Source organism: Mycobacterium asiaticum DSM 44297 (genome assembly GCF_000613245.1).
GTDB classification, from domain to species: domain Bacteria; phylum Actinomycetota; class Actinomycetes; order Mycobacteriales; family Mycobacteriaceae; genus Mycobacterium; species Mycobacterium asiaticum.
This window is the reverse complement of record NZ_HG964937.1, coordinates 513,230-566,442: the sequence shown is the minus strand read 5'-3', so window position 1 is coordinate 566,442 and position 53,213 is coordinate 513,230. Positions and strand designations below refer to the sequence as shown.

The 53,213-nt window shown below is 66.3% G+C and carries 45 protein-coding genes, 2 tRNA genes and 1 pseudogene (1 of these 48 cut by a window edge); 9 read left to right on the top strand and 39 right to left on the bottom strand.

What is annotated here, in order from left to right:
• A partial coding sequence (locus BN972_RS13145; protein WP_036360769.1) for an HNH endonuclease signature motif containing protein occupies positions 1-783 on the top strand: 783 nt, incomplete at its 5' end.
• Between the two features lie 17 nt (positions 784-800).
• Here the strand turns inward: BN972_RS13145 and BN972_RS13140 are convergent.
• Positions 801-2,849 carry an NAD(+) synthase gene (locus tag BN972_RS13140; protein ID WP_036358485.1) on the bottom strand — a complete coding sequence of 683 codons (2,049 nt, stop codon included), beginning with the start codon at positions 2,847-2,849 and terminating at the stop codon, positions 801-803.
• 83 nt (positions 2,850-2,932) lie between these two features.
• On the opposite strand from BN972_RS13140, the gene BN972_RS13135 reads away from it, so the two are divergent.
• On the top strand, positions 2,933-3,766 hold the full coding sequence (locus tag BN972_RS13135; RefSeq protein WP_036358482.1) for an NAD-dependent protein deacetylase: 834 nt from the start codon (positions 2,933-2,935) through the stop codon (positions 3,764-3,766).
• Here the strand turns inward: BN972_RS13135 and BN972_RS29540 are convergent.
• Both BN972_RS29540 and BN972_RS13125 read right to left on the bottom strand, forming a co-directional pair.
• The gene (locus tag BN972_RS29540) at positions 3,750-3,914 is read right to left on the bottom strand and encodes a hypothetical protein (protein WP_155769168.1); all 165 of its coding nucleotides are present in this window, start codon (positions 3,912-3,914) and stop codon (positions 3,750-3,752) included. The genes BN972_RS13135 and BN972_RS29540 overlap by 17 nt on opposite strands.
• A gap of 215 nt (positions 3,915-4,129) precedes the next feature.
• Complete coding sequence (locus BN972_RS13125; RefSeq protein ID WP_036358476.1) at positions 4,130-5,389, bottom strand: cytochrome P450; 1,260 nt, start codon at positions 5,387-5,389, stop codon at positions 4,130-4,132.
• 125 nt (positions 5,390-5,514) lie between these two features.
• Here BN972_RS13125 and BN972_RS13120 point away from each other — a divergent pair, with 125 nt between their 5' ends.
• Positions 5,515-6,162 (top strand): TetR/AcrR family transcriptional regulator, encoded by a 648-nt coding sequence (locus BN972_RS13120; protein ID WP_036358475.1) that lies wholly within the window; start codon positions 5,515-5,517, stop codon positions 6,160-6,162.
• Here BN972_RS13120 and proB read toward each other — a convergent pair.
• From proB to BN972_RS13015, 21 genes are all read right to left on the bottom strand, one after another.
• The gene (gene proB / locus BN972_RS13115) at positions 6,159-7,274 is read right to left on the bottom strand and encodes a glutamate 5-kinase (RefSeq protein WP_036360767.1); all 1,116 of its coding nucleotides are present in this window, start codon (positions 7,272-7,274) and stop codon (positions 6,159-6,161) included. The genes BN972_RS13120 and proB overlap by 4 nt on opposite strands.
• On the bottom strand, positions 7,274-8,725 hold the full coding sequence (gene obgE / locus BN972_RS13110) for a GTPase ObgE (RefSeq protein ID WP_036358473.1): 1,452 nt from the start codon (positions 8,723-8,725) through the stop codon (positions 7,274-7,276). Before obgE ends, proB begins: the two co-directional genes overlap by 1 nt.
• Before the next feature lie 56 nt (positions 8,726-8,781).
• On the bottom strand, positions 8,782-9,048 hold the full coding sequence (gene rpmA, locus BN972_RS13105) for a 50S ribosomal protein L27 (protein ID WP_036358471.1): 267 nt from the start codon (positions 9,046-9,048) through the stop codon (positions 8,782-8,784).
• Between the two features lie 14 nt (positions 9,049-9,062).
• Positions 9,063-9,374, bottom strand: a complete 312-nt coding sequence (gene rplU, locus BN972_RS13100; protein ID WP_036360766.1) for a 50S ribosomal protein L21 — start codon at positions 9,372-9,374, stop codon at positions 9,063-9,065.
• A 181-nt stretch (positions 9,375-9,555) separates the two neighbouring features.
• A complete protein-coding gene (locus tag BN972_RS13095) occupies positions 9,556-12,471 on the bottom strand; it encodes an Rne/Rng family ribonuclease (protein ID WP_036358468.1) in 2,916 nt (971 codons plus the stop codon).
• Positions 12,472-12,801: 330 nt separating this feature from the next.
• Positions 12,802-13,212 carry a nucleoside-diphosphate kinase gene (gene ndk, locus BN972_RS13090; RefSeq protein WP_036360764.1) on the bottom strand — a complete coding sequence of 137 codons (411 nt, stop codon included), beginning with the start codon at positions 13,210-13,212 and terminating at the stop codon, positions 12,802-12,804.
• 86 nt (positions 13,213-13,298) lie between these two features.
• Positions 13,299-13,661 (bottom strand): DUF4233 domain-containing protein, encoded by a 363-nt coding sequence (locus BN972_RS13085; RefSeq protein WP_036358464.1) that lies wholly within the window; start codon positions 13,659-13,661, stop codon positions 13,299-13,301.
• The gene (gene folC / locus BN972_RS13080; RefSeq protein ID WP_036358460.1) at positions 13,658-15,112 is read right to left on the bottom strand and encodes a bifunctional tetrahydrofolate synthase/dihydrofolate synthase; all 1,455 of its coding nucleotides are present in this window, start codon (positions 15,110-15,112) and stop codon (positions 13,658-13,660) included. Before folC ends, BN972_RS13085 begins: the two co-directional genes overlap by 4 nt.
• Positions 15,109-17,760: a valine--tRNA ligase gene (locus BN972_RS13075; protein ID WP_036358458.1), complete on the bottom strand. Its 2,652-nt coding sequence runs from the start codon at positions 17,758-17,760 to the stop codon at positions 15,109-15,111. Before BN972_RS13075 ends, folC begins: the two co-directional genes overlap by 4 nt.
• A gap of 78 nt (positions 17,761-17,838) precedes the next feature.
• Positions 17,839-18,480: a LysM peptidoglycan-binding domain-containing protein gene (locus BN972_RS13070; protein WP_036358456.1), complete on the bottom strand. Its 642-nt coding sequence runs from the start codon at positions 18,478-18,480 to the stop codon at positions 17,839-17,841.
• A gap of 117 nt (positions 18,481-18,597) precedes the next feature.
• The gene (locus BN972_RS13065) at positions 18,598-19,182 is read right to left on the bottom strand and encodes a DUF937 domain-containing protein (protein ID WP_036358452.1); all 585 of its coding nucleotides are present in this window, start codon (positions 19,180-19,182) and stop codon (positions 18,598-18,600) included.
• A 106-nt stretch (positions 19,183-19,288) separates the two neighbouring features.
• Positions 19,289-20,545, bottom strand: coding sequence for a saccharopine dehydrogenase family protein (locus BN972_RS13060; RefSeq protein ID WP_036358449.1), 1,257 nt, complete (start codon positions 20,543-20,545; stop codon positions 19,289-19,291).
• An 81-nt stretch (positions 20,546-20,626) separates the two neighbouring features.
• Positions 20,627-21,196, bottom strand: a complete 570-nt coding sequence (locus tag BN972_RS13055; protein WP_036358447.1) for a transglycosylase family protein — start codon at positions 21,194-21,196, stop codon at positions 20,627-20,629.
• Positions 21,197-21,836: 640 nt separating this feature from the next.
• Positions 21,837-22,442, bottom strand: coding sequence for a molybdenum cofactor guanylyltransferase (mobA, locus tag BN972_RS13050; RefSeq protein ID WP_036358444.1), 606 nt, complete (start codon positions 22,440-22,442; stop codon positions 21,837-21,839).
• A 1-nt stretch (position 22,443) separates the two neighbouring features.
• Positions 22,444-23,532, bottom strand: coding sequence for a 2-oxoacid:ferredoxin oxidoreductase subunit beta (locus BN972_RS13045; RefSeq protein WP_036358441.1), 1,089 nt, complete (start codon positions 23,530-23,532; stop codon positions 22,444-22,446).
• Entirely contained in the window at positions 23,529-25,475 is a 1,947-nt protein-coding gene (locus tag BN972_RS13040; protein WP_099051126.1) for a 2-oxoacid:acceptor oxidoreductase subunit alpha, read from the bottom strand. Before BN972_RS13040 ends, BN972_RS13045 begins: the two co-directional genes overlap by 4 nt.
• A gap of 274 nt (positions 25,476-25,749) precedes the next feature.
• On the bottom strand, positions 25,750-27,030 hold the full coding sequence (clpX, locus tag BN972_RS13035; RefSeq protein WP_036358438.1) for an ATP-dependent Clp protease ATP-binding subunit ClpX: 1,281 nt from the start codon (positions 27,028-27,030) through the stop codon (positions 25,750-25,752).
• Positions 27,031-27,411: 381 nt separating this feature from the next.
• The gene (gene clpP2 / locus BN972_RS13030) at positions 27,412-28,056 is read right to left on the bottom strand and encodes an ATP-dependent CLP protease proteolytic subunit ClpP2 (RefSeq protein ID WP_036358434.1); all 645 of its coding nucleotides are present in this window, start codon (positions 28,054-28,056) and stop codon (positions 27,412-27,414) included.
• Positions 28,053-28,643, bottom strand: a complete 591-nt coding sequence (gene clpP1, locus BN972_RS13025; RefSeq protein ID WP_036358432.1) for an ATP-dependent CLP protease proteolytic subunit ClpP1 — start codon at positions 28,641-28,643, stop codon at positions 28,053-28,055. Before clpP1 ends, clpP2 begins: the two co-directional genes overlap by 4 nt.
• 108 nt (positions 28,644-28,751) lie before the next feature.
• The gene (gene tig / locus BN972_RS13020; RefSeq protein WP_036358429.1) at positions 28,752-30,209 is read right to left on the bottom strand and encodes a trigger factor; all 1,458 of its coding nucleotides are present in this window, start codon (positions 30,207-30,209) and stop codon (positions 28,752-28,754) included.
• A gap of 51 nt (positions 30,210-30,260) precedes the next feature.
• Positions 30,261-30,337, bottom strand: a tRNA-Pro gene (locus BN972_RS13015).
• A gap of 133 nt (positions 30,338-30,470) precedes the next feature.
• Between BN972_RS13015 and BN972_RS13010 the strand changes: the two genes are divergently transcribed.
• Both BN972_RS13010 and BN972_RS13005 read left to right on the top strand, forming a co-directional pair.
• Positions 30,471-30,541 (top strand) — tRNA-Gly (locus BN972_RS13010).
• A gap of 33 nt (positions 30,542-30,574) precedes the next feature.
• Positions 30,575-31,774, top strand: coding sequence for a serine hydrolase domain-containing protein (locus tag BN972_RS13005; RefSeq protein WP_036358426.1), 1,200 nt, complete (start codon positions 30,575-30,577; stop codon positions 31,772-31,774).
• A 25-nt stretch (positions 31,775-31,799) separates the two neighbouring features.
• Here the strand turns inward: BN972_RS13005 and BN972_RS13000 are convergent.
• From BN972_RS13000 to BN972_RS12985, 4 genes and pseudogenes are all read right to left on the bottom strand, one after another.
• Positions 31,800-31,991, bottom strand: a pseudogene (locus BN972_RS13000) (hypothetical protein); the annotation flags it as partial.
• A 173-nt stretch (positions 31,992-32,164) separates the two neighbouring features.
• A complete protein-coding gene (locus BN972_RS12995; RefSeq protein ID WP_036358421.1) occupies positions 32,165-32,968 on the bottom strand; it encodes an Fpg/Nei family DNA glycosylase in 804 nt (267 codons plus the stop codon).
• Between the two features lie 15 nt (positions 32,969-32,983).
• On the bottom strand, positions 32,984-33,463 hold the full coding sequence (locus BN972_RS12990) for a ribose-5-phosphate isomerase (protein ID WP_036360760.1): 480 nt from the start codon (positions 33,461-33,463) through the stop codon (positions 32,984-32,986).
• Positions 33,464-33,522: 59 nt separating this feature from the next.
• Positions 33,523-34,134 (bottom strand): Rv2466c family mycothiol-dependent reductase, encoded by a 612-nt coding sequence (locus tag BN972_RS12985; protein WP_036358418.1) that lies wholly within the window; start codon positions 34,132-34,134, stop codon positions 33,523-33,525.
• A 123-nt stretch (positions 34,135-34,257) separates the two neighbouring features.
• On the opposite strand from BN972_RS12985, the gene pepN reads away from it, so the two are divergent.
• Positions 34,258-36,858, top strand: coding sequence for an aminopeptidase N (gene pepN / locus BN972_RS12980; protein ID WP_036360757.1), 2,601 nt, complete (start codon positions 34,258-34,260; stop codon positions 36,856-36,858).
• On the opposite strand, the gene BN972_RS12975 is transcribed toward pepN, so the two are convergent.
• The 4 genes from BN972_RS12975 to BN972_RS12960 all read right to left on the bottom strand — a co-directional run bounded on the left by BN972_RS12975 (position 36,849) and on the right by BN972_RS12960 (position 39,006).
• The gene (locus tag BN972_RS12975) at positions 36,849-37,586 is read right to left on the bottom strand and encodes a hypothetical protein (protein WP_080696832.1); all 738 of its coding nucleotides are present in this window, start codon (positions 37,584-37,586) and stop codon (positions 36,849-36,851) included. The two genes, pepN and BN972_RS12975, sit on opposite strands and share 10 nt — an antisense overlap.
• 21 nt (positions 37,587-37,607) lie before the next feature.
• Entirely contained in the window at positions 37,608-38,075 is a 468-nt protein-coding gene (locus BN972_RS12970) for a DUF5130 domain-containing protein (RefSeq protein ID WP_036358415.1), read from the bottom strand.
• Positions 38,062-38,289, bottom strand: coding sequence for an aa3-type cytochrome oxidase subunit CtaJ (gene ctaJ, locus BN972_RS12965; protein WP_036358412.1), 228 nt, complete (start codon positions 38,287-38,289; stop codon positions 38,062-38,064). The genes BN972_RS12970 and ctaJ overlap by 14 nt, the downstream gene beginning before the upstream one ends.
• A gap of 69 nt (positions 38,290-38,358) precedes the next feature.
• Entirely contained in the window at positions 38,359-39,006 is a 648-nt protein-coding gene (locus tag BN972_RS12960; RefSeq protein WP_036358408.1) for an HNH endonuclease, read from the bottom strand.
• A 139-nt stretch (positions 39,007-39,145) separates the two neighbouring features.
• Between BN972_RS12960 and BN972_RS12955 the strand changes: the two genes are divergently transcribed.
• From BN972_RS12955 to BN972_RS12945, 3 genes are all read left to right on the top strand, one after another.
• The gene (locus tag BN972_RS12955) at positions 39,146-39,541 is read left to right on the top strand and encodes a globin (RefSeq protein WP_036358405.1); all 396 of its coding nucleotides are present in this window, start codon (positions 39,146-39,148) and stop codon (positions 39,539-39,541) included.
• Positions 39,541-41,118: a glycoside hydrolase family 13 protein gene (locus tag BN972_RS12950; protein ID WP_080696831.1), complete on the top strand. Its 1,578-nt coding sequence runs from the start codon at positions 39,541-39,543 to the stop codon at positions 41,116-41,118. The genes BN972_RS12955 and BN972_RS12950 overlap by 1 nt, the downstream gene beginning before the upstream one ends.
• Before the next feature lie 64 nt (positions 41,119-41,182).
• Positions 41,183-42,199: an FAD/NAD(P)-binding protein gene (locus tag BN972_RS12945; protein ID WP_051545632.1), complete on the top strand. Its 1,017-nt coding sequence runs from the start codon at positions 41,183-41,185 to the stop codon at positions 42,197-42,199.
• Positions 42,200-42,252: 53 nt separating this feature from the next.
• On the opposite strand, the gene BN972_RS12940 is transcribed toward BN972_RS12945, so the two are convergent.
• From BN972_RS12940 to BN972_RS12910, 7 genes are all read right to left on the bottom strand, one after another.
• A complete protein-coding gene (locus BN972_RS12940; RefSeq protein ID WP_036358395.1) occupies positions 42,253-42,918 on the bottom strand; it encodes a hypothetical protein in 666 nt (221 codons plus the stop codon).
• Positions 42,906-43,319 carry an acyl-CoA thioesterase gene (locus tag BN972_RS12935; protein ID WP_036358392.1) on the bottom strand — a complete coding sequence of 138 codons (414 nt, stop codon included), beginning with the start codon at positions 43,317-43,319 and terminating at the stop codon, positions 42,906-42,908. Before BN972_RS12935 ends, BN972_RS12940 begins: the two co-directional genes overlap by 13 nt.
• On the bottom strand, positions 43,316-48,154 hold the full coding sequence (locus tag BN972_RS12930) for an NAD-glutamate dehydrogenase (protein WP_036358390.1): 4,839 nt from the start codon (positions 48,152-48,154) through the stop codon (positions 43,316-43,318). Before BN972_RS12930 ends, BN972_RS12935 begins: the two co-directional genes overlap by 4 nt.
• A 54-nt stretch (positions 48,155-48,208) precedes the next feature.
• Positions 48,209-49,885, bottom strand: a complete 1,677-nt coding sequence (ettA, locus tag BN972_RS12925) for an energy-dependent translational throttle protein EttA (RefSeq protein WP_036358387.1) — start codon at positions 49,883-49,885, stop codon at positions 48,209-48,211.
• A 67-nt stretch (positions 49,886-49,952) separates the two neighbouring features.
• Positions 49,953-50,432 carry a single-stranded DNA-binding protein gene (locus tag BN972_RS12920; protein WP_036358384.1) on the bottom strand — a complete coding sequence of 160 codons (480 nt, stop codon included), beginning with the start codon at positions 50,430-50,432 and terminating at the stop codon, positions 49,953-49,955.
• Between the two features lie 145 nt (positions 50,433-50,577).
• Positions 50,578-52,953: a glycerol-3-phosphate 1-O-acyltransferase gene (locus BN972_RS12915; protein WP_036358381.1), complete on the bottom strand. Its 2,376-nt coding sequence runs from the start codon at positions 52,951-52,953 to the stop codon at positions 50,578-50,580.
• 8 nt (positions 52,954-52,961) lie between these two features.
• On the bottom strand, positions 52,962-53,213 hold the 3' portion of the coding sequence (locus BN972_RS12910; protein WP_036358378.1) for an HAD-IB family hydrolase/lysophospholipid acyltransferase family protein. It continues 1,593 nt past the right edge of the window; only the last 252 of its 1,845 coding nucleotides appear in the window; its start codon lies off the right edge, out of view; it ends in the stop codon at positions 52,962-52,964.

Below are 53,213 nucleotides of genomic sequence, written 5' to 3'. Positions count from 1 at the left end.
GATGAGGACCGCGCCCGCAAACGCGGCTTCGTGCTGGGCAACCAGGACTACGACGGGATGAGCCGGATCAGCGGTGTGATCACCCCCGAACTACGGGCGCTGTTCGAAGCCCTGCTCGCCGCCCTGGCCGCCCCCGGCACCCCCGACCCCACCCACCCCGAGGCCGACAGCACCGCGCGCTCCGATACCCGCAGCAGCGGCCAGCGCAATCACGACGCCCTGATCACCGCGATCCGGGCCTTGTTCGCCTCCGAGCAGCTCGGCTCACACCGCGGCCTGCCGGTCACGATGATTGTGACCACCACGCTCAAGGACCTCGAGGCCGGCACCGGCACGGCCCGCACCAGCGGGGGCTCCCTGCTGCCGATGGCCGATCTGATCCGCATGGCCGCCCAGGGCGCCCATCACTATCTGGCGATCTTCGACCACGCCAAACCCCTAGCGCTGTACCACGCCAAGCGATTCGCCAACCCGGCGCAGCGGCTCATGCTGCACGCCCTCGAGGGGGGTTGCACCCGCCCCGGCTGCGACCAACCCGCCTACCACACCGAGGTCCACCACGTCACCGGCTGGGCCAGCACCGGGCGCACCGACATCACCGACCTCACCCTGGCTTGCGGACCTGACAACAGACTGGCCGAAAAGGGCTGGACCACCCGCAAAAACGCCCGCGGCCAAACCGAATGGCTCCCACCCGCCCACCTCGACCACGGCCAACCACGAGTCAACACCTTCCACCACCCGGAAAAACTCTTTGCGGATGACGATGACGAACCGGCTTGACGTCGGGGAACTTGGCGTCAGTCCTCGGGGATCTCGCGCTCGATCTCGTCGAGCCAGATCTTCGCGGACATATCCGACGGCGCACGCCAATCCCCGCGCGGCGACAACGAGCCCCCAAAGGACACCTTGGGGCCGTTGGGCAACGCCGAGCGCTTGAACTGGCTGAACGAATAGAACCTCTTGACGAACACCTGCAGCCAGTGGCGTATATCGCTCAGCGAATAACTCGGTCGGTTGTCCTCCGGGAAGCCGGGTGGCCAACCGCCGCGCTCGGGGTCGCTCCACGCGTGCCATGCCAGGAACGCGATCTTCGATGGCGGGAACCCGTAGCGCAGCACCTGGAATAGCGAGAAGTCCTGCAGCGCATAGGGTCCGACCTTCGCCTCGCTGCTCTGCAGTTCCTCCTCCTCGCCGGCCGGAACCAGTTCGGGGGTGATCTCGGTGTCGACGACCGACTGCAGTACGTCGGTCACTTCCTTCTCGAATTGCTCCGACGAGATGACCCAGCGGATCAGGTGCTGAATCAGCGTCTTGGGCACACCGCCATTGACGTTGTAGTGCGACATCTGGTCGCCCACACCGTAGGTGGACCAGCCCAGTGCGAGCTCCGAAAGATCCCCGGTCCCAAGCACGATGCCGCCGCGCTGGTTCGCCAGCCGGAACAGGTAGTCGGTGCGCAACCCGGCCTGTACGTTCTCGAAGGTGACGTCGTAGACCTTCTCGCCGCGCGCGAACGGGTGCCCGATCTCCTCGAACATCCGCTTGGCGGTCTCGCGGATATCGATTTCCTCGAAGGTGATGCCCAGCGCCTCACCAAGTTTGATCGCGTTGTTCTTGGTGTGCTCTCCGGTGGCGAAGCCCGGCAGGGTAAAGCCCAGGATGTCGCTGCGCGGGCGGCCTTCCCGATCCATTGCCTTCGCCGCGACGATCAGCGCGTGCGTGGAATCCAGCCCGCCTGACACGCCGATGATCACCTTCGGGTAATCCAGCGCCCGCAGCCGTTGCTCGAGCCCAGCGACCTGAATGTTGTAGGCCTCGTAGCAATCCTGTTCCAGCCGTTCGCGATTCGCCGGGACGAACGGGAAGCGCTCGATGTTGCGCAGCAGGCCGATGTCGCCGTCCGGCGGATCGACGCGAAACTCGATGCGCCGGAAGGAGTCAGCGACCGCCCGATGGTGGCGACGATTGTCGTCGAAGGTGCCCATCCGCAATCGCTCGGAGCGCAGCAGCCCGGTGTCGACGTCGGCGACCGACCGTTGCTCCTCCGTGGGGAACCGCTCGGAGCACGCCAGTTGATTGCCGTTCTCCCAAATCATGGTCTGGCCGTCCCAAGCCAGGTCGGTCGTCGACTCGCCCGGCCCGGCGGCGGCATACACGTATGCGGCCAAACACCGTGCCGACGCGGAACGCGCCAGCAGGCACCGGTCCTCGGCCCGGCCGATGGTGATCGGGCTACCCGACAAATTGGCCAGCACGGTCGCTCCGGCCAGCGCCGCCGAGGCACTGGGCGGTACCGGCACGAACATGTCCTCGCAGATTTCGACGTGCAGCACGAAGTCCGGCAGGTCGGAGGCGGCGAACAACAGATCCGAACCGAACGGAACCTCCACGTCGAGGCGACCGATGCGGATCACGCCGCCCTCACCGTTGCCGGGCGCGATCTGGCGGCGTTCGTAGAACTCCCGGTAGTTGGGCAGATACGACTTGGGGACGACGCCCAACACCTCGCCGCGGTGGATGACCACCGCGGTGTTGTAGATGCGATGCAGATGCCGCAGCGGGGCGCCCACAACCAGCACCGGCAGCAGGTCGGCGGACGCGGCAACAATCTCGCCCAGCGCCTCCTCGACCGAATCCAGGAGGGAATCCTGCAGCAGGATGTCCTCGATCGAGTAACCGGACAATGTCAGTTCGGGAAATACCGCCAGCGCAACGCCGTCGTCATGACACTGGCGCGCCAAGCCGAGGACGGCTGCGGCATTGGCCGGCGGGTCGGCCATCGCGGTGTGGTGCGTGCACGCAGCCACGCGGACGAACCCGTGCCGGTATGCGGAGTAGAAGCTCATTACCCTCCATTCTCGCGTTACTGTCGCATCCCCGAAGTTGGCGTCAGATGACGGGGTGTCAATGAATGCTTAGTCTCGGTTGAGTGGAATCTCCCGAGCTCGTCGCGCTGCTGTCCGGTCGTCGGGTTGCGGTGCTGACTGGCGCGGGACTGTCCACGGATTCCGGCATACCCGATTACCGCGGGCCTGACTCGCCGCCCAGCAATCCCATGACCATCCGGCAGTTCACCTCCGACCCGGTGTTCCGGCAGCGGTACTGGGCGCGCAACCATGTTGGCTGGCGGCACATGGACGACACTGCGCCCAATGCCGGACACCGGGCGCTGGCCGCGTTGGAACGGTCGGGCGTGGTGACCGGTGTCATCACCCAGAACGTGGACCTGTTGCACACCAAAGCGGGCAGCCGCAACGTCGTCAATCTGCACGGCACCTACGCGCAGGTGGTGTGTTTGAGTTGCGGCTTCACGATGAGCCGGGCCACGCTGGCCGAGCAACTGGAAGCGCTCAATCCCGGCTTCATCGAGCGTTCCGAAGCCGTCGGCGGGCTGGCGGTGGCCCCGGACGCCGACGCCGTCGTCGCCGACACCACGTCGTTCCGCTACCTGGATTGCCCGCGCTGCGCCGGCATGCTCAAGCCCGACATCGTCTATTTCGGCGAGAATGTCCCCAAAGAGCGCGTAGCACAGGCATATTCATTGGTGGACGCGGCCGAAGCACTGCTGGTGGCCGGGTCGTCGTTGACGGTGTTTTCCGGCTATCGATTTGTGCGCCACGCGGCCGCGGCCGGCATTCCCGTCGCGATCATCAACCGCGGCCGCACCCGCGGTGACGACCTGGCCGCGGTCAAGGTGGACGGTGGCTGTTCGGAGTTGTTGGCACTGTTGGCCGACGAACTCGTGATCAGCGCGTCTTTCTGACCTCGGCGACGAACTGTTGTCCCCGGTTGTCGACCACCTGCCAGGAGTAGGGGCCGATGACCCGGGAGCTACCGAGCAGTTGTACCGCGAGCCGAGCGTCCTGCTCGCTGGAAATCCCGTCGACCCGACGGCCGTGCGATGTTGTCAATGCCCACATGATGAACTCCCATGTTTCGCCTCGTTGCGACCGGCATGGCGGCCGTCTCTTGATGCGAAAAAGCATGTCGAAGGCGGCTGTACAAAAACTCTAAGAATTCTTGGAACACATCAGCGATACCAGTGACGACACAATTTGGTCACTGGGAACGAGCAAGAGCACAGCACCACGAACCTGCGCGACCGTACTCCCCTAGCGCGAGTTCATCAAAAAGTGCAGGGCATGGCCCGGATCGCATGCACGAAATTGCCCGCGAGGTACGCCGGTTCGCCCGCCTGAATGTCCGGCAGCTGACGGAGCAACTCGCCGAAGATGGCTCGCAGCTGGGCCCGAGCCACATGGGCGCCCAGGCAGAAATGCAGCCCGCCGCCACCGAAGCCGACGTGCGGGTTGGGGCTGCGGCTCAGGTCGAACCGCTCCGGATGGTCGAAGGCCTCGGTGTCCCAATTGCCCGAGGCGTAGAACATGACGACCTTCTCCCCCGCGCGGATGTGCTGTCCGCCGAGCTCGAAATCCGTTGCGGCGGTGCGGCGAAATGTCATAACAGGGGTCGCCCAGCGAATGAACTCCTCCACCGACGTGCCGATGCGTTCCTCGAAGGCTGCCGTCAGCCAGGCCCGTTCGGCGGGGAAGTCGGTAAGGGCCTTCAGCGCGTGGCTGATGGTCTGCCGGGTGGTGTCGTTGCCGGCGACGGAGAGCAGCACGAAGAAGGCGGCCACCTCGGCATCGGTCAGCCGGTCTCCGTCGACTTCCGCGGTGACCAGGCTGCTGAACAGGTCATCACCCGGGTTTTCGCGACGCTCTGCGGCCAGCTCGCCGGCTACCTGGTGCAGGTAGCCCTGGTTCTCGAACAGCACCTCCAGGCGGTTACGCCCGTTGAGGAAGACGGGATCGGCCCACGACACCAACGCGTCGGCCGCGTGCGCCACCTGTTGCCGCCGGGATTCGGGTATCCCGACCATGTCCGAAAGCGTCCGGATCGGCAGTTCTTTGGCGCAGTGTTCGACGAAGTCGGCGCCGCTGCCGGCGGCCCGCAGCTCCTCGACGATGGCCTTGGCGTTGGCGTTGATCGATTCTTCGATGCGCCGGACCTGCCGGGGGGTGAATGCGGCGTGCGCGAGCTTGCGCAGCTTGGTGTGCCGTGGCGGGTCCATGGCCAGGAAGGACTGCGATGCTTCGAGCAGTTCCTCGGGGACGTTCGCGAACATCACCCCCTTGCCGGACAGGAACACCTCGCTGTTGCGGCTGACCGCGACGATGTCGGCCCGGCGGGTGACCGCCCAGTAGCCCGGATCGTTGGGATCTTGTAGCAGGTCATCCTCGACCGGCCGTTGCCAGCTCACCGGGCGTTCGGCCCGTAGTACGGCGAATGAGCGCTCCCGCTCCGCGGCGGTGGTGGACCAGAACGCCCGCGAGGACACGTCGACGGCATCGTAGGGGCGGGTATTGGTCAGCGTCGCTGTCATTGGCGATCCCCTCCTCGGACCGACTATGACGCCGGTCACGCGTAGCACGACGACCATATGTCTAGACACTATGTCTAGTCAAGACGTCCGGTGTCGGGTTATGCTGCAGCAAACAGGGAGGTGCGATGCCATCCGTGACCCGCAGTCCGCAGGCCAAGCGCCAGGAGCGGCGCCAAGACATGGAACGCCGGCTGCTCGACGCCACCGAGCGATTGATGCGTGACGGCGCCAGCTTTACCGAGCTCAGCGTGGATCGGCTGGCCACCGCGGCGGGCATTTCCCGCGCCACCTTCTACATCTACTTCGAGGACAAGGGCCACCTGCTGCGCTGCCTGGCCGTCCAGGTCTTCACCGACCTCGCCGACGACGGCGAGCGCTGGTGGGGCGTGGCCGGCCGCCATGATCCCGCGGACGTGCAGGCGGCGATGGCCGGGATCGTCACGAGCTACCGGCGTCACGAACCGGTGCTGACCGCACTCAATGAGATGGCGGCCTACGATCCGACGACGGCGGCAACCTATCGAGAAATCCTGACCGCGATCTCCCGGCGACTCACCCGGGTGATCGTGGATGGCCAGGCCGACGGCCTGATCCGGCGGGAGCTGCCGGCAGACATCACCGCCAGCGCGCTGACCTGGATGGTCGAGCGAGCCTGCCAACAGAACCTGCCGACACACCCGAACGATGCCGACCCCGAGTACGACGAATTGCTGGCCGCCACGCTGGCCGAAATCGTCTGGGGCGCGCTATATCTGAAGCCCGCCCACAGCTAGGCCGGCGTCACCGCGACCAGGTCGTCGGCGTGCACGGCGGGCCGACGGAACTCGGCGGGTAGATCCGAGGTAGACCGACCCACCATCGCGGCCAGCTCGGCCGCGTCGTATGCGACCACTCCGCGCGCCACCACGGCGGCATCGGGCGCACAGATTTCGACGACGTCGCCGCCGTAGAACCTGCCCGACACCGCGGTAATGCCCGCCGGCAACAGCGATCGACGTTGCCCGACCACGGCACGCACGGCGCCTTCGTCCAGGGTCAGGGCACCGGTGGATTCAGCGGCGTATCGCACCCAGAACCGGCGCGCCGACATGCGCTCGGCGCGCGGGGCGAACACCGTGCCCACCGAAGCGTCTGTGAGTGCGGCGGCGGCGGCCGTCGCCGGGGCGAGCAACACGGGCACCCCGGCGTCCGCGGCCAACAGGGCCGAGGACATCTTGGATGCCATCCCTCCCGTGCCTAGGTGGCTGCTCTGGCCCGCGACGACGCCGGCCAGATCGGCCGGGCCCGTCACTTCGGGAATGAACCTCGCGCCCGGGTATTTCCGCGGGTCCGACTCATAGAGGCCGTCGATATCGGACAGCAGCACCAAGGCGTCCGCTCCGACCAGGTGGGCCACCAGTGCCGAAAGTCGGTCGTTGTCACCAAATCGGATCTCGTTGGTGGCCACGGTGTCGTTCTCGTTGACGATCGCCACCGCGTGCAGGGCCCGCAGTCGGTCCAGGGTGCGCTGGGCGTTGGTGTGCTGGACCCGCATTGAAATGTCGTGCGCGGTCAGCAGCACCTGGCCCACGGTGCGCCCGTAGCGGCCGAAGGCGGCGCTCCACGAGTTGACCAGCGCCACCTGCCCGACGCTGGCCGCAGCCTGCTTGGTCGCCAAATCCTTTGGGCGGCGGGGCAATCCGAGCGGCTCCAAGCCAGCGGCGATAGCACCCGAGGAGACGATCACGACATCGGAACCGGCCTTCATTCGCGCCTCGATGGCCTCGACGAGCTCGGCCAGTCGGCTCGCGTCGAACATGCCGGCCTCGGTGGTCAGCGCGGTGGTACCCACTTTGACCACGACCCTGCGCGCCGTCCGGATGGCCTGCCGATGCGGACTGGTCATCACCCGCCACCCGATGACGGGCCGGGTTCGCGGCGGCGTCGACGGGCGGCCTTGCGCTCCGCGGCGCCCACCCGATCGTTGCGTTCCAGCCGCACGTCGGTGCCCCGGCCGGTCAGCGGAACCTGGCCTCCCGCAGGGGTTTGCGGCTCCCAGTCGAATGTCATCTCACCGATCGTCACCGCGCAGCCGGGGCGGGCGCCGAGCCGGAGCAGTTCATCCTCGACACCCAGGCGGGCCAGCCGGTCAGCGAGATAGCCGACGGCTTCGTCGTTGTCGAAATCCGTCTGCCCGATCCAGCGTTCGGGACGCGCACCGCTCACCACAAACCCGCCCTCGCCGTCGGGCCGCACGTTGAAGCCGCTGTCGTCGACGGGCACCGGGCGGATCACCGGGCGGCGGGGCACCACAACCGGGCGGGCGGCGTTGTAGTCCGAGACCATCTGCCAGAGCCCGAAAATCAACGGCTGCAATCCTTCCCGGGTGACCGTTGACACCAGATACACCGGCCAACCGCGCTCGGCGATCTCGTCGCGGACGAACTCGGCCAGCTCTCGGGCCTCGGGCACGTCGATCTTGTTGAGCACCACCGCCCGTGGCCGTTCGGCGAGGTCTTCCAGCGCGGCATCGCCCTGCAGGGTCGGGGTGTAGGCCGCGAGTTCGGCTTCCAGCGCGTCGATGTCCGAGATCGGGTCGCGGCCGGGTTCCGCGGTGGCGCAGTCCACCACGTGCACCAGCACCGCGCACCGCTCGATGTGCCGCAGGAAGTCAAGTCCCAGGCCGCGTCCCTCGGATGCTCCGGGGATCAGGCCGGGCACGTCGGCGACGGTGAACGCGTTCTCGCCCGCCGACACCACGCCCAGGTTGGGCACCAATGTGGTGAACGGGTAGTCCGCGATCTTGGGCTTGGCCGCCGAGATGACCGACACCAGGGACGACTTGCCGGCCGAGGGGAACCCGACGAGGCCCACGTCGGCGACGGTCTTGAGCTCCAGGGTGAGGTCGCGGGCCTGGCCCGGCTCGCCGAGCAGGGCGAAGCCGGGGGCCTTGCGGGCGCGCGAGGCGAGCGCGGCGTTGCCCAGACCGCCCCGTCCTCCCGCGGCGGCCTCGAAACGGGTGCCGATGCCGACCAGGTCGGCCAGCATTCGGCCGTTCTCGTCGAGCACGACCGTGCCGTCGGGCACCTTGACTTCCAGATCCGCCCCGGCGGCGCCGTCACGGTTGTTCCCCATCCCCTGTTTCCCGGACGCAGCGGTCACGTGGGGACGAAAGTGAAAGTCGAGCAGGGTGTGCACCTGCGGGTCGACGACGAAGATGATGCTGCCGCCACGGCCGCCGTTGCCGCCGTCGGGTCCACCGAGCGGCTTGAATTTCTCACGGTGCACGGACGCGCAGCCGTTACCGCCGGAACCCGCGCGTGCGTGAATGACGACCCGATCGACAAATCGAGGCATCGGGCTTCCCCTCAATCAGCCAACGGGTGTGGTCTCCGAACACACCCGCGCTGCGCTCAGTCGGCGCTCTGCCCGGCTGTGACGATGTTGACGGTCTTGCGACCGTGCTTCACGCCGAACTGGACCGCGCCGGCTTCCTTGGCGAACAACGTGTCGTCGCCACCGCGGCCGACGTTGACGCCCGGGTGGAACTTGGTGCCGCGCTGGCGGACCAGGATCTCGCCGGCCTTGACGACCTGGCCGCCGAATCGCTTGACGCCCAGCCGCTGAGCGGCGGAATCACGACCGTTGCGGGAGCTGGAAGCGCCCTTCTTGTGTGCCATGTCTGTCGCCTCTACTACTTGATTCCGGTGACCTTGAGGACCGTCAGCTGCTGACGGTGTCCCTGCCGCTTGTGGTAGCCGGTCTTGTTCTTGAACTTGTGGATGCGGATCTTGGGGCCCTTGGTGTGCTCGAGCACCTCGCCGGTGACCGCGACCTTGGCCAGCGCGTCCGCGTCGGTGGTGACATTGGCACCGTCGACGACCAGGGCGACCGGCAGCGATACGTTCGCGCCCGGCTCGGACTCGAGCTTCTCGACCTTGACGACGTCGCCGACGGCAACCTTGTACTGCTTGCCGCCGGTCTTGACGATTGCGTAGGTCGCCATCGGTGCTCCTGCCTCTTCTGCCTGCGTCGCGCGCGTGTCAGCGACGGTGCGCGTGGTGGTCTGGGGTGCGGGTTCAGTCCCGCTGTCGTCGAACACATCCATCCGCCGAGCGAAGGGCTTGACGACAACTGTCCAAGGGTACGTGACCAGCGGCTACAGGGTCAAACCGGCCCGTGGATGGTCAGTCCGTGTGGATCGGTGGCCCGGCCGGCCGGCCGGCCGCGCGCCGCCGGCGGGGACGAGCGGGCGCCACGGCGACAGCGCCTTTGTCCTCATCGGAGTCCTCGTCTTCGTCGTCGGGGTCTTCGTCTTCGGCGTCGGAGTCGTCAGATTCGTCGACGTCCTCATCAGGGTCCGCGATTTCGGAGTCGTCCTCGTCCTCGTCGTCGTCATCGTCGTCGTCATCGAGGTCTTCGTCGTCCAGCTCGTCGACGTCCTCGTCGTCGAGGTCTTCCTCGTCGTCGTCGAGTTCGTCCTCGTCCGTGTCCTCGTCGTCCTCGTCGCTGTCTTCGTCGGTGTCGTCGAAGTCCTCGGCGTCGTCGGTGTCTTGGGCGTCTTGGCTGTCATCGATCTCGTCAGCCGGCTCGGGGCTGACGTTCGCGGTCTGCTCGTCGATCTCGGTCGCGTCGTCACCGCGCTCGTCGGTGTCGTCGTCGTCACGTGCGGAGGCACCCGCCGCCATCGCCTTGAACATCGGGTGCTCACCGGGGGCGTGCGCCGGGACCTTGGCCACCACGCTCTTGTCAGCGGCGTCCTCGGATCGGGCTTTCTTCGACCGGCGGCTGCGCCGCCCGCCGGACTCGGTCTTGCGGGTGGTGCTTTGCGCCGAGTCGACCGGGTCGGCGTGCAGCACGATGCCGCGGCCGGCGCAGTGCGGACACGAACTCGAGAACGCCTCGATCAGTCCCGTGCCCAACCTCTTACGGGTCAACTGCACCAGACCCAGCGATGTCACCTCGGACACCTGGTGGCGGGTGCGGTCGCGGGCCAGCGCTTCGGTCAGCCGGCGCAACACCAGGTCGCGGTTCGACTCGAGCACCATGTCGATGAAGTCGATGACCACGATCCCGCCGATATCGCGGAGCCGTAGCTGGCGCACGATCTCCTCGGCCGCCTCGAGGTTGTTCTTGGTGACGGTCTGCTCCAGGTTGCCGCCGGACCCGGTGAACTTGCCGGTGTTGACGTCGACGACCGTCATCGCCTCGGTCCGGTCGATCACCAAGGTGCCACCGGATGGCAGCCACACCTTGCGGTCCATGGCCTTGGCCAGTTGCTCGTCGATGCGGTGAACAGTGAAGACGTCCGGGCCGGCCTGGCCGTCCGGTCCCGCCGGGGCCTCGTACTTGGTCAACTTTGAAACAAGGTCGGGGGCAACGGAATTCACGTATTCATTGATCGTCGTCCAGGCCTCGTCACCGGAGACGATCAGCCCGGAGAAGTCCTCGTTGAACAGGTCGCGGATGACCTTGACCAGCACGTCGGGCTCTTCATAGAGCGCGACCGCGGCACCGGCGGCCTTCTTCTTGGTCTCCGCTGCCTTCGTCTCAATCTGACTCCAGCGCTCCTGCAGCCGGGTGACGTCGCCGCGGATGTCCTCCTCTTTCACGCCCTCCGAGGCGGTGCGGATGATGACGCCGGCGTCGGACGGCACCACCTCGCGCAGGATCTCCTTGAGCCGCTGGCGTTCGGTGTCGGGCAGCTTTCGGCTGATGCCGGTCGACGACGCCCCGGGCACGTAGACCAGGTAGCGCCCGGCCAGCGACACCTGGGTGGTCAGCCGGGCGCCCTTGTGTCCGACCGGGTCCTTGCTGACCTGCACCACCACGTAGTCGCCGGGTTTGAGGGCCTGCTCGATCTTGCGATCCGCGCCGCCCAGCCCCGCTGCCTCCCAGTTGACCTCACCGGCGTACAGCACGCCGTTGCGGCCTCGCCCGATGTCGACGAAGGCCGCCTCCATCGACGGCAGCACGTTCTGCACGATGCCGAGGTAGATGTTGCCCACCAGCGAGGCAGAAGCAGCCGAGGTCACAAAATGCTCCACCACGATGCCGTCTTCGAGCACCGCGATCTGGGTGTAGCGCGTGCCCGGGTGCGGCGGCTCGGTGCGGACACGGTCGCGCACCACCATCACCCGCTCCACGGCTTCGCGCCGGGCCAGGAACTCCGCCTCGGTCAGTACCGGCGGGCGGCGACGGCCTGCGTCGCGACCGTCCCGGCGACGCTGGCGCTTGGCTTCCAGCCGCGTCGATCCGTCGATGCCCTTGATCTCCCCGGAGCCGGAGTCGGATCCCCCATCCTGCTTGCCACCACTGCGCGGCGCACGTTCGTGCACCACGGTGTTGGGCGGGTCGTCGGGGGCGGGACCGTCGTCACCGTCATCACCGTTTCCGGACTTGCGCCGTCTGCGGCGGCGACGGCGGCGGCTGGCGCCCTCGGCCGAACCGTTCTCGTCCTCGCCGTTCTCGTTTTCGTCGTCGGAGTCGGTGTCGTCGCCGACGCGCGTCTCGGAGTCGGTTTCGTCGCCGGCACTGGTCTCTGTGTCGGTCCCCGATTGATTCGGGCTGTCACCGTCGGCGCCGTTCTGTTCACCACGTCCGCGTCCGCGTCCCCGGCGTCCCCGGCGCCGCCGCTTGTTGGCCGGTCGGTCCGCCTGCTCTTCGTCGTCGTCCTCAGCCCCGGAACCGTCCTGGTCATCGGAGTCGTCGACGGAATCGTCGTCATCGTCGTCCTGAGCCTGGACCGGTTCACGGAACGGCTGTGGAGCGACGAACAGCGGCATGTAGTGCGGGCGTTCGACGGGTGGTGGTTCCAGCATCAGCCGGGACTCGGGTTCGGCGGCCTCTGGCTCCGTTGCTGCGGTATCCGCCGGCGCGTCCGGCTGGGCGGCCAGCAGGTCGCGCACGCGGACCGCATCGACGTGATCGACGCTGGAATGCGCGCTGCGGATCCGGCCGTCGAGGGCGGCCAGCGCATCGAGTACCCGCCTGCTGGTGGTTCCCAGAGTTCGGGCGAGCGAATGGACTCTCAGGCGTTCAGGCAGGTCCTCACGCTGTGTCGGCTCGTTTGCTGGGTCGGAAGATGGGGCACCGTCTACCACGTATTCTCCTCAAGCCCCCGGGCGCGTCGTCCTATCGACGCGGCCACGCGAGGGCTGCGCTATGAGTCCGGGTTACTTCCCCCGGACTTGTGATGGTCTCGCCCCGAGCGGCCCACTAGGAGCCCACTCGGCGCCGTGCTGAATGACGGCTCCACATGCTGCGCCGCACCGCGGACTGGCGATGGTCGCGCTTGTCAAAGTCTTCATTCGGGTGTCCGACGCCGGTACGACGACGTTCACCCGGAGTCAGTATCCCACATCGCGCAACGAGCTCACGCGCCCCTGACGTGGGCGCCTATTGAAGCACCCGAAACAGTGTCGGGAACGGCGTCAGATGCCGGGGAACCAGAGCTCGATTTCGCGCTGTGCCGATTCCGACGAATCCGAGCCGTGCACCAGGTTGAACTGCGTTTCCAGGCCGAAATCCCCGCGGATGGTGCCCGGGGTGGCCTTGTCCACCGGGTCGGTGCCGCCGGCGAGCTGACGGAATGCGGCGATCGCGCGCGGTCCGGAGACCACGGCCGCCACCACCGGCCCGGAGGTAATGAACTCCAGCAACGACCCGAAGAACGGCTTGCCGTCGTGTTCGGCGTAATGACGACGGGCCAGGTCCTCGCCCACGGTCCTGAGCTCCAGTGCCGCGATGGTGAGGCCCTTGCGCTCGATGCGGCCGAGTATCTCGCCAATCAACTGGCGCTCTACGCCGTCGGGCTTGATCAATACGAGGGTCCGTTCAGTCACGGTGCACACAGTAAAGGTCCGCTGTCACCGTCACCAAGTCGCCGTGACCCATTCCCTGGGCGCGGGTCGGCGCGCTGAGCGCAGGTTCAAGCCTGCGGCGGTTGCTGCCGGCGCCGCACCTCGGCGCGCAGGTAGGCGATCAGCGCCCACACCGCGGTGAACAGCACACCGATGAAGCCGACAGCGGGGTCCACCAGAAACCCGGCTACCAGCACGAACTGCACAGCGACATTCGCCCAGATCGCCCACGGCCTGCGCTGCAGGCCGGCCAGCCCCACCAGCAGCACGGCCATCCCGATCAGGAAGCCCAGCGACCCGGCGTTCAGTCCGCCGCCGACGGCACCCACCACCGGGATGGCCAGCAGCACCACGATCATCTCGAGGATGAGCGTCCCCGCCATCACCCCCGCGAAGCTCTTCCACGGGTCAGCGGGCGGTTGATCGGTCATTCGGGATCACGACCGAACAGGGTTCGGGCGGCACCGGCGGTGACCACCGACCCGGTGATGACGATGCCCGCCCCGGACAGTGCACCGTCCGCCTCTGCCGCAAAGCCTGTTTCTAAACCGGCCTCGTCGACCAGGGCAGTCGCGGCGTCGATCGCGTCCCGCAGATTTTCCGCGGTGACCACCCGGTCAGGCCCGAACCGCTGCTGTGCCACCAATGCCAGCGACTCCACATCAAGCGCGCGGGGTGACCCGTTGTGGGTCACCACGACGTTGTCGAACACCGGCTCCAGGGCGGCGAGGATGCCCTCCACGTCCTTATCGGAGAGCACGCTGATCACCCCGACCAGCGTGCGGAAATCGAACTCGTCGGCCAGCGTCTGCGCGAGCGCGGCCGCTCCGGCCGGATTGTGCGCCGCATCGATGAACACTGTCGGCGCGCTGCGCATGCGCTCCAGCCGGCCGGGGCTGGTCACGGCGGCAAAACCGGCTCGGACCAGGTCGACATCGAGCTGCCGCTGGGCGCCCGCGCCGAAGAAGGCCTCCACCGCGGCCAGGGCGACGGCCGCGTTGTGCGCCTGGTGCTCGCCGTGCAGCGGCAGATAGATGTCCGAGTACACCCCACCGAGGCCCTGCAGCTGCAGCATTTGCCCGCCGATGGCGACCTGGCGCTCCAGCACCGCGAACTCCGAGTCCTCGCGGGCGACGGCGGCGTCGGCCTGCACCGTCTGGGCGAGCAGCACCTCCATCGCCTCGGGCGTCTGGCGTCCGATCACGGCCACGGTGTCCGGCGCACCGTCGGGGGCGCGGGTGATGATCCCGGCCTTCTCCCCCGCAATGCTGGCGATCTCGGGCCCGAGGTAATCGACGTGGTCGACGCTGATGGGGGTGACCACGGCCACCGGCGCATTGATCACGTTGGTCGCGTCCCAGCGGCCACCCATGCCCACCTCAACCACCGCGACGTCGACCGGCGCGTCCGCGAAGGCAGCGAACGCCATCGCGGTGAGCACCTCGAACTTGCTCATCGCCGGACCGCCGGCCGCTTGCGACTGCTGGTCGATTATCTGGATGTACGGCTCGATTTCCCGGTAGGTCTCGACGTACTGCGCAGGGGTGATCGGCCTGCCGTCGATCGAAATGCGTTCCACCGCCGACTGCAGATGCGGACTGGTGGTACGACCGGTCCGCTGCTGGAACGCGGTGATCAGCGCGTCGATCATCCGGACCACCGACGTCTTGCCGTTGGTGCCGGCGACGTGAATCGACGGATAGCTCAGTTGCGGGGAGCCGAGCAGGTCCATCAAAGCGCTGATCCTGGTCAGGCTTGGCTCGATGCGCGTCTCCGGCCAGCGCTGATCCAGCAGGTGCTCCACCTGCAACAGCGAGGCAATCTCATCCGGGGTGGGCGCGAGCCGGGTGCCCGACTCCCAGTCGGGTGTATCCGAAGTCATTGCAGCGCAGCCAACCTGGCCGTGATCCGCTCGGTTTCCTCCTGTGCCAGCTGCTGTCTTGCGCGGATCTTGCCCACGACCGCTTCCGGCGCCTTGGCCAGGAATTCCGCGTTGCCGAGCTTGGCAGCGGTCGACGCCAGCTCCTTTTGCGCTGCGGCTAAGTCCTTTTCGAGACGACGACGCTCGGCGGCCACGTCGATGGTGCCCGAGGTGTCTAGCTCGACGACGACGGTGGCCGCGCTGAGGCGCACCTCCAGAGACACCGAGGCGCGGAAGTCATCAGTGGGCTCGGTGAGCCAGGCCAGCGCCGTCACCGCGGGGACCTGCTGGCTCAGATCGGCATCCTCGACACCGATCAACCGGGCCGGCACCTTCTGCCGATCGGCCAGGCCTTGATCGCTGCGGAACCGCCGCACCTCGGTCACCAGCTTCTGCATGTCGGTGATCCGCTGTGCCGCAATCGGATCAAGCGTGAAGCCCGAAGGCGTCGGCCAATCGGCGATCACCAACGACTCCTGGTGCGTCAACGCCTGCCACAACGCCTCGGTGATGAACGGGATCACCGGATGCAGCAGGCGCAGCAACGTGTCGAGGCCGGCGGCCAGCACGGCAGTGGTGTGTGTGAGGCCTTGCCCCAATTGAGTTTTGGCCAGTTCCACGTACCAGTCGCAGAATTCGTCCCAGGCGAAGTGGTAGAGAGCTTCACAGGCCCGGCTGAACTCGTAGCTGTCGAATGCCGAATCTACCTCGGCCCGAACCTCTTCCAGCCGGCCCAGGATCCAGCGGTCGGCGTCGGTGAGCTCGTCCTGCGGCGGGTGCGGCGCCAGTGCGGCTCCGTTGAGCAGGGCGTACCGGGTGGCATTGAACAGTTTTGTGCCGAAGTTGCGGGATGCCCGCACGGCGTCCTCGCCGATAGCCAGGTCGCCGCCGGGGCTGGCACCGCGGGCCAGGGTGAAGCGCAACGCGTCGGCGCCGAACTTGTCCATCCAATCCAGCGGGTCGATCACGTTGCCCTTGGATTTGCTCATCTTGCGGCCGAATTCATCGCGGATCAGGCCGTGCAGGAACACGTCGGTGAACGGCACCTGCGGGCCCCGGCCACCTTCGAGGGTGATGGCGTCGTCGCCCCCGACGTAGGTGCCGAACATCATCATCCGGGCCACCCAGAAGAACAGGATGTCGTAACCGGTGACCAGCACGCTGGTCGGATAGAACTTCTCCAACTCGGCCGTACGCGACGGCCAGCCCAGCGTGGAGAACGGCCACAGCGCCGAGGAGAACCACGTGTCCAGCACGTCGGGGTCCTGCTCCCAGCCCTGCGGCGGTGTCTCGTCGGGGCCGACGCAGATCTGCTCGCCGTCGGGCCCGTACCAGATCGGGATGCGATGACCCCACCACAGCTGCCGCGAGATGCACCAGTCGTGCATGTCGTCCACCCAGCCGAACCACCGCGGCTCCAGGCTGGCCGGGTGAATCACCGTGTCGCCGTTGCGAACCGCGTCCCCGGCGGCCTTGGCCATCGATTCCACCCGCACCCACCACTGCAAAGACAATCGCGGTTCGATCGGCTCACCGCTGCGCTCGGAGTGCCCGACGCTGTGCAGGTAGGGCCGCTTCTCCTCGATCACCCGGCCCTGGGCGGCCAGCGCCTCGCGCACCGCCACCCGTGCCTCGAAGCGGTCCATGCCGTCGAATTGCGTTCCGGTGTCGGCGATCCGGCCCTTGGTATCCATGATCGAGGGCATCGGCAGCTGGTGGCGCATCCCGATCTCGAAGTCGTTCGGGTCGTGGGCGGGCGTGACTTTGACTGCGCCGGTCCCGAATTCGGGATCCACGTGTTCGTCGGCGACGACGATCAGCTCGCGCGCCACGAATGGGTGCGCCAGGGTGGTCCCAACCAGGTGGCGGTAGCGGTCGTCATCTGGGTGCACCGCGATGGCGGTGTCACCGAGCATGGTCTCGACGCGAGTGGTCGCGACGACGATGTGCGGTTCGGCGTCGTCGAGCGAGCCGTAGCGGAACGAGACCAGTTCACCTTCGACGTCCTGGTAGTTGACCTCCAGGTCGGAGATGGCCGTCTCGAGCACCGGTGACCAGTTGACCAGGCGCTCGGCCCGGTAGATCAGCCCGTCGTCGTAGAGCCGCTTGAAGATGGTTCGCACCGCGCGCGACAGGCCCTCGTCCATGGTGAACCGGTCCCGGCTCCAGTCCACGCCGTCGCCGAGTCGGCGCATCTGGCCGCCGATGGCACCGCCGGACTCGCGCTTCCAGTCCCATACCTTGTCGACGAACAGCTCACGGCCAAAGTCCTCTTTGGTCTTGCCGTCGACGGCCAGCTGCTTTTCCACCACACTCTGGGTGGCGATGCCGGCGTGGTCCATGCCGGGCTGCCACAGCACCTCGTAACCCTGCATGCGCTTGCGGCGGGTCAGCGCGTCCATCATGGTGTGCTCGAGCGCGTGACCCATGTGCAGGCTGCCGGTCACGTTCGGCGGCGGCAGCACGATCGAGTAGGCGGGCTTGGTGCTGTTCGGATCCGCGGCGAAGTAGCCGGCATCCAGCCAGCGCCGGTAGATCGCATCCTCCATCGCGGCCGGATCCCACGACTTGGGTAGCTGGTCGTTGGCGGGGCGGGGGCTGGCGGTCACCGGTCAATTCTAGGAACCGTCGCCCGAGCCCCGTGTAACGGCCTGAATCCGCAGGTCAGCGGATTCAGGCTGTCCGGGTCAGGGAATTGTGACGACTTGACCCGGGTAGATCAGGTCGGGGTTGGGGATGCCGCTGGCGTCCGCGATGAGCTGGTACTTGCTTCCGTCGCCGTAGAAGCGCTCGGCAATGGCCCATAGGGTGTCGCCCGACTCGACGGTGTAGGTGCGCGCGGCGGGCTCCGGCGCGGGTGCCGGCGGAGCTTCGGGCGCCGCCTCCCCGACGGGCTCGGCGACCGCCTGGTCGGTGGGCGCCGGTCCGTCCTGGGAAATGCCCTTGTCGTCGAGTTCCTCGGCGGGCTCGGCGACCGGCTCGGGTGGCGGCGGTGCGTCGGTCTCGGTCTTGGTGGACCAGGCCGGTCCGTCCGCGGCGTAGAGCACCAGATTGCGATCGTCCTGCAGGACGAGTCTGACCTGCTTCTTGCCCTTGGTGTCGGTGTGCCATACGGGTTTGTCGGCCGTGTAAAGGACGAAGTTGCCGTCGCGTTGCACCTCGGCGCGCACCACATCCTGACCGTTGGTCGAGGTGGCCCACAGCGGCTTACCGCGCGAAGCGAGCACCAGGTTCCCGTCATCCTGGAGGGTGAGCGTGTAGGCCCCGTTGTTGGAGACCAGCGACTCGCCACGTACCAGCTTCTGACCTTCTTGGAGCGTGTCTGCCATGACTTTCCCTCTCGTTGCGTCGATTTCGAATTCTGGTACTACCCCGGAACGCGAGGCTACTAATCCTGCACTTATCGGAACAGAGTTCGGCTCAGCGCAATTAGGTTGCCGCGCTAGTTATTTGCGGCCGCCGAGCAAACCGCCGAGCAGCTCGCCGAGCCCACCGCCCTTGCCGCTCAACACGTTGCCGAGGATGCCGCCGAGCCCTTTGTCGTTGCCGCCGCCCAGGATGCTGCCGAGGATGTCACCCAGCCCCCCGGAACCCTTCTGAGCGCCGGTTTCTTGCGCATTGCCGGAGCCGAGTTGTTTTCCGATGTATGCCAACACAATTGGCAGCACCACCGGTAGCAGCTGCTTGAGCAGGTCACTGTTGCCCGCGCCGCCGACTGCCAATGCCGAGGCAACTTCGTCGGTGTCTTTGCCGCCGAACAGGGTCGAGACGGCCCGGTGACCGTCGTTCTCGTCCACTTGGTCCAGCGTGGGTCCGCCGCCGGCGTCAAGCAGGCCCCGGGCGGCATGACCGCTGGCCGCGGATTCGATCCTGCTGGCATGCTCGGGGTCTTGGCTGCCGTGCTGCAACCCGCTGAGCAAGACGGGCACGAGCGTGTGTACCGCCTTGTCCACCTCGCCTTCATCGGCGCCCAGCCGGGTTGCGAGCTCCGCGGTAGGAATCTGTTGATAAAGATCGTCAAGATCGGCCATCGCTCTCCACCTTCGTCGCTAGTTCGCAGGGGGTCGCATCTTCGACAGTAGACTCACGCCCCCCAGATGGGCACCCTGCGGCACGGAGGGTTTTCAACCGGCCACGTCATGTCAATCTCTCGGTCTGCAACGAGACACCTGCCGCCGGGAAACGGTCCAGCAGCGCGTCGCCCATGGCCGCGGCGGGCGTCAGGACCCCGCGCAGGTCGGACAGCTTGTCGCGGTCTTTGGCCAACGCAAGTCCGCACTCGCCCAACAGCACCGACGTCGCCTTGTAGCCCGGGTCGCCGCGCTGTTCCATCCGAGCCACATAGCGCGCGCCCGAGGTGGTCGTGGTGTACGTCTCTACTTTGTAGAAGCCGCGCTCGCGGGTCGCTTCGCTGGGGCCGCTGCCCGGTTTGGGGACGACGCGTTCCACCAGTCCACTCGGCAGGCGGTGGAAGAAGCGACTGCCGACGGCGAACATCGCGTTGCCGAAGCCAGTCATGGCGGCCGACGCGACCGGTGCGAGCGGTGAGGAGCCCACGCTCATCGTTTCGGTATAGCGGAACTGACGCCCATAGGCCCAATCCAGTAAAGCGTTGCTGCGCCGGACGATTCGGGTGTTGTAGGGCGCCATCAGGAAAGCCGCCGTCCACAGTCCACTGAGTTCGGGCGCGAGCTGGCTACCGCGCCGCAGCGGCAGGTCCGGTTGGTTACCCACCTCGGGTTCCGCGCCGCGGTCGCTACTGAGGGTGTAGGGGTCGGCCATCTGCCGACGAGCCTCGGGGTCGCGGGATGCGGTACGCAACACTTCCAACACCGACGCGATGGTGCCGCCGGACGCCCCGCCCCGCAACGAGCGGACCACGAAGTTGGTGTCGGCCAGTTCGCCCGCATCGTCATCGCGCGCCGCCCGGTACAGCGCATACACCGTCATGTCGGAGGGAATCGAGTCGAAGCCGCAGGCGTGCACGATCCGGGCGCCGGTGTCGGCTGCCTGCTTGTGGAACTGGTCGATGCTTTCGCGGACGAACATCGCCTCACCTGTCAGGTCGGCGTAGTCGGTCCCAGCGGCGGCGCACGCGGCCACCAGCGGCAGCCCGTAATGGGTGTAAGGCCCGACGGTAGTGATGACGACCCGGGTGCGAGCGGCCATCTCCTCGAGGGTGGCCTGGGAAGAGGCGTCGGCGGTCACCAATTGCCACGACTGGGCCGACGGCCCGAGGGATCTGCGGACCGCCTCCAGCCGCTCGGTCGATCTGCCCGCAAGTGCGATCTTCGCGTCTTGACCGGCCCGGGAGAGGTAGTCGGCGGTCAGCTTCCCTACGAACCCGGTGGCTCCGTACACAATGATGTCGAATTCACGTGGCGTATCGGTCACCGGTTCGACGCTACTACGGGCGGAAACGACAAAGTGCCGGGCTGGTAGCCCGGCACTCGTCGCTATTCGCTTATCGGCTGATCAGCCGCGTCGGCCGCAGACCGGCCAGGCACCGATGCCCTGCGAACGCAGCACGTTCTCAGCCACGCGGATCTGCTCCTCACGGCTGGCACCGGCTGCGGATCCCGAGCCACCGTTGGCATGCCAGGTGCTGGGGGTGAACTGCAGGCCGCCGGAGTAACCGTTACCGGTGCTGATCCCCCAGTTGCCGCCGGACTCGCACTGCGCGATCGCGTCCCAGTTCACGCTGTACGCCTTGGGCGCGGGTGCGGGAACCTGGTCCACGGGCGGCGCGGCCGGAGCCGGCAGGTTCGGGTCGAAGCCGGCAGGCTCCGGGGCGGGCGGTGCGTCGGCGGGCGGAGCGTCGACAGGCGGCGCATCCGGGGCCGGCAGGTTCGGGTCGAACGCAGCCGGCTCGACTGGCGGAGCGTCGGCGGGCGGCGCGTCCGGGGCCGGCAGGTTCGGGTCGAAGCCCGGCGCCACGTTCGGGTCCACGCCCTCGACGTCGGCATGTGCAATGCCGGCGCCCGGCATGGTCACGAGGGTCCCGGTGATCGCGGCGAGGATGAGCGTCTTGCGGACGTTCTTCAAGCTTGTTCCTTTCGTTGCGCGCGCGCTGAAACCAGCCCACAGCTGTGGGTCGGATTGGATTGCTGCGTCGTCAGACGCGGAAATAGCTGCTTCAGGGCGTGCCGTCTCGTTTCGGCACGACAGCGGAGGGTCTAACTACCCGGCGCGGCCCTAGACCGTCGCCTGCGGGGCGGCACCGGTACTCGGTTGCCGTCCCCCGCTCCGCTCACACGCGGGTCCGTGGATTCAGTTTTCGGTTTGCTTATTCGGTTTTGGGGGGCCCGTTTTCGGGCTAACAGGACCGTACGATAACGATTTGGATTCGTCATCTCGGCGACACGTTGGTCTCGCCGCGGTCACGAGACGATCACGGCACGGATCCACACGGGTTCACGCAGGTCAATCCCGCATTCCGGGAGAGCGCCAACGTAGCAACGAAGTTCGGGATTCGTGAGCCGAATCACGCACATATTGTGAGCTGCGACACCGGATTTGGGGTTTGAAAATTCGGCAGGCTCGCCGGTGGCCGGGATAACTGTTGAGGTGACTCAGCCCACACGCCAGCATGGCCGGCTGAGTAGGTCACACATTCTCTTGGGTATAAGAGTCGATCACCAAGCACCACAAGAGAATTCCGCAAATAATTGACGCGCGACGAGGGTCAGCGCCCGGACCGCACCGGCGTTCTCAGATCGGCCTCGGTATTCACGTTGGTCAACGCAGCGGATTCAGGCATCACAATCTGCTGGGAGTCCGAGGCGTCGATCAAAGCGCTCATCCGGCGCGCCCCCTCGGCGACGAGCGCGTCGATCCGGTCGGCCAGGTCCGTGCGGTACACCGCGGCCAGATAATGACTCCGGCCGTCCCAAGGCATCACGATTTCGGCGTTGGTCTCGACCGCCAGGCGGACCAGCTCGTCGATCAAATCGGTTGTCAGCGAAGGCATGTCAACCGCCGAGACGAATGCGAGCTTTGCTCCCGCGGCCGCGGCCTCGCGCAAACCCCGTCCGGTCGCCGGCAGCGGTCCGAGCCCGCGCATTTCGTCCCGCAGGATGGAAACCGGCAGGGCCGGCAACGGTTGCCCCGGCGCCGCCATCACGTACACCGGCGAACAACGTTGCGCCACAACGCTTACCACGTGCTCCACCAGTGTGGTTCTGCCCCCCGGAACCGGTAGGGTCGCTTTGTCGCGGCCCATGCGCCGCGATTCCCCGCCGGCAAGTACGACGCCGGCCAGTGAAACTTCCTCGGGCACCTGTTTTGTCACCTCAGTCCACGGTCCAGGTGTCGCGCCCGCGCAGCAGTGATTGCAACGCGGCTTGGCCGGATGCGGTCGAAGTTCTGGCCGTGGCGATCTGTGACCGGGCCGCATCGTCATAGGTAGGTCGGCTGACGTCGCGGAAGATACCCATAACCGTGTGGTCCAGGTTCTGGTCGGACAACCGTGACAGCGCGAAGGCGTAGGCCGAGTCGTCGGAATGCGCGTCGTGGACCACGATTTCATCGACCGCGACGTCGGCCGTCTTGGCCACGTCCAGGCTGAAGCCCGACTTCACCACGCAGAACTCACCGTTGGCGCCGAACACGATCGGCTCGCCGTGGCGGACTTTGATCACCCGCTCCTCGGCACCCTCCTTGCGGAGCACGTCGAAGGAGCCGTCATTGAAGATCGGGCAGTCCTGCATGATTTCGACCAGGGCGGCGCCGCGATGTTGGGCCGCGGCACGCAGTACCTCGGACAGGCCGGCGCGATCCGAGTCCAGCGCCCGGCCGACGAACGTCGCTTCCGCGCCCAGCGCTAGGGACACCGGGTTGAAGGGGTGGTCCAGCGAACCCATGGGGGTGGACTTGGTGATCTTGCCGACCTCGGATGTCGGCGAGTACTGGCCCTTGGTCAGCCCGTAGATCCGGTTGTTGAACAACAGCACCGTGATGTTGACGTTGCGGCGGAGGGCGTGGATGAGGTGGTTGCCGCCGATGGACAGCGCGTCCCCGTCCCCAGTGACCACCCAGACCGACAGGTCCTCCCGCGCCAGCGCCAGACCGGTGGCGATGGCCGGCGCGCGGCCGTGGATCGAGTGGAACCCGTAGGTCTCCAGGTAGTAGGGAAACCGGCTCGAGCAGCCGATGCCACTGATGAACACGATGTTCTCGCGACGCAGCCCGAGCTCGGGCAAGAAGTTGCGGATCGTGTTGAGGATGACGTAGTCACCGCAACCGGGGCACCAACGGACCTCCTGGTCGCTGGTGAAGTCCTTGCCCTTCTGCGGCTGGTCTTCTTCGGAGAGCGTGGGCACCCCGTCGTTCTTGGTCGGCTTGGGGGTGACACCCAGGTCGGCGCCGATCAGGTTGGTCATTGTGCGGCTCCCGCTCCAACCGTGGCCGCCGACAACTTCGCGACCATCGTCTTGTCTTGTTCGATCTCTGCCAGCGTCCCGCCCAGCGCGGCCCGGATGACGCGGCCCACCTCGTCGGCCAGGAAAGACAGACCGTGCACCTTGCTCACCGACTGCACGTTCACCAGATACTTCGCGCGCAGCAGCATCGCCAGCTGACCGAGGTTCATCTCTGGGCACACCACCTGCGGGTAGCGACGCAGCACGTCGCCCAGGTTGGCCGGGAACGGGTTGAGGTAGCGCAGGTGGGCGTGTGCCACCTTGATGCCTTTGCGCCGTGCCCGCCGGCAAGCCTCGCCGATGGGGCCGTAGGAACTGCCCCACCCGATCAGCAGTAAGTCCGCGTCGCCGGTCGGGTCGTCCACCTCAAGATCGGGGACGCTGATGCCGTCGATCTTGGCCTGGCGGATCCGGACCATCAGGTCGTGGTTGACCGGCTCATAGGAGATGTCGCCGGAGCCGTTGGCCGCTTCCAGGCCGCCGATGCGGTGTTCCAGGCCGGGGGTACCGGGCACGGCGAACTGGCGGGCGAGCGTCTCGGGGTTGCGCGCGTAGGGCTGGAAGGGTTCGCCCGGCTTGGCGAAGACATGCTTGATCGGCTTGAGCGAGCTGACATCCGGGATACGCCACGGTTCGGACCCGTTGGCGATGGCGCCGTCGGACAGCACGATCACCGGAGTGTGGTACGACACGGCGATACGGACGGCCTCGATGGCGGTCTCGAAGCAGTCCGACGGCGACCGCGGGGCCACCACTGCCACCGGCGACTCGCCGTTGCGGCCGAACAGGGCCTGCAGCAGGTCGGCCTGCTCGGTCTTGGTGGGCAGCCCGGTGGACGGTCCGCCCCGCTGGACATCGATCACGATCAGCGGTAGTTCGGTCATCACGCTGAGCCCGAGCGCCTCGGACTTAAGCGAAATACCCGGTCCCGAGGTGCTGGTGACACCCAGCGCACCGCCGTAGGAGGCACCGATCGCGGCGCAGATACCCCCGATCTCGTCCTCGGCCTGGAAGGTGATGACGTTGAAATTCTTGTGCTTGGACAACTCGTGCAGGATGTCCGACGCCGGCGTGATCGGGTAGCTGCCGAGCACCACCTGCTTGTCGGCCAGCTGGCCCGCCGCGACGATGCCGTAGGCCAAGGCGGTGTTGCCGGAGATCTGCCGGTATTCGCCGGCCGGCAGCGCGGCCTTCGACACCTCGTAGGTGGTGCCGAACGCTTCGGTGGTTTCGCCGTAGTTCCAGCCCGCCTTCAGCGCCAGCACGTTGGCCTCGGCGACGTCGGGCTTACGGACGAACTTCTCCCGGATGAAGTTCTCACTGGTCTGGATCGGACGGGAGTACATCCAAGACAGCAGGCCCAGCGCGAACATGTTCTTGGCGCGCTGGCCGTCCTTCTTGGTGGCGCCGATCGCTTCGACCGCACCGAGGGTCAGCGTCGTCATCGGAACCGCGTGCACGACGTATTCCTCGAGCTCGTCGGTTTCCAGTGGGTTGGTGACGTAACCGACCTTGGTCAGATTGCGCTTGGTGAATTCGTCGGAATTGGCGATCACCATTCCGCCGCGCGGCAGATCACCGATATTGGCTTTCAGTGCGGCGGGGTTCATCGCGACCAGCACATCGGGCCGGTCTCCGGCGGTCAGAATGTCGTAGTCGGCTATCTGGATCTGGAATGACGAAACGCCTGGCAAAGTCCCTGCAGGAGCGCGGATTTCGGCGGGGTAATTGGGTTGGGTGGCTAGGTCGTTTCCGAAAAGCGCCGCCTCAGAGGTGAATCGGTCGCCGGTCAGCTGCATGCCATCGCCGGAGTCTCCCGCGAATCGGATAACGACGTTCTCCAGGCGCTGCCGACCGGACCCATTATGAGACTCTGCGCCGGCGCCATTGCCGTTCAGATCCACGTCTCCGCCTTCCATCTGGTGTCCGGACAGGCACTCCACTGGTTCCCAAGGTTACGCGCGCCGGAGTGCCTTCTCCGCTCTCACGTTTCATGTCACTGGCGGTACCAATTATGACACTTTTCTTAGGTTGTATAGCCGCTCTCGAAGCGGTGTTACCCGTGAGTACGCAGGCAAAAGCCGAAGTCAGCGCGGGGTCGTCGACGACGAAACGGCAAACTGTGGTGTTCGTCACTCTGGCGTGGCAAAGGCCCGCCAGCCGTAGCGATAAGTGCGGTCAGGCGCTCTTGTCGCGCCGCTCGGAGCGAGACGGCTTGCGCGGCACGATGGTCGGAAGCACGTTGTCCTGCACGGTCTCCTTGGTCACGACCACCTTGGCAACGTCGTCGCGGCTGGGGATGTCGTACATCACCGGCAGCAGGACCTCTTCCATGATCGCGCGCAAGCCCCGGGCGCCGGTGCCGCGGTGGATCGCCTGGTCGGCGATGGCCTCAAGCGCTTCGTCGGTGAACTCGAGCTCCACGCCGTCCATCTCGAACAGGCGGGTGTACTGCTTCACCAGAGCGTTCTTGGGCTCCGAGAGGATCTTGACCAACGATTCCTTGTCCAGGTTGGTGACCGAGGCGACCACTGGCAGGCGGCCGATGAACTCTGGGATCAGGCCGAACTTGATCAGGTCCTCGGGCATTACTTCGGCGAAGTGATCGGTGGTGTCGATCTCGGCCTTCGAGCGCACCTCGGCACCGAAGCCCAGACCACGCTTGCCGACCCGCTCATAGATGATCTTCTCCAGACCGGCGAACGCACCCGCGACGATGAACAGCACGTTGGTGGTGTCGATCTGAATGAATTCCTGATGCGGGTGCTTGCGGCCGCCCTGGGGCGGGACCGACGCCTGGGTGCCTTCCAGGATCTTCAGCAGGGCCTGCTGAACCCCCTCGCCGGAAACGTCCCGGGTGATGGACGGGTTCTCGCTCTTGCGAGCGATCTTGTCCACCTCGTCGATGTAGATGATGCCGGTCTCGGCGCGCTTGACGTCGTAGTCAGCCGCCTGGATGAGCTTGAGCAGAATGTTCTCGACGTCTTCGCCGACGTAGCCGGCCTCGGTCAGCGCGGTGGCATCGGCAATGGCGAACGGCACGTTGAGCATCTTGGCCAAGGTCTGCGCCAAGTACGTCTTGCCGCAGCCGGTCGGGCCGAGCATCAAGATGTTGGACTTGGTGAGCTCGACCGGCTCGTAGCGGGAGTCCCGGCCCTTTTCGCCGGCCTGAATTCGCTTGTAGTGGTTGTAGACCGCGACCGCGAGCGTGCGCTTGGCCGTGTCCTGCCCGATGACGTAGCCCTCGAGGAAATCACGAATCTCGATCGGCTTGGGCAGCTCGTCAAGCTTGACGTCGTCGGCGTCGGCCAGTTCCTCTTCGATGATCTCGTTGCAGAGGTCGATGCACTCGTCACAGATGTACACACCCGGGCCAGCAATGAGCTTTTTGACTTGCTTCTGGCTCTTGCCGCAGAACGAGCACTTCAGCAGGTCACCGCCGTCTCCGATGCGTGCCATGATGCCTCAGGGCCTACTTCCTGTGTCGCCGTAACGTCTTGCTTGCCGGTTGTATCTCACGACGCTACCCGTTAGTTCCGGCCTGCCGCGACCGTTAATGCCGAATAGCTTGCTTGGTATTCACTGGTTATTCGCGCTTATGGTGTGCATGAAACATATAGCCCGAGGGCCCCCGCTACTCGTCGAGACGCGCAATACGTGTCCCTGGCGTGTCGCGGTCGTTACGCCACCGACGCTGTGGTCAGCCGCTTGGCGAGCCCTCCGGCCACAACCCTACCGCGACGCTGACCCGCGAGCAGACGCAAAAGCACCCGATTTCCCTGAAATCCGGGTGCTTTTGCGTCTGCTCGCGGGCAAAGGTGACACCCAGCTCGCCGGGGCTTAGGCGTTCTGCGCCGAAAGCTTCCGGTATTCCAGCACCGTGTCGATGATCCCGTAGTCCTTGGCCTCTTCGGCGGTCAGGATCTTGTCGCGGTCGGTGTCTTTACGGATCACCGACGCGTCCTTACCGGTGTGGCGGGCCAGCGTCGTCTCCATCAGGGTGCGCATGCGCTCGATCTCGGCGGCCTGGATTTCCAGGTCGGAGAACTGACCCTGGATGACGCCGGACAGCGACGGCTGGTGGATCAGGACCCGCGCGTTCGGCAGCGCCATGCGCTTACCGGGGGTACCGGCGGCCAGCAGCACCGCGGCGGCCGAGGCGGCCTGGCCCAAGCACACCGTCTGAATGTCGGCGCGCACGTACTGCATGGTGTCGTAAATGGCCATCAGCGAGGTGAAGCCACCACCCGGCGAGTTGATGTACATGGTGATGTCGCGGTCGGGATCCAACGACTCGAGGACGAGCAGCTGCGCCATGATGTCGTTCGCCGACGCGTCGTCGACCTGCACGCCGAGGAAGATGATGCGTTCCTCGAACAGCTTGTTGTACGGGTTGGATTCCTTGACGCCGAAGCTCGAGTGCTCGATGAACGACGGCAGGATGTACCGCGCCTGGGGTTGGATCCGGGGGTCCTGAGGGTTCACTGGGCTTCTCCATTACTGATGTGGGCGGCGCGGGTGATGATGTGGTCGACGAAGCCGTATTCGAGCGCTTCCTGCGCGGTGAACCAGCGGTCGCGGTCGGAATCCGCCTCGATGCGCTCGATCGGCTGGCCGGTGAACTCGGCGTTCAGCCGGAACATTTCCTTCTTGATGACGGCGAACTGCTCGGCCTGAATCGCGATGTCGGCCGCGCTACCGGTCACCCCGCCCAACGGCTGGTGCATCAGAATGCGGGCGTGCGGCAGCGCGTAACGCTTGCCCTTGGTACCGGCGGCCAGCAGGAACTCCCCCATCGAGGCGGCCATCCCCATCGCGTAGGTGGCAACGTCGCACGGCGCCAGCACCATGGTGTCGTAGATCGCCATTCCGGCGCTGATCGAGCCGCCGGGCGAATTGATGTACAGCGAGATGTCCTTGTCGGCGTCCTCGGCCGCAAGCAGCAGAATCTGCGCGCACAACCGGTTGGCGACTTCGTCGTTCACCTCCGACCCCAGGAAGATGATGCGCTCGGACAGCAAGCGCTCATAGACGGAGTCCGTGAGGTTGAGACCCAACGAGTTCGAACGCATGTCAGTCACGACTGAATTACCTGCTTTCTCGTATTGCGTGTTGCACCTGACACTAACGAACCGAGCCCACCCTTTGACCACCTGAGCAGGGCTCGTTCGCTCACAGCGTCACGAGGTGGGTTCGTCGGCCTGTTCGGCGTCGTCTTCTGCGGTGACTTCTTCGCTGGCTTCTTCGGCGGCTTGGGCCTCGACGGTCGCGTCGTCGGCCTCCGACGCATGATCGTGATCGTGATCGTGGCCGGCATGGCGCTTACCGAAGAACTCACTGGTGTCGATCGTGTTGCCGTCGTTGTCGGTGACGGTCGCCTTCTCGATCACGGCCGCGACCGCCAACCCGCGCCGCACGTCGGCGAACATGGCGGCCAACTGGTTGTTCTCCTGCAGATAGGCGAACAGCTGCTGCGGCTCGATGCCGTACTGCCGGGATGTCATCACCAGGCGCTCGGTCAGGTCTTCCTGGCCGACCTGAACGTCGAGCTCGTCGGCGATCGCGTCCAGCAGCAGCTGCCGCTTGACGTTGTTTTCGGCAGCGGTGCGCGCTTCGGACTCGAACTCCTCGCGGGACGAGCCCTGCTGTTCGAGCACCTCGGCGAACTTGGCCGGGTCCTGGTTCAGTCCGCTCATCGCGGCTTGCAAGGTCTCGTCCATCTGCGACCTGACGATCGCGTCCGGTACCGGCACCTCGACCTGCTCGAGCAGCGCGTCCAGGGCGGCGTTGCGGATCTGGTCGGCTTGCTGGGCGCGCTTGGTGTTGCGAACCTGCTCGGCCAGGCTCTCGCGTAGCTCCTCGATGGTGTCGAACTCGCTGGCGAGCTGAGCGAACTCATCGTCCGGCTCGGGCAGTTCGCGCTCCTTGATCGACTTGACCGTGACGGTCACCTCGGCGTCCTGGCCCGCATGTTCGCCGGTCGCCAGCTTGGCGGTGAACACCCGCGACTCGTCGACGGACAGCCCCACCAGCGCGTCGTCCAGGCCGGCGATGAGCCGGCCGGAGCCGACCTCGTGCGACAGCCCCTCGGCGGTGGCATTCGGCACTTCCTCGCCGTCCACCGTCGCGGACAGGTCAATCGAGACGAAGTCGCCGGTCTGCACCGGCCGGTCGACACCGGTCAGCGTGCCGAACCGGGCCCGCAACGAGTCCAGCTCCGCCTCGACCTCCTCGTCGGAGACCTGCACCGGCTCGACTGAGACGGTCAGCGCGTCCAGATTGGGAATCTCCAGCTTGGGGCGAACGTCGACCTCGGCGAAGAACTGCAACTCTTCGCCGTACTCCTTTTTGGTCACCTGGATGTTGGGCCGGCCGATCGGTTGCACGTCGGACTCCGTCAACGCCTGGCCGTAACGGCTCGGCACGGCGTCCTCGATGACCTGGTCCAGCAGCGCCTCGCGGCCGAAGCGCGCCTCGAGCAGGCGCGCCGGCGCCTTGCCGGGCCGGAAACCGGGCAGCCGTACCTGCTTGGCCAGCTCCTTGTAGGCGCGCTGGAAATCGGGTTCGAGCTCGGTGAACGGCACCTCCACATTGATGCGAACCCGGGTCGGGCTCAAAGTCGTAACGGTGCTCTTCACGGCGTGCTCCTCGGTTTGTCGTTCCTGCGTGCGGCTGTGCGCTTGTCGGGCTGGTCGGGGTGACAGGATTTGAACCTGCGGCCTTCCGCTCCCAAAGCGGATGCGCTACCAAGCTGCGCTACACCCCGCGCTGACCTCGCGATCCTACGGCCAGCCGGGACCCGGCCCGGAGGCGACCTCGGACCTCACGCTGCGGTCACGCGACTGCGTCGATTAGATTTGATCTACGCCACCACGTACAGTCTCGCTCGACTAACACTTGCGGGCGTAGCTCAATGGTAGAGCCCTAGTCTTCCAAACTAGCTACGCGGGTTCGATTCCCGTCGCCCGCTCTGAGCTAAGATTTTGCACGATAGAAAGGCGCGATGAGCGACCTGGGAAGCGTCAGTATTCAAGGCTCATGCGCCTCGAACTTCGTCGGAGTTCGCGACGCGTTCGAGCGCAATTTCACGCTGCGCGGCGAGGTCGGCGCCGCCGTCGCCGTATGGGTCGACGGTCATCTAGTGGTCAATTTATGGGGTGGCTGGGCCGACGGCGCGGGCAGCCGGCCGTGGCAGGAGGACACGCTGACGACGGTGCTGTCCGGCACCAAGGGTCTGACATCCACCTGCATCCATCAGCTCGCGGATCGCGGTGAGCTGGACCTGCATGCTCCGGTGACCCGCTACTGGCCCGAGTTCGGCCAGGCCGGCAAGGACGACATCACGCTGGCCATGGTGATGAGCCACCGATCCGGCGTCATCGGACCGCGCACCCGGGTGACCACCGAGCAGCTGTGCGACTGGGATTACGTCTGCCGGCAGCTGGAGATCGCCGAGCCGTGGTGGAAGCCCGGCACCGCGCAGGGCTATCACATGACCACCTTCGGATTCATCCTCGGCGAGGTGTTCCGTCGCGTGACCGGGCGGACCATCGGGCAGTACCTGCGCACCGAGATCGCCCAACCGATCGGCGCCGAGATCCACATCGGCCTGACGCCGGCCGAGCAGGCCCGGTGCGCCGAGCGGGTGAACAAGCCGACCGGCCGGCAACTGCTGGCCGAACTGCAGGCCCCCAGCGATCCGACCAGCTTGGCCGACCACCCGAAGGCCGGCATGTCGATCTCGATGGGCTTCCTCGCCGACGACGACCTGGACACCGAAAACCTGCAGCTATGGCGCCAGCTGGAATTCCCTGGCACCAACGCACAGGTGTCTGCGCTCGGCATGGCTACCTTCTACAACGCGCTGGCCCAGGAGAAGCTGCTGAGCCGTGAGCATATGGATTTGGTTCGGATCTGCCAGGGCGGGTTCGAGCCGGATCTGGTGTTGGGGCCGCGGGTCGCCGACCACGGGTGGGGCCTGGGCTACATGCTCAACCAGCGCTGCATCAACGGCCCCAACCCATTGGTCTTCGGCCACGGTGGTCTCGGCGGCTCATTCGCGTTTGTCGACCTCGAACACCGAATCGGCTACGGATATGTGTCAAACCGCTTCGACGCCAGCAAGGCGAACGCCGACCCGCGCAGTGTCGCCCTGAGTAACGAGGTCTACCGCGCGCTCGGCGTCCTCCCCGCCGGCGACTGAATCGCTACCGGCGCCAGCCGTTGTTCCAGTCGCGACTGTGGTCATTGCCATCTCTGTCGCGGTGATGATCGTCGTGGCAGTTACCGCCGTCCCAGTTCTGGCCCCAACCGGGGTCCCAGAATTGTCCGGGGCACCAGTGATACTCGGGCGCAGGTGCGGGTTGGGCCGCGGCGGTGGCCGCCGCTCCCACACCGGCGAGCCCCAGCGCAGCGGCCATGGCGAAAAGGGTTGCAGCTAAACGGGAAATGTTGTTCACAAGGACATCTTGTACCCGCACACCTAACCGCGAAACTGTAGACGCCAGCGTTTCTTCTGCCAGTTTACTGGTAACTGCCTTGACGCCAGCCGTGATCGAAATCTTCAGTGAATACTGATCTTTCGGGCCATCCGTCAAATTTGGCAGGTCGGACACCAGAACACGTTGCGGCCTTCCAGCACCGCTGTGCGGACCACCTCCCCGCACACCCGACACGGTTCACCGGCCCGCCGGTACACGTACGTGCGGGGTCGGCCCGGTGCGTACGAAGGTGCGCCATGGTCGTGCTCGGGGCGGACGACGATGATCTTGCCGCGCCGCAACCCGACCTTCATCAACGCCACGAGATCTGCCCATGCCGCGGCGAATTCCTCCTCGGAGACCTTCTGCGCGGGCCGGTACGGGTCAATGCCGTGGCGGAACAACAGCTCATTGCGGTAGACGTTGCCCACCCCGGCGATTACCGTCTGATCCATCAACATGGAACCAATGGGTCTGCGCGACTTACTGATTCGCGCCCACGGCCACACCGGGTCGGCATCGGCGCGCAACGGGTCTGGTCCCAGCCGGGCCACGACGTCGTCGACCTGGGCCGCGTCCAGGACCTCGCACACCGTGGGTCCACGCAGATCCGTGCCGTATTCGGTGCCGACCATCCGCATCCGGACCTGACCGACCGGCTCAGGCACTGTTTGCCCGTCTTCCCGTTCCCACTCGGAGAAGGCGCCGTAGAGCCCGAGGTGCACATGCACGATCGGACCGCCCTCGTAATGGTGGAACAGGTGCTTGCCCCACGCACTGGCGCGCCGCAGCACCCGACCGTTCACCACGGCCGCGTCGGCGAAGCGTCCCTGCGGGCTGGACACCGCCACCGGGTGACCGGCGAAGCGGCGCTGATGCAGCCGGGCCAGCCGGTGCAGCGTATGGCCTTCGGGCACTGGCTGTCAGTCTCCTCAGGAAGGAACGCCGGGCACCGGCGGCGCTTCATGGGTCCGTTCATATAGGGCGAGAATGTCGATGCGGCGTTGGTGCCGTTCGGCTTTCGACCACGGCGTGGACACGAACGCATCGACGATGGCCAGTGCCTCATCCACGGTGTGCATCCGCCCGCCGATGCCGATCAACTGCGCGTTGTTGTGCTGGCGCGCCAATGATGCCGTTTCCACGCTCCATGCCAGCGCACACCGGGCGCCGGGCACCTTGTTGGCGGCGATCTGCTCACCATTGCCAGACCCGCCCAGCACGATGCCCAGGCTGTCCGGGTCGGCGACCGTGCGGGTCGCCGCGGCGATGCAGAAGGCCGGGTAGTCGTCCTCGGCGTCGTAGCTGAAGGCGCCGCAGTCGATCGGCTCGTGGCCGGTCTTCTTCAGGTGCTCGATGATGTGTTGCTTGAGCTCATAGCCGGCGTGGTCGGCACCCAGGTAGACGCGCATGCCGGTCATTGTGCATCAGCCGGCGGGCGGCTCCGCCACGGCCACCCTGCCCGCTCCGCTCAGTCGAACTGCGGCGGCTCGGTGCGCGTCCGCTTGAGCTCGAAGAAGTGTGGATAGGACGCGAAGGTCACCGAGGCGTCCCAGAGCTTGCCGGCCTCTTCGCCGCGCGGGATCTTCGAGATCACCGGACCGAAGAACGCGACCCCGTTGACGTGGATCGTGGGTGTGCCGACGTCGGGCCCCACCGCGTCCATGCCCGCGTGGTGGCTCTTGCGCAGGGCCTCGTCATAGTCGGTGCTGGTTGCGGCCTCGGCCAGTTCGGCCGGCAGGCCGGCGTCGGCCAGCGACAGCTTGATGACCTCTTCGAGATCCTTGTTGCCCTCGTTGTGGATCCGGGTGCCCATGGCGGTGTAGAGCGGCTCCAGCACCTTTTTGCCGTGGGCCTGCTCGGCGGCAATGGCCACCCGCACCGGCCCCCAGGCCTTGGTCATCATTTCCTTGTACTGCTCGGGCAGCCCTTCGCGGTTCTCGTTGAGCACCGCCAGGCTCATGACGTGCCAGTTCACCTCGATGTCGCGGACCTTCTCCACCTCGAGAATCCAGCGCGAGGTGATCCAGCACCACGGACACAGCGGATCGAACCAAAAACCAGCTTCAGACTTCTCGGCCATTACTGCGTCCTCTCGTCGACACATCGGACAGTCCGATCAGACACAACCGTAGCCACGCCCGGACTGTTCCCGCGGGGATGCTGCGCGCTGAAGCGGCGACGGTCAGCCGATATGTTGGAGCGCGTGGCCCTTCCCAATCTCACCCGGGACCAGGCGGTCGAACGCGCCGCGCTGGTCACCGTGCACAGCTACCAAATCAACCTTGACGTCACCGATGGCGCGGGCAATCCCGGCGAACGCACTTTCCGCTCCACCACCACCGTGGTGTTCGATGCCCTCGCCGGTGCCGAGACCGTGCTTGATCTGGCCGCCGACACAATCCACAGCGCCAGCCTCAACGGGCAGGACCTCGACGTGTCCGACTACGACGAGTCGACCGGGATCGCACTGCGCGGCCTGGCCGACCGCAACGTCGTCGTGGTGGACGCCGACTGCCGCTACTCCAACACCGGTGAAGGCCTGCACCGCTTCGTCGACCCGGTCGACGACGAGACCTACCTGTACTCGCAGTTCGAAACCGCCGACGCCAAGCGGATGTTCGCCTGCTTCGACCAGCCGGACCTGAAGGCCACGTTTGATGTTCAGGTGACCGCGCCCAAGCACTGGCAGGTGGTCTCCAACGGCGCCCCGCTGTCCGTCGAGGAGGGCGACGCGGCCAGCATCCACACCTTCGCCACCACCCCGCGGATGAGCACCTACCTGGTGGCTTTGGTGGCTGGGCCGTATGCGGTGTGGAATGACACCTACAGTGACGAGCACGGCGAGATCCCGCTCGGCATCTACTGCCGGGCATCGCTGGCGCCGCACATGGACGCTGAGCGGCTGTTCACCGAGACCAAGCAGGGATTCGGCTTCTATCACCGCAATTTCGGTATGCCTTACGCGTTCGGCAAGTACGACCAGCTGTTCGTGCCCGAATTCAACGCCGGCGCAATGGAAAACGCCGGCGCGGTGACGTTCTTGGAAGACTACGTGTTCCGCAGCAAGGTCACCCGGGCGTCCTACGAGCGCCGGGCCGAGACGGTGCTGCACGAAATGGCGCACATGTGGTTCGGCGACCTGGTCACCATGACCTGGTGGGACGACCTCTGGCTCAACGAGTCGTTCGCCACTTTCGCCTCGGTGCTGTGCCAGGCCGAATCGACCGAGTACACCGAAGCCTGGACAACATTCGCGACGGTGGAGAAGTCGTGGGCCTACCGTCAGGACCAGCTGCCGTCCACGCACCCCATCGCCGCGGACATCCCCGACCTGCACGCGGTCGAGGTGAACTTCGACGGCATCACCTACGCCAAGGGCGCCTCGGTGCTCAAGCAACTCGTCGCCTACGTCGGCCTGGACCATTTCCTGGCCGGGTTGCGGGATTACTTCAAGACCCACGCATTCGGCAACGCGACCTTCACCGATCTCGTCACCGCATTGGAGAAGGCGTCGGGGCGCGACCTGTCCGACTGGGGAAAGCAGTGGTTGCGCACCACGGGTTTGAACACGTTGCGGCCGGACTTCAATGTCGACGGCGACGGCAAGTTCACCCGGTTTGCGGTGACGCAGAGCGGTGCCGCGCCCGGCAAGGGTGAGACGCGGGTGCATCGGGTGGCCGTCGGCATCTACGACGACGAGGGCTCCGGCAAGCTGGTGCGGGTGCACCGCGAAGAACTGGATGTCGAGGGCGAAACCACCGAAGTGCCTGCCCTGGTGGGGGTTTCGCGCGGCAAGCTGGTCTTGGTCAACGACGACGACTTCACCTATTGCTCGCTGCGGCTCGACCCGGAGTCGCTGCAGACCGCGCTGGATCGCATTGCCGACATCGCCGAGCCGCTGCCGCGCTCACTGGTCTGGTCGGCCGCCTGGGAGATGACCCGCGAGGCCGAACTGCGCGCCCGGGACTTCGTGGCGCTGGTGCTCAACGGCATTCAGGCCGAGAGCGAGGTTACGGTGGCGCAGCGGCTGCTGTTGCAGGCCCAGACGGCGGTCGGTTCCTATGCCGAGCCGGCTTGGGCGCACGAGCACGGGTGGCCGCAGCTCGCCGACCGGCTGCTGGAGTTGGCCCGCGGCGCCGAACCCGGATCGGATCATCAGCTGGTCTTCGTCAACGCGCTGTGCACGTCCGTGCTGTCAAAGCGGCACGTGGACGTGCTGTCGGCATTACTGGACGGGGACCCGGCCGAGCAGGGCCTGGCGGGCCTGGATGTGGACACCGACCTGCGTTGGCGCCTGGTCGTCGCCCTGGCCACCGCCGGCGAAATCGACGCCGATGGTCCCGATACGCCCCGCATCGACGCCGAGATGGAGAGCGACCGGACGGCCGCGGGTAAACGGCACGGCGCTCAAGCGTCGGCGGCGCGACCGCAGCTGCAGGTGAAGCAGGATGCGTTCACCCGCGTGGTCGAGGACGACACCCTTGCCAACGCCTTGAGCCGGGCGATCATCGCGGGAATCGCCGCCCCGGGACAGGGCGAGTTGCTCAAGCCGTTTACCGACCGCTATTTCGAGGTGATCCCGGCGGTGTGGGCGCGCCGGTCCAGCGAAGTCGCACAGTCGGTGGTGATCGGGTTGTATCCGCACTGGGATATCAGCGAGGAGGCGATTGCCGCCGCGGACAAGTTCCTGGACGCACCGGAATCCGAGGTGCCGCCGTCGCTGCGCCGGCTGGTGCTCGAAGGTCAGGCGGGGGTCAAGCGGTCCTTGCGGGCACGCAAGTTCGACGCGGCGGCTCAGCAGTAGCCGCCGTCGCGCAATCCGGCCGCCAGTTCCAGCCGGTTGGTGCGGCGAAAGACAAACTCGCGCAACAGTTCCCAGCTGTAGGCGCGCAGCATGCCGGCGTAGCCCAGTTCCGCCCACTGCGCGCTGTGCCGCTCCTCGTGGTGCAAGAGCCGGTCCAGTGCCAGCCGGGGCGATTCCGCGCGGACGATACCGCGCAGCGCCTCGCCGGGATCGGCCCCGCGGGCGGTCTTGACCATGAAGATGTCGCCCCAAGTCGTTCCGCCCCGCTGGCTGTAGAGCCGCTGCAGCCAGTTGCCGCCGGTGCCCATCAGAATCCCGTGTGGCGTCGTCATCAGGCGCCCGCCGTTGCGGTGGACGAACCGGACGTCCCGTTCGTAGCTCCAGCTGTTGGCCCGCTGCCGATCCCTGATCCGCCTGACCTCGGCGGTCGAGTACGCCGTCTCCGGGAAATCGTTGGTTACCCCCGGTCGGGTGACCGCCTTGCCATAGTCGGTGCCGGCATTGACCACGTAGGTCAGCAGCACCGCCCGACGCGCCTCGTCTCCCCTGGTGTCGCGGGGAATGAGAAAGAAGGATTTGCCGTGGGGATCCGTGATCTCCTCGTACCGGTCGAGAAGATCTAGCGCCGCCGCGTCAATGCCGTGATGTTCAGCAATCTCGACGACGACGTCGGGCGCGATCGCGCGGCGCGCGGCGTTGTCCCGCCACCGCTGTGCATAACTGGTCACGCGTCGCGCTAATGAACCGGCTCAGGCCGGCGATATGCCCCCGCTGAGCACTCGGATCGCACTGACCAGACCGTCGATCAGGTTGCCCTGCTCGAACGCCGACGAAGCGGCGGCGACACCAAGCGGGGCCGCCGACTCCGCACCCCGGCCACGCACCTCGGAGCCGTACACCACCTCGATAGCGCTCTGGTCCGGCGACACCGCGAGCAGCACCGCGTTGTTGGGGGTCGGGACCTTGGCCAAGATCTCGCGGGCCCGGGCGGCGGTGTCGCTGCCTAAGTCACCCAGGTAGACGGCGAACCGCGCCTTGGACGCACGCGACGCATACTTCAGCGCATCGTCCACGGCGACAAGCTCTTTGATGGAGAACGGGTAATGCACCGAAAGCTCACCGGGCTCGGTGACCCCGGAGATGCGTCCGCTCGTCGTCAGGACCCAACCCTTGGGCAGGTCGCTGGGCTCTACCGTCGCGACTTCACCACGTGCCACTTGCGCCACCTCCAACCGTGAACTCCGACCCGCCGTGGCCACCGTGGGAACCGCCGACGGCCTCATCGGTGGCGGCCCACAGAATCGGCCCGTGTGTCCACTTCTCCGACAGGTTATAGCTCTTGGGATGCGGGCCCTTGCGCGTCAATGTCAGCAAGCCCAGGACCACCACCAGCAACAACGGGACACCTACTAGCAGCAGGTGAGTCTGCATAGCGTTCACGACGCAAACCGTATCCCACCGGGGGTGATACCGGGACAACTAGACCCCGGAATCGGTGAATCAGGCCGCGCCCTCACCGAGGTAACGGGCCCACGACGGGTCCAGCTCCTTGACCGTCGACAGCAGTCGCCAGTGCTGGCCGGTCGGTGGCAACGGCGCGCGCCGCAACGCCCAGCCGAGTTCGCTGAGCAGTTTGTCGCCCTTGCGGTGGTTGCACGTCGAGCAGCACGCGACGCAGTTCTCCCACGAGTGGTCACCACCCCGGCTGCGCGGCACCACGTGGTCGACGGTGTCGGCCTTGGCGCCGCAGTAGGCACAGCAGAACCGGTCGCGGTGCATCAGCGCCGCCCGCGTCATCGGCACCCGGGCGCGGTAGGGCACCCGAACGTAGGACCGCAGCTGGATCACCGACGGCACCGCGATCGAGCGGGTCGCGGAATGGATGATCAGCCCGGCCGGGTCGTCGTGCACCACGTCGGCCTTGCCACAGATCACCATCACGATGGCGCGCCGCATCGGCAACGCGGTGAGCGGCTCGTAGGTGGAGTTCAGCAACAGCACCCGCCGCCGGTTCCAGATCGACGCGCTGTCGGTGCGCGAAGGCGGATGGGTGTCGACACTATGGAGAGATGGCGCGGCCGCAGGCCCGGTCCCATATGCCGCGGCACCGGAACTGCGGTGGCTGCGGCGTTTGTTGCGCTGCGCCATAAATCCTCCGCCGACAGTTCACCACGATTTTCTGCAGATCGCACGCCTATTGCCGGGTCGGCGCCGTGTCGATCGGGTGAATACCCGGAGCGTTGCAGCCACGGTCGCGAGTGACCCACATGCCTCACAATGGAGAGCGATGGATCAAACAACAGAAACCTTTTACGACGCCATCGGCGGCGCCAAGACCTTCGACGCGATCGTCTCGCGCTTCTACGAGCAGGTTGCCGAGGACGAAATCCTGCGTCCGCTGTACCCCGAAGAGGACCTCAGCGGCGCCGAAGAGCGGTTGCGGATGTTCCTCGAGCAATACTGGGGCGGTCCGCGAACCTACTCTGAGCAGCGCGGACACCCCCGGCTGCGAATGCGGCACGTGCCGTTCCGGATCACTGCGCTCGAACGCGACGCCTGGCTGCGATGCATGTACACCGCCGTTGGTTCCATTGACTCGCAAACCCTCGATGACGAGCACCGGCGGCAACTGCTCCAGTATTTGGAGATGGCCGCGCACTCCCTCGTCAACTCGGCGTTCTGATGGCTGATCAGCCAGCACAGCCGTGGTGGCAGTCCGCGGTTTTCTACCAGGTGTATCCGCGCTCGTTCGCCGACAGCAACGGTGACGGCGTCGGCGACCTCGACGGGCTCGCCGACCGGCTGGATCATCTGGTGTGGCTCGGCGCGGACGCGATCTGGGTCAACCCCGTCACCGTCTCGCCGATGGCCGACCACGGCTACGACGTCGCCGACCCCAGGGACATCGACCCGTTGTTCGGTGGGATGGCCGCCTTCGAGCGGCTGATCGCCGCGGCCCACGCCCGGGACATCAAGGTCACCATGGACGTGGTGCCCAACCACACCAGCTCCCAACACCCGTGGTTCCAGGCCGCGCTGGCCGCCGGCCCGGGTACCGACTCGCGCGATCGGTATTTCTTCCGCGACGGGCGCGGCCCGGATGGTCTGCTGCCGCCGAACAACTGGGAGTCGGTGTTCGGCGGCCCGGCCTGGACGCGGGTGATCGAGCCGGACGGCAATCCCGGGCAGTGGTACCTGCACTTGTTCGACACCGAGCAGCCGGACCTCAACTGGGACAACCCGGAGATTTTCGACGACTTCGAGAAGACGCTGCGGTTCTGGCTGGAACGCGGTGTGGACGGGTTCCGCATCGACGTGGCGCACGGGATGGCCAAGCCGGCGGGCCTGCCGGACGCGCCGGATGCCGCCGTCGAGATCCTGCGACACAGCGACGAAGACCCCCGCTTCAACCGACCGCACGTGCACGCCATCCACCGCGACATCCGCACCGTCATGAACGATTACCCCGACGCGGTCACCGTCGGCGAGGTGTGGGTCCACGACAATGCGCAGTGGGCGGAATACGTCCGGCCCGACGAACTGCATCTCGGCTTCAACTTCCGGCTCACCCGCACCGACTTCGACGCGACCGAGATTCATGCCGCGGTGCAGAATTCACTGGAGGCCGCGGCGCTCGAGAACGCCACCCCGACCTGGACGCTGTCCAACCACGATGTGGGCCGCGAGGTGACCCGATACGGTGGCGGCGACGTCGGCCTGGCCCGGGCGAAAGCGATGGTCATGCTGATGCTCGCGTTGCCCGGCGCGGTGTTCATCTACAACGGTTCGGAACTGGGTCTGCCGGACGTGGATCTGCCCGACGAGGTGTTGCAGGACCCGACGTGGGAACGCTCCGGGCACACCGAGCGCGGCCGAGACAAGTGCCGGGTTCCGATGCCATGGTCGGGCGACGCTCCCCCGTTCGGTTTCTCCACGAACCCCGACACCTGGCTGCCGATGCCGGCCACCTGGGCAGCGTTGACCGTCGAAAAGCAGCGTGCCGACACCGGGTCGGCGCTGGCGTTTTTTCGCGAGGTCATTCGATTGCGCAGGGCGCGAGCCGAATTCGACGGAACCGAGATCGACTGGCTGTCCTCGCCGACCGGGGTGCTGATCTTCCGGCGCCGCGGCGGTGGCCTGGTCTGCGTGCTGAACGCCGGTGAACAGCCGGTCGCGCTGCCGCCGGGTGAGCTGTTGTTGAGCAGCGCGCCGTTGGTGGACGGCCGGTTGCCGGCGGACAGCGCGGCATGGCTCGGGTAGCCACTCGCTCGCTTTCGGCCGCCCGCTGCTCTATAGGTGATGCATGACTTCCTACGCGTGGGCAGTGATCGGAGCGGGACCCGCGGGAATCGCCGCGGTCGGGCGCCTGCTGGACCAGGGCATCCCCCAGGAAAGGCTCGCCTGGATCGACCCGGCCTTTGGTGCGGGCGATCTCGGCGCCAAGTGGCGGTCGGTATCCAGCAACACCATTGCCGGCACGTTCCTGGAATATCTCAACGGCGCCAAGGCATTTCGATTCTCCGAGGCGCCACCGCTGCCGCTGCGCGAGGTCGACCCGGCCGAGACGTGCGCGCTGGCGCTGGTGGCCGACCCGTTGTTGTGGATCACCGATCATCTGCGTGAGCGGGTGCAGACCTTCCAGACCACGGCGAACGCGCTTTACCTGGAGAACAGGTGCTGGCGCATCGAGACCGAGCGTGAGACCGTCATTGCCGCCAATGTGATTCTGGCCGTCGGTGCGGTGCCCAGGAAACTGAACTATCCGCAGTTGGACGAGATACCGGTCGAGGTGGCACTCGACCCGGAAAAGCTCGCCGCCGAGCCGCTCGAAGGAGCGACCGTCGCCGTCTTCGGCTCCTCGCACTCGTCGATGATCGCGCTGCCTCACCTGTTGCGCCATCCGGTCAAGAAGGTGATCAACTTCTACCGCAGTCCACTCAAATATGCGGTGTACCTAGATGATTGGATCCTGTTCGATGACACCGGCCTCAAAGGTCGGGCGGCCGAGTGGGCCCGGGAGAATATCGACGGGGTGTACCCGGACCGGCTGGAACGGTATTGGGTGTCCAGTCCCGAGTTCGAAGAGAAACTGCGCGAGTGCGATCGCGTCGTTTACACCGTCGGCTTCGATCGCCGGGAACTGCCGGCAACACCGCAGTGGGGGCCGTTGGAGTACAACCAGCAGAACGGGATAATCGCGCCCGGGTTGTTCGGATTGGGCATCGCTTTCCATGAATACGCCGAAGACCCATACGGCTACGGGCAGTACCGGGTTGGCTTGAAGAAATTCATGGACTACCTCAACTGCGTGCTGCCGTTGTGGACGGTCTACGGCACCTGAGGCGCCGCGAAAAACTCGCGCTGATTCAAAGCCCGGGCGGTGTGGACCGAGGTTCAGCGCAGCACCAGCGACGCAGGTCCCCGCCGTCGGTACACCGACCCGAACCGAGCGTCGATGCGCAGCCAGGACGGCAGCACCCGCACCCGGATCACTTCCTCGTCGCCGATTGCGTCAGCCGATGGCGGCAGGAAACCCATTGCCGTCAAGGCGAATACGCAGCGCATCGGCAATCCAACCGCAGTGTCGCCCGAGCTGACCTCGATGACTTCCTGGTCCAGCAGCGAGACCGGCGGCCCGTGGGCGCTGCCGTGCTCGCGGGCCAATTGGGCACCGCTCTGGGACAGCTCCAGGATCGCCTTCGCCGGTACGTCGTCGAGGTGAGTGAACCCCGTATCCGGCGGCAGTGCGCCCCGCCACGCCGAATCCATCGCGAAACCGGGATCGACATAGCCGTCGGCGGCCGGGGCAGCCGAAAGCCCGCGCGCCAATCCGTCGGCACCGACCGACATGTCGTCGGGGCGCACCGTCCCGGCCACCACGCGACTGGCCAGCACATCGAAACCCGTTGCCAACCAAGCCGTCACGAGTCCCGTCGCGCGGGCGCGGAGCCGGATGACCGCGGCGTCGTCGAGGCGCAACGCGTGATCGACGAACTTGGCCAGATCTGCGCGGTGGGCGTCGTCGGGCAACCACAGCCCGCGCTCCGCTACCGAATCCACCGCTGCAGGTACTCCCGGTGATGCGGCGACAGTCTCACGAGCCGTTGCTCCTTGATGTGCACGGCGGCCAGCTGCGACTCGGCGATGACGGCGGGCTTGGACTCCGGGTCGGCGTTCACCGATCGCACTTCGTAACCCAGGGTGAAGTCGACGGCCCGCAGCCGCTTGGTCCAGATGGTCACCTGCAGCGGCGAATCGGCCAGCCGCAGTTGGTCTTTGTAGGTCACCCGCACGTCGGCGATCAGCAGGCCGATCGTGGTGATGTCGGCGCCGAAGGGCTCGCTGAGGAACGGCACCCGCGACTCTTCCAGGATCGTGACCATGGTGGCGTGGTTGACGTGCTGGTACATGTCGATGTCCGACCAGCGCACCGGCACCGCTGCGACGTATCCGATGCTCACCCCGACGAACCTCGACCGCTGGTTCGCGTCATGCGCCGGATTTGCCGCGCCGCCACCGACAGGGTCGCGAGATCCGTCGCGCCGCTCTCCCGGATTTCGTCGAGGGTGCGGCGTGCCCGCTCCACCCGGGAGGCGCTGATGTGTTCCCACTCGGCGATCTTCTGCTCGCCGCTCTCGTCGGGCTCGCCCACCGCGAGCACGTCGAAGCACAACGACCGCAGCGAGGCGTAGATGTCGTCGCGAATGGCCAAGCGCGCCAAGGAGTGCCAGCGGTCGTTGCGCGGCAGTTCGGACACCGCGGTGAGCAGCGAGTCGGTGCCCAGCCGGTCCATCAGCGCGAAATAAGTGTCAGCGACCTCGGCCGTCTCGATTTCGGTGATGTCGGCGATGTCGATGATGTCGAGCAGGCTGTAGCGGTACAGTCCGGCGGCGACCCGGTAGGCCAGATCCGGCGGGGCGCCCTGCGCGGTGAACTCCGCGGCCTCCTTCTCGACGATGGCCTTGTCGTCGCCGCGCAGCCACTCCGACATGTGTGGGGTCAGCGCCTTGACTTTCGCGGCGAAGCGGTTGATCTCGGCGCCGACGGCCAGTGGTTGAGGGCGGTAGTTGAGCAGCCAGCGACCGGCGCGGTCGATCAGCCGGCGGGTGTCCAGGGTCAACCGGTCGGACAGGGCGACCGGCAGATTGGCCGCGCGGATGCGCCGCCAGGTGTGTCCGACGCCGAAGATGGCGTTGGTGGCCGCGTAGGTGCGCACGGCGTCGATCGGTGTGACGCCGACGTCCTCGGCGATCCGGTAGGCGTAGCTGATGCCCGCGGTGTCCACCATGTCGTTGACCAGCATGGTCGTGACGATTTCGCGGCGCAGCTGGTGTCCCCGGATCTCTGGGGTGAACCGTTCCCGCAGCGGCGTGGGGAAGTAATAGGGCAGGCGCGATGCGAAGACGTCCTGGTCGGGCAGTTCGGTTTTCAGCAATTCCTCTTTGAGGCCAAGCTTGACGTGAGCCATCAACGTCGCCAATTCGGGCGACGTGAGGCCGATCCCGGCCTCGGTGCGCCGGACGATCTCCTTCTCTGACGGCAGGGCTTCGAGTTCCCGGTTGACACCGCGCTCGGCGACGAGGTACTTGATCTGGTCGGCGTGCACCGGAAGCAGGCTGGCCGCGTTGGCGCGGCTGGTGCCCATCAGGTCGTTCTGGTCCTCGTTGTCGGTGAGTACCAGAGTGGCGACCTCGTCGGTCATCGACTCGAGCAGCTGCTTGCGTTCCTCGGCCTTGACCTTGCCCGCGGTGACCAGCGAGTCGATCAGGATCTTGATGTTGACCTCGTGGTCGGAGCAGTCGACACCGGCGGAGTTGTCGAGCGCGTCGGTGTTGATCCGCCCGCCGGACAGGTCGAATTCCACTCGGCCCAGGGCGGTCACGCCGAGGTTGCCGCCTTCACCGATGACTTTCGCGCGCACCTGGCTTGCGTTGACGCGCACCGGGTCGTTGGCGCGGTCGCCGACATCGGCATCCGATTCGGCCTCGGCCTTGATGTAGGTGCCGATGCCGCCGTTGAACAGCAGGTCGACCGGCGCCTGAAGAATCGCGCGAATCAGGTTGGGCGGGGCCATTTCCTGCACGTCGCCGTCGATGCCGAGGGCTTCGCGGACCTGCGGGCTGATCGGAATGGCCTTCTGTTCGCGGCTGTACACCCCGCCGCCAGCGCTGATCAGCGACTTTTCGTAGTCGTCCCAGCTGGACCGCGGCAGGTCGAACATCCGCTTGCGTTCCAACCATGACGAGGCCGCGTCGGGGTCGGGGTCGAGAAAGATGTGCCGGTGGTCGAACGCGGCGATCAGCCGGATGTGTTTGCTCAACAGCATGCCGTTGCCGAATACGTCGCCGCTCATGTCACCGACGCCGACGACGGTGAAGTCCTCGGTCTGGGTGTCCACGCCGATCTCGCGGAAGTGGCGCTTGACCGCCTCCCAGGCGCCTTTCGCGGTGATACCCATGGCCTTGTGGTCGTAGCCGACCGACCCCCCGGACGCGAACGCATCGCCGAGCCAGAACCCATAGGACTTCGCAACGTCGTTGGCGATATCGGAGAAGGTGGCGGTGCCCTTGTCCGCCGCCACCACCAGGTAGGCGTCGTCGCCGTCGCGGCGCACCACCCCGGGCGGCGGATGGACGGCCTTGGTGGCGTGGTCGACGTTGTCGGTGACGTCGAGCAGTCCGGAGATGAACAGCTGATAGCAGGCGACGCCCTCGGCGCGGCTGGCGTCGCGGTCGTCGGCGGGATCGCCGGTCGGCAGGGGCGGACGCTTCACGACGAAGCCGCCCTTGGCACCGACCGGGACGATGACGGCGTTCTTGACCGCCTGGGCCTTGACCAGGCCCAGAATCTCGGTGCGAAAGTCGTCGCGGCGGTCAGACCAGCGCAGTCCACCGCGAGCGACCGGGCCGAACCGCAGGTGTACGCCTTCGACGCGGGGCGAATAGATGAAGATTTCGAATTTGGGCCGTGGCAGCGGCAGTTCGTCAATGAGTTGCGCGTTCAGCTTGACCGAGAGCACATTTCGGCTGCGAGCCGAATCAGGGCGGGTGACAAAGTAATTGGTGCGCAGCGTCGCCTGGACCAGCGAGGCGAACGCCCGCAGGATGCGGTCGGTGTCCAGGCTCACCAACGCGTCGATGTCCGCGGCGACCGCGGCCGCCGCGACTTGCGCATCGCGGCCGCTGCCGGCGGAGCTGGGGTCGAAAAGGGCTTCGAACAAGGCGATCAGTGACCGTGCCGTGGAGGGGTGATCGTTGAGCACCGTCTCGATGTAGGACTGGGAATAGGGAAAGTTGGCCTGTCGCAGGTATTTCGCGTAGGCGCGCAGCAGCACCACCTGCTGCCAGGTCAGCCCGGCGCGCATCACCAGTTCGTTGAACCGGTCGATCTCCACGCGGCCTTGCCAGATGGCGGTGACGGCTTCGGCGAATCGTTGCGCACCCGCCTCGCGCTCTGCGTCCGATGCCGCCAACGGGATGGTCGGATGCGGCACGATCTTGAACTGGTAGATCCAGACCAGCAGCCCGTCGGGCCGGGTGACGGTGAACGGGCGCTCTTCGAGCACCACGACGCCCATGCTCTGCAGCATCGGCAGCAACTGGCTGAGCGAGGCGGTGCGGCCGCCCAGGAACCAGGTCAGCTGCGCGACGCCCTGCTCGTCACGGTCGGAGAACACCAGCTTGACCGAGTCGTCGCTGAGCTCCTTGATGACGGCGATGTCGTCGATGGCTTCGGCGGGGGTGACCACCTGCTTGTAGGCCTCGGAGAAGGCGCTCGCATAGTGCTCGGCATCGGCATGGGTGACCGAATCCGTCGGCGCTGCGGCGGCGAGGCGGTCACCCCAGGTCCGGGCGGCCTCGCTGAGCAGCGCCTGGATACGGGTGCGGTTCGCCTCCGACACGTCGACGGGCCGCGGATTCGGATCGTCGGTGGGCAGCCGAACCATGAAATGCATTAACGCCCAAGGGGATTCGCTGACCCGCGCGGTGAACTCCAACCTCGTCCCGCCGAACTCGCGGACCAGGATGTCCTCGATCTGCAAGCGCACCGCGGTGGTGTAGCGGTCGCGCGGCAGATACACCAGGCAGGAGACGAAGAACTGGAGCCGGTCGGCGCGCAGGAACAGCAGCGCGCGCCGCTGGGATCCCATATCGACAACGGCCTTGGCCATTGTCAGCAGCCGCTCGGCGCTGAGGGTGAACAGCTCCGGTCGCGGGACGGTCTGGATGACGTCGAGCAGCAGCTGGCCCGGGTGGCTGGGGTCGCTGCCGGCCAGCGTCAACGCGTCGCGAACCCGGTGCGAGATGGTCGGGATCTCCAACACGTCGGCGTTCATCGCGGCGACTGTGAACAAGCCGACGAAGCGGTGCTCGTAGACCGTGCCGGCGCCGCCTTGAGCGCCGTCGGCGTATTCGCGCACGGCGATGGCGTACGGGTAGGCGCCGTAGCGCAAATAGCTGCCCACCGCCGCCTGAGCCAACACGAGCAGTTTGGACTCGTCCGTGAGCCGGGGCCGGGTACCGGACCGCGCCCGCAGCACACCCAGGCCGCTCGACCCGTCACCAACGACCAAGCCGTCTTGCACTTCGGTGCGCTGATAACCCAGCAGCAGGAAATTGCCGTCGTTCAACCAGCGCAGCAGCGCCGCCACATCCTGCCGGTCGGGTGCCTGGTAATGGCCCTCGGGGTCGTTCTCGACGTCGGCGGCGACCTCACTCAAGGTGGCGATCAACGCCGACGCGTCGGTGGCGACGCGCTGCACGTCCGCCAGCACCTTGGGCAACAGCCGTTCCGCCTCCGCGAGCACCTTGCTGTCCACCGCAGGGGACAGCTGAACGTGGATCCAGGCCTCGCCGGCGTAGGGCGAGGAATCATCGGACTTCGGCTCGACCCGCTGTATCTCGCCCGCGGAATCGCGGCGGACCTCGAAAACCGGCGTGAGGATCGCCGTGTAGGACAGGCCAAGCCGGTGCAGCAGCACGGTGACCGAATCCATCAGCATGCTGCCCTGGTCGGTGACCACTTGAAGCGCTGGCCCGAACCCGCCGGGGTCGTCGGCCGGGTACACCGCCACGGAGCTCTCACCGGCCGGCCGGTGCTCGGCGAGCCGGCGGTGAGCATCTACGATCGCGGGCGTTACCAGTGCTGAGGCGGGATCCGGCGAACCCGGTTCGCGGTCGTGCGATCCGCGATAGCTGTCGATGTACGCCTTCGATACCCAGTCCGGTATTCCGGATCGCTGCGTGAAGGTGCTCCACGCCGCGACGTCATCTCTTGCTCCGGGATCGATCGTCATGCCGATTGCTCCCCACTCGCGACGGGTACCGCTGGGCTAGTGCCGGACCTGACACTAGTCCCGTGTCAGCTTGCGGTGGGTCACGCGGTGCGGACGCGCCGCGTCGGCGCCCAACCGCTCCACCTTGTTCTCCTCGTACGCACCGAAGTTGCCCTCGAACCAGAACCATTTGGCCTCGTTGTCGGCGTCACCCTCCCACGCGAGGATGTGCGTGCAGGTCCGGTCGAGAAACCAGCGGTCGTGGGAGATCACCACGGCGCAGCCCGGGAAATTCACCAGCGCGTTTTCCAGCGAGCTCAGCGTCTCGACGTCCAGGTCGTTGGTCGGTTCGTCGAGCAGAATCAGGTTTCCGCCCTGCTTGAGGGTCAGGGCCAGGTTCAGCCTGTTGCGCTCGCCACCGGACAGCACGCCCGCAGGTTTCTGCTGGTCGGGCCCCTTGAACCCGAACGCCGACACATACGCGCGCGACGGCACCTCGGTCTGCCCGACCTCGATGTAGTCCAGGCCGTCGGAAACCACCTGCCACACCGTCTTCTTCGGGTCAATGCCGGCGCGGGTCTGGTCGACGTAGCTGAGCTTGACGGTCTCGCCGACCTTTACGGTGCCGCTGTCCGGCTCCTCCAACCCGACGATGGTCTTGAACAGCGTGGTCTTGCCGACACCGTTGGGCCCGATCACGCCCACGATGCCGTTGCGAGGCAGGGTGAAGGACAGATCCTTGATCAAGGTGCGGCCCTCGAAGCCCTTGTCGAGATGGTCGACCTCGACCACCACCGAGCCCAGACGAGGTCCGACCGGGATCTGGATCTCCTCGAAGTCGAGCTTGCGCGTCTTCTCCGCCTCGGCGGCCATCTCCTCGTAGCGCTGCAAGCGGGCCTTGCTCTTGGCCTGTCGGGCCTTGGCGCCGGAGCGGACCCACGCCAACTCTTCTTGCAGGCGCTTCTGCAGTTTGGCGTCCTTGCGACCCTGAACCGCGATCCGCTCGGCCTTTTTCTCCAGGTAGGTCGAGTAGTTGCCTTCGTAGGGATAGGCGCGTCCGCGGTCGAGCTCGAGGATCCATTCGGCCACGTTGTCCAGGAAATAGCGGTCGTGGGTGACCGCCAGGATCGCGCCGGCGTAACTGGCCAGGTGCTGCTCTAGCCACTGCACGCTTTCCGCATCCAGGTGGTTGGTCGGCTCGTCGAGCAGAAGCAAGTCGGGCTTGGACAGCAGCAGCTTGCAGAGCGCGACCCGGCGCCGTTCACCGCCGGAGAGGTTGGTCACCGGCTCGTCCGGCGGCGGGCAACGCAGGGCGTCCATGGCCTGCTCGAGCTGAGAGTCCAGGTCCCACGCGTCGGCGTGGTCCAGGTCCTCCTGCAGGCGGCCCATCTCCTCCATCAACTCGTCGGAGTAGTCGGTGGCCATCAGCTCGGCGACTTCGTTGAAGCGGTCGAGCTTGACCTTGATCTCGCCCAAACCCTCCTCGACGTTGCCGCGGACGGTCTTTTCCTCGTTCAGCGGCGGCTCCTGAAGCAGGATGCCGACGGTCGCGTCGTTGGCCAGGAAGGCGTCACCGTTGTTCGGCTTGTCCAGTCCGGCCATGATCCGCAAGACGCTCGACTTTCCGGCCCCGTTGGGGCCGACGACGCCGATCTTGGCGCCCGGGTAGAAGCTCAACGTCACGTCGTCGAGAATCACCTTGTCGCCATGCGCCTTGCGGACCTTCTTCATCGTGTAGATGAACTCAGCCATGCCGCGGTGTTGCCTTTCTGATGTTTCGGAAATATCCGCGGCCCATCCTATGCACCGCCAGGAAACGCTAGGCCGACAGTGGCAACGCACCGGGTCCTGCGGCAGGGTCTCCGGCCTGGCCGGGGTGGTTGCTGCCGCCGACATCGGTGCCTGCCTCGGCGGTGGGAGCCGCTTCGGGAGCAGGACCGGTGTAACGCTGCTTTTCGATGCGGGCGATGGTGCGCGCCAGGTCCGGCCCCACCGCGATCGCCCGCATTTCGGTCGACGAACGGGGATTGCCGTCGCGATCCTCGTACTCGCTGGTGTAGAGGTGGCCGTAGGCGATCACCGGTGCGCCCTTGCCCAGTGCCGCCCCCACGCCGGTGACCAGCCGGCCCCAGCAGTTGACGGTGACGAACAGCGAGTTGCCCGGCTCCCAGCCGCCTTCGCTGGTGCGACGGCGGGAATTGCTCGCCACCCGGAATTTGATCAGCTCCTCATTGCCGACTTGCCGGCGCTGGGGATCGGTGACGATGTGACCGACGATGGTGAACGGTGTCTCGAACATGTGGGCTCAGTTTCCTTCCGCGAAGTTGCTTCGTCGTGCTTGGTGTTGAGCCCATTCAGCCCGCGGCCACCGACGAACCGGGCCGCGCAGCACCGAGGCCGGGGCGAACCTGTGGACAAGGCCGCGACTGTGGATGAATTGGCGGTCAGGCGGGCGTGGCGCTGCCCGACTCACGCTGTGGGTGCAGCCGCTGCCGGCGTGCTTCGACCTCCCGCTCGACGAATCGATTTCGGGCGATCTGACCCACGTAGGTGAAGTCACCCAGGATGTCGCGCAATTCGCGCCGGAAGGCGGTGCGGCGCTCGAACAGGTCCGGCGCGGGCGCGATCAGGTCCTGATCGGTCACGACCTGGCGGGCGGTGGCGAACAACAGCGTCGACACCGACTCACTGCTGCGCACCCGTCCCTGCGCGACATACTGACGACCCACCCCGAGCGCCAGGTTGGTCAACTCCTTCGGACCGATGTCGGGCGGCGCGTCGCGCAGCACGTCGGCGACGATCTCGTAGGCCTCGAAGAACACCCGCAGCATCGCTTCGGAGATCAACGGCCGCTTGGCGTACAGGATCTTTTCGATCTCATCGCCCCCGGCCGCCACGTGGGCTTCCCAATCCTGGTGCCACGCCATCTCCCGGGCGATGTTGTCCCGGAACGCCGCCGAGTCTGCGAAGTAAAAATCGAACTTCAGCAGGTCGCGCAGCCGCATCGCCTGCGCCCAGAACGCCTCGACCCGGTCACCGGCGGCATGCCGGGCGTGCGCCAGGGCCAGCTCGACGATCGAGGTCTCCAGGAATGCGTGGATCACCGAGTTCCGGTAGAACGCCGCTGCGTGTTCGTCTTCCGGGGCGATGTACCACACCGGCTCCCGGCCGCTGTCGACTCGAGTTATCGGGTGGCCGTTGGACAATGCGTCCACCGCCGCACCCACACCCTCGCGCGAGCGCAGCCGCAATGCACTGGTGGACACGGGGGTCTGTTTGCGGTCGAGGTAGTCCAGCGACTCCTGCAACGTGTGGTGCAGCTGATCCAGAGTGAGCGCCAGTCCCCTAGTGGTCAGCAGCAGTGCGGATACCAGGCCGGTCGCCGTCACCGGGGTGGACTGCAGAATCCGCCACGCCACCTCGAACGACATCTTCTGCAGCGCAAGCCGTTTGGCCGCTTCATCGCGGGCCAGCGGACCGTTGGGCGGGCCGAGGTACTGGCGCATCGAAACCGCTTCGGGGAAGCGGACATAGATCTTGCCGTAGTTGCGTTCACCCTGGGCCTTGATGAAGTTGTAGAGCCAGCTGAAACCTTCGGGCGTCTTCTCGGCGCCCTGGGCGTACGCGGCATACTCGGCGATCTCGTGCAACTGGTCGAAGCAGATCGACACGCCCTGCAACAGAATGTCGTCACTGCGGCCATCCAGATAGGCGTCGGCGACATAGCTCATCAGACCGAGCTTGGGGGGCAACATCTTTCCGGTCCGCGACCGGGTACCTTCGATGGACCAGCTCAGGTTGAACCGCTTCTCGACGATGTAGCCCACGTACTCCTTGAGCACGTACTTGTACAGCGGGTTGTCGCCGATGTTGCGCCGAATGAAGATCGTCCCGGAGCGACGCATCAGCGGTCCCATCACACCGAAGGACAGGTTGATCCCGCCGAACATGTGCACCGGCGGTAACCGGTTGTCCTGCATCGCCACCGGCACAACGGCGCCGTCAATGTAGGACCGGTGCGAGAACAGCAGCACGGCCGGGTGCGCTTCCAGGGCGGCGCGCATAGCGGCAACCTGATACTCGTCGTAGTCGAACTCAGGATCAAAACCGCGGCTCAGCAACCGGCCGAGCACCGAGATGACGTCCACCGACGCCTGGCTCCAGCCGGTCGCCAATTCGTCGAGCATCTTGCCGGCTTCCTCGACGGTGGCGCCGGGGATCGCTTCGAGGCCGGCACGAAAGCGCGTCGAGGCCAACATCTCCGGCTTGACCAGGCGAGGAGACTTGTATTGCGGCCCCAGGATCCGGTATTCCGCACGGGCCAACGCCAGCAGCGCCCGGCGACTGACGAATTGTGCGAAGTCCGAGGTGTTTTCACCGACGGTAGTGTCACGCCACTGCTGGCGAAGCTCGGACACCTTGGCGGATTCGCCAGCCACCACCCGGGCGCGCCACGGTTCGGTGCGCAGAATGCGGCGTTGCTGACGTTGGTTGGGATGGTAGGGATCCCGGCCCGGAAGCAGTGCGGACAGCTTGGCCGCTCTGCCCCGGTCGGCCGCCGGCAGCCAGAACACCCGCACCGGCACGACCGACCGGTCGCTGCCGGATTCGAATTCCTCGACGAGCGCGGTCAGACTGCCCGGTGGCGCATCCTCCGGCGGCAGCTTGAACACGTCGAACTTGACCTCGGGATGCCGAGCACGGTGCTGACGCAGCCACTCCATGACCAGTTGCATCTCCGCAGGAGTGTCCATCGACGCAAGCACGAGCGCATCTTCGGCGGTCAGGACTGCGCTGGTGTCGGCGGCCGGCTGGGTCACGGCCGTCCTCAGGGCTTAGGGGTCGACGGGTCGACGGCGTCGGCCTGGTTCGTACTGGACTGTTGCGCCTCACCGTTGCTGTGCACGACGTCATCCTCAAGGTGGACATCGTCTTTCAAGTCGACACTGGATTCGTGCGGGGTCTTGTTGGGCGTCGTCCGTGGGGTGATCTTGCCGGCCTTCTTCGGCGCAGTCTTTTTCGCAGCCGCCTTCTTCGCGGCGGCCTTCTTGGCCGGAGCCTTTTTGGCCGGGGCTTTCTT

Bases quoted from the DNA above. Each gene is read 5' to 3' on its own strand.
- folC (WP_036358460.1), bottom strand. From the start codon at position 15,112: ATGACTTCGGATACACCCGACTGGGAGTCGGGCACCCGGCTCGCGCCC.
- BN972_RS13120 (WP_036358475.1), top strand. From the start codon at position 5,515: ATGCCATCCGTGACCCGCAGTCCGCAGGCCAAGCGCCAGGAGCGGCGC.
- proB (WP_036360767.1), bottom strand. From the start codon at position 7,274: ATGACCAGTCCGCATCGGCAGGCCATCCGGACGGCGCGCAGGGTCGTG.
- BN972_RS13125 (WP_036358476.1), bottom strand. From the start codon at position 5,389: ATGACAGCGACGCTGACCAATACCCGCCCCTACGATGCCGTCGACGTG.
- rpmA (WP_036358471.1), bottom strand. From the start codon at position 9,048: ATGGCACACAAGAAGGGCGCTTCCAGCTCCCGCAACGGTCGTGATTCC.
- rplU (WP_036360766.1), bottom strand. From the start codon at position 9,374: ATGGCGACCTACGCAATCGTCAAGACCGGCGGCAAGCAGTACAAGGTT.
- BN972_RS13005 (WP_036358426.1), top strand. From the start codon at position 30,575: ATGAGCGACCTGGGAAGCGTCAGTATTCAAGGCTCATGCGCCTCGAAC.
- BN972_RS12955 (WP_036358405.1), top strand. From the start codon at position 39,146: ATGGATCAAACAACAGAAACCTTTTACGACGCCATCGGCGGCGCCAAG.
- clpX (WP_036358438.1), bottom strand. From the start codon at position 27,030: ATGGCACGCATCGGAGACGGCGGTGACCTGCTGAAGTGCTCGTTCTGC.
- BN972_RS13045 (WP_036358441.1), bottom strand. From the start codon at position 23,532: ATGACCAACCTGATCGGCGCCGACCTGGGTGTCACCCCCAAGCCGACC.
- BN972_RS13065 (WP_036358452.1), bottom strand. From the start codon at position 19,182: ATGGCCGATCTTGACGATCTTTATCAACAGATTCCTACCGCGGAGCTC.
- BN972_RS12920 (WP_036358384.1), bottom strand. From the start codon at position 50,432: ATGTTCGAGACACCGTTCACCATCGTCGGTCACATCGTCACCGATCCC.
- clpP1 (WP_036358432.1), bottom strand. From the start codon at position 28,643: ATGCGTTCGAACTCGTTGGGTCTCAACCTCACGGACTCCGTCTATGAG.
- BN972_RS12930 (WP_036358390.1), bottom strand. From the start codon at position 48,154: ATGACGATCGATCCCGGAGCAAGAGATGACGTCGCGGCGTGGAGCACC.
- BN972_RS12950 (WP_080696831.1), top strand. From the start codon at position 39,541: ATGGCTGATCAGCCAGCACAGCCGTGGTGGCAGTCCGCGGTTTTCTAC.
- BN972_RS12990 (WP_036360760.1), bottom strand. From the start codon at position 33,463: ATGCGCGTCTACCTGGGTGCCGACCACGCCGGCTATGAGCTCAAGCAA.
- BN972_RS12985 (WP_036358418.1), bottom strand. From the start codon at position 34,134: ATGGCCGAGAAGTCTGAAGCTGGTTTTTGGTTCGATCCGCTGTGTCCG.
- ctaJ (WP_036358412.1), bottom strand. From the start codon at position 38,289: ATGCAGACTCACCTGCTGCTAGTAGGTGTCCCGTTGTTGCTGGTGGTG.
- BN972_RS13085 (WP_036358464.1), bottom strand. From the start codon at position 13,661: ATGACCGATCAACCGCCCGCTGACCCGTGGAAGAGCTTCGCGGGGGTG.
- obgE (WP_036358473.1), bottom strand. From the start codon at position 8,725: ATGCCTCGATTTGTCGATCGGGTCGTCATTCACGCACGCGCGGGTTCC.
- BN972_RS13070 (WP_036358456.1), bottom strand. From the start codon at position 18,480: ATGGCAGACACGCTCCAAGAAGGTCAGAAGCTGGTACGTGGCGAGTCG.
- ettA (WP_036358387.1), bottom strand. From the start codon at position 49,885: ATGGCTGAGTTCATCTACACGATGAAGAAGGTCCGCAAGGCGCATGGC.
- BN972_RS13140 (WP_036358485.1), bottom strand. From the start codon at position 2,849: ATGAGCTTCTACTCCGCATACCGGCACGGGTTCGTCCGCGTGGCTGCG.
- BN972_RS12960 (WP_036358408.1), bottom strand. From the start codon at position 39,006: ATGGCGCAGCGCAACAAACGCCGCAGCCACCGCAGTTCCGGTGCCGCG.